This window comes from Vibrio sp. 10N.247.311.14, from assembly GCF_041467715.1.
GTDB classification, from domain to species: Bacteria; Pseudomonadota; Gammaproteobacteria; order Enterobacterales; family Vibrionaceae; genus Vibrio; species Vibrio crassostreae_C.
On sequence record NZ_JBFSVE010000013.1, the window covers coordinates 1 to 57,671 of the forward strand.

Below are 57,671 nucleotides of genomic sequence, written 5' to 3' on the forward strand. Positions count from 1 at the left end.
ATTTAGGTTCTGGCGCCGAGAGGTGTGAGAGTTCAAGTCTCTCCGACCGCACCATCATTAAATAGAACCCAGCTTTTTAGCTGGGTTTTGTTTTATCTGGAATATGCAAATCTGCTAGCCAAGTCACCAAGTATTCTCTTCTATAACCTCACTTTTAATACGATTTTATAAGACAATGTCAGCTCCATTTTCTAATTGAGTATGACTAGCCTATGAAACCCCTCCCCTTAACGATCGGTTGCTACACAGATACACCAAGTAAAAGCCAAGGTGTTTATCAAACTCAGTTAGATCTAGAAACAGGAAAACTATTACCTCTAGAGCTGATCATCAAATGTACTAACCCCTCTTTTATTACTGTAACAAAGACTGGGATCTATACTGCATCGGAAGTGGACCAGCAAAAACAGCCCCAGCTCATTCATATACCTAATGTTGATTCACAGCTAACACACAATACAAGCCTCATCTCGGGAGATCACCCTTGTCACGTCGCGATAGATCCACACAATAAGTTTGCTATCACGTCGCAATACTCATCAGGCACATTCGATATTTTTAGCTTAAGTATCAACGGCAGCATCGATAAACGACTCAAAACAATCCAGATGGTTGGTTCCGGGCCAAACAAAGAGAGACAAACTAGCCCACACGCCCATCAATGCCTGTTCTTACAAAACTTACCACAGTTTGTGACTGTCGATCTCGGCACCGATCGCATCAACTTCTATTGCTTTGATGAAGAGCAAGAAGAGTTCCTTGATGAGCCAATGCAGTCTATTAAGGTGCCCGCCGGCAATGGACCTCGCCATTTAATCTTTAACAAAGCTGAAGACAGAGCCTATGTGGTCTGTGAACTCTCTGAAACGTTGCTGACTTTGGAAAAGGTTTTAGGCATTTGGAATGTAGTGGAAGAGATTGATGCATTGCCTAATATGGAGAAGGGAGAAGCCGCAGCTGCGATTAAGCTATCGCCTGATGAGCAATTCCTTTATGTGTCATGTCGACACCAATCAAGAATCAGTAGCTTCAAAATCGACTCTGAGACTCAAAGGCTGACTTTCATTGATAGCTACGACACTGAAGGCAAATTCCCAAGAGACTTCCATATAACGAACGATGGGAAATGGCTTATCGCCGCCAACCAGCACTCCAACAACATCACCTCATTCAAGCGAGATAATGAAGATGGGTCTTTGGTTTATACAGGGTACTCTTTAGAGATCGATGCACCGGTTTGTGTGACGCAACAGCGATAGTAGTCATCTGATACAAAAAAGGAGAGCATTCGCTCTCCTTCTTTTCATAAGCAGTCTTAAACGCTCAATTAGAGACCCAAAGCGTATTTCAATACTTGAGCTTTAATCGGGCCTGAATTTTCAGCTAGTTTTAGAGCAGCATTACGTACAAATTTCAGTGGGCCAATGTCGTTGCTGAATGTCTTGTAGAAGAAATCCATGCCACTTTGCATCATTAGATTGTCGCCTCTTCTGATCACTTCATAGCGTCTTGCTACAGACTGGTTCAATTCACCCTTTTCTTTGGTGACATCCAGCAGTACTGATACATCTTTGAAGCCTAAGTTAACACCCTGCCCAGCCAAAGGGTTGATGGTATGCGCAGAGTCTCCGACCAAAATACAGTTATTCTTCGAGTATGATTGAGCATGACGTCGTGTCAGAGGAAAAGAACCCGAATTCAAGACTTTGATATCACCTAACTCTTTAGGAAAGTGAGTAAGTACTTCGTTACGTAGTTTTTCAGGGGCCATTGCTGACAGTTGCTTAATACGCAGTGGAGAATCATACCAAACTAACGAGCCCAGCCCGACTTCTTGACCGTCAGAGGTTAGAGAACACAAAGGCAAAAATGAACGAGGGCCACTTGGTAGAAATTGCTGCCAAGTAATATCTTGCTGAGGTTGTTCTGTTTCTACATTGATAAGCATACAGTGTTGTCGATAATCCCAAGCCGTGATGCCAATTCCAGCTTGTTGGCGAACGGCTGAATTCGCACCATCAGCACCAACCACCCACTTCGCAGACAACTCAGCCCCTGATTGAAGCTTTACGATATTGATTTCACCAAACTCAATCACATCGAGCTTTTCTGGGCATAACAGTTCGAGATTGTCGTAGGCATCAAATTGAGACCATAAACCTAATTGAATGAGTCTGTTCTCAACGATATAGCCCAAACGAGGAAGGTCTAGTGAGGCAGCATCAAATCGAGTACGACACTCTGGGTGCTCCCACGTCTCTAAACGTTTATAAGAACACACTCGCATTGCTGCAATACTTTGCCATGCACCAAGATCTTCAAGCAAATCGACCGATGCTTGAGAAATCGCTGACACACGAATGTCCATCGCTTGCGATTCATCAAAAGCTTGTGGGGCAAAACCTTCGATCACCGCAACACTCAGACCTTGCTTTGCAAAACCGATTGCTGTTGCTGCGCCAACCATGCCGCCACCGACTACTACAATATCGTAACTGTTCATATTTCGTACTTATCAGTTTGATTCTTTGACTGTTTTTGATTGTACTTTTTCATAACTAACTTGTAACCAAAAACCTTATTCGAAAAAAGGGTTATCCCTTATGGCATATGGCGTTAACGATAATAAAAACCACTACATAAGAGATTTGTTCAGACTACTAGTCAGTCGGTTTTGAAACCAGTACAATACGCCGCTTGCCGCTAGAGCCTGTCATAAAATTGAATACCGAATTATGACAAACGGGGCTAGCGGATGAATAATGGGCGATTTGCTCCCTTAAATTAAACTAACGATCGAGCGAACATATAATGAGTAAGAAACTGCTAATTAAAACTTGGGGCTGTCAGATGAATGAATATGATTCATCAAAAATGGCCGACCTGCTTAACGCTGCAAATGGCTATGAGCTAACTGAAGTGCCTGAGGAAGCAGACGTACTACTATTGAATACTTGTTCTATCCGCGAAAAAGCGCAAGAAAAAGTATTCCACCAGCTTGGTCGTTGGAAAACGCTTAAAGATAAAAAAGAAGGTGTGGTGATCGGTGTGGGTGGCTGTGTAGCGACTCAAGAAGGTGATCACATTCGTCAACGTGCACCTTACGTAGACGTTATCTTTGGCCCACAAACATTACACCGTTTGCCAGAGATGATTAAATCATCACTGTCTAACGAAAAGCCAGTAATGGATATCTCTTTCCCAGAGATCGAAAAGTTCGATAACCTGCCAGAGCCAAAAGCTGAAGGCGCGACGGCGTTCGTTTCTATCATGGAAGGTTGTTCTAAATACTGTACTTACTGCGTTGTACCATACACACGTGGCGAAGAAGTTAGCCGTCCAATGGATGATGTACTTTTCGAAGTTGCTCAACTTGCAGAGCAAGGCGTACGTGAAGTTAACCTGCTAGGTCAAAACGTAAACGCATACCGCGGTCCAACACACGAAGGCGATATCTGTTCATTCGCAGAACTGCTTCGTCTTGTTGCTTCTATCGACGGTATCGACCGTATTCGTTTCACAACAAGCCACCCGCTTGAGTTTGGTGACGACATCATTGAAGTTTACAAAGACACACCAGAGCTAGTGAGCTTCCTTCACCTACCAGTACAAAGTGGTAGTGACCGTATTCTTACGATGATGAAGCGCCCACATACGGCTATCGAGTACAAATCTATTATCCGTAAACTGCGTAAAGCTCGCCCTGACATTCAAATCAGCTCTGACTTTATTGTTGGTTTCCCTGGTGAGTCTAAGCAAGACTTCGAAGATACAATGAAGCTAATTAAAGACGTTGATTTCGATATGAGCTTCAGCTTTGTTTTCTCTCCACGTCCAGGTACGCCAGCGGCAGATTACCCATGTGATGTACCAGCACAAGAGAAGAAAGATCGTCTGTACGAACTGCAGCAAACGGTAAACACACAAGCTATGCGTTTCTCTCGTCTAATGTTAGGCACAGAGCAACGTATCCTTGTTGAAGGCCCATCAAGAAAGAACCTAATGGAACTTCGCGGCCGTACAGAAAACAGCCGTGTTGTGAACTTCGAAGGTTCTGCAGACCTAATCGGTCAATTCGTAGATGTGAAGATCACTGAGGTTTACACCAACTCACTACGTGGTGAGCTAGTTCGCACAGAAAAAGACATGGGTCTACGCGTTGTTATGACTCCAGCAGAAATGATGGAAAAAACAAAACGTGAAGACGAGCTAGGTGTAGCGACATTTACGCCATAGGCAATACAACTGTTTGAGCACAAAGCGCAAACACAAAGCTTGAAATTACCTAACTAAGTGACCATCTTAGAAATAGGGATATCACCATCAGAAGCCCGGTCTAAATCGGGCTTTTTGCTCTTTGTTTTATTTAAGAGTGAGTGGCACAAAATGAGAGGCTAATTTGAGCAATAAAATCGTTACCTTAGAGATAAATCTAGAACCAGCAGACAACAAGCGCTTGGCAAGTTTATGCGGACCATTTGACGACAACATCAAGCATCTTGAGCGTCGTCTGGGCGTTGAGATTAATTACCGTAGCAACTTTTTCACCATTGTTGGTAAGCCTCACACTACAGCCGCAGCTTTAGACATCATCAAACACCTCTATGTTGAAACGGCTCCAGTTAAAGGCAACATAATCGATATCGAACCAGAGCAAATACATCTGGCGATCACCGAGTCAGGCATTTTGGAGCAACACGTCGAGTCTGAAATTGACTACGGCAAAGAAGTGACCATTAAGACTAAAAAAGGCGTCATCAAACCTCGAACGCCAAACCAAGCACAGTACCTAATGAACATGGTGACTCATGACATCACCTTTGGTATTGGGCCAGCAGGTACAGGTAAAACCTACTTAGCCGTTGCTGCAGCAGTTGATGCACTTGAACGCCAAGAGGTTCGCCGAATCCTACTGACTCGTCCTGCTGTTGAAGCCGGTGAGAAGCTTGGTTTCCTACCGGGTGATTTAAGCCAAAAAGTAGACCCATATTTACGTCCACTTTACGATGCGCTGTTTGAGATGCTTGGCTTTGAGCGAGTTGAGAAGCTGATTGAACGTAACGTAATTGAAGTTGCGCCACTGGCTTACATGCGTGGTCGTACATTGAATGATGCGTTTATCATTCTTGATGAGAGCCAAAACACCACGGTAGAACAGATGAAGATGTTCTTAACCCGTATCGGTTTTAACTCACGCGCTGTGATCACAGGTGATATTACGCAAATCGATTTACCTCGTGGTGCAAAATCAGGCTTACGCCATGCGACTGAAGTGCTCAATGAAGTCGACGACATTAGCTTTAACTTCTTCATGTCTGAAGACGTCGTTCGTCACCCTGTAGTTGCTCGTATCGTCAACGCATACGAGAAGTGGGAAGCAAAAGACCAGAAAGAGCGCAAAGAGTTTGAAAAGCGTAAACGTGAAGAGCGTGAAGCCAAACTTCTTGAGGCTCAGCAGGTAGTTACGACACAATTAGCAACACAAAATAGCTCTGTAATTGCAGAACAAGGTGATAAATAGATGTCTATTGAACTAGACCTGCAATTAGCGGTCGAAAATGAGCAAGGTCTTCCAACTGAGCAAGATATTCAGCTTTGGTTGGACAAGACAATTCCTCAGTTTCAAGAGAACGCTGAGTTGACGGTTCGTATCGTTGATACACAAGAAAGCCACCAGCTCAATCATGAATATCGTGGCAAAGATAAGCCAACTAACGTGTTGTCTTTTCCATTCGAGGCTCCTCCAGGGATCGAGTTAGATCTACTGGGCGACCTCATTATCTGCCGCCAAGTTGTCGAAAAAGAAGCAGAAGAGCAAAGTAAGCCTCTGCTAGCACACTGGGCTCATATGGTTGTACATGGCTGTCTGCATCTGCTAGGTTATGATCATATCGAAGATGATGAAGCTGAAGAGATGGAGTCACTCGAGACAGAAATCATGCAATCTATGGGGTTTGAAGACCCTTACATTCTAGAAAAGTAAATTGATTCTAGTAAAGTAGGTTGCAGAGAAACAATAACTCATCGAACCTGTGATTTTCACAGGAATCTGAGTTGTAACGTGTGCTATCACACTTCTGATAGCGTTATTTTTTGAGAAATCATGAACGAAGGTAACCCCCCCACTTCTGAGGGAAGTAAAAAATCTGAAGGTCCGAGTAGAAAGTCCTTCTTTGAACGCCTAGGCCAACTATTTCAAGGTGAAGTAAAAGATCGCCAAGAGCTCGTAGATGTAATCCGCGACTCAGAAATTAATGACCTAATTGACCACGACACACGCGACATGCTCGAGGGTGTTATGGAAATTTCAGAGATGCGAGTACGCGATATCATGCTGCCTCGCTCTCAAATGGTTACAGTTGAACGCACAGATGATCTAGATACATTGATTGCGCTCATTACTGATGCTCAACACTCTCGCTACCCAGTGATCAGTGAAGATAAAGACCATGTTGAAGGCATTCTATTAGCGAAGGACCTACTTAAGTATTTGGGTTCAGAAAGTGCTCCATTTGATATCGAACAAGTGATTCGCCCTGTCGTGGTTGTTCCTGAAAGTAAGCGAGTTGATCGCCTGCTTAAGGAGTTCCAAGAAGAGCGTTACCACATGTCTATCGTTGTCGATGAGTTTGGTGGAGTTTCTGGCCTGGTAACCATTGAAGATATCCTCGAAGAAATCGTTGGTGAAATTGAAGACGAGTTCGACGATGAAGAAGAGCTAGATATTCGTAAGCTGAGTAAGCATACCTTCTCTGTAAAAGCTTTAACCACTATTGAAGAGTTCAACGATACGTTTAACACTGCCTTTAGTGACGACGAAGTGGATACGGTAGGCGGCATGGTTATGACAGCACTCGGCCACCTGCCGGTTCGTGGCGAAATTGTAGAAATCGAAAACTACCATTTCAAAATAACATCAGCAGATAACCGTCGTGTGATTCAGCTACAGGTAACCATTCCTGACGAACAGCCTCTTCCGACTATCGAAGAATAACAACTTCTCTCTAAAGAGATGACAGAAATTAGATGACTAATACCTTTATTCATCGCCTATTACGGCCGCTTGCGGCCGTTTTTGTTGGCGCTATAACCACCCTTTCATTCGCTCCATACTCTATATGGCCTCTTGCTATTCTCAGCCCAGCTTTGTTGCTGTTACTGATCCACAACCGCTCTCCTAAAAGTGCGCTTTGGATTGGCTACGCATGGGGTTTAGGTCAATTCACCACAGGTATCAGCTGGGTATACGTCAGCATTGATGGTTTTGGCGGCATGCCACTGGCAGCCAACCTATTTTTGATGGCATTGCTTGTTGGCTACCTAGCCGTTTATTCAGGGCTATTTACCTGGGGTTTGAATAAATTCTTCCCTGCCAATAACCTAAGCCGCTTTTTCCTCGCAGCTCCTGCATTGTGGTTAGTCAGCGATTGGCTGCGTGGATGGGTAATGACGGGCTTCCCTTGGCTTTGGTTAGGCTACAGCCAAATCGATTCGCCATTAGGTTCATTTGCACCGATTGGCGGCGTAGATCTAGTAACTTTAGCGATCATTGTTTCAGCCTCTGCATTCACTTATGCGATTGTTAACCGAGCTTGGAGCATCGCTCTCATTCCCGCCGTCGTATTTAGTGCAGGCTTTGGTATTCGCAACATCGACTGGGTCACGCCGAACCCTGAAAAAACCACGTCAGTCGTCTTAATCCAAGGCAACGTCGATCAAGACAGCAAATGGCTGCCGAGTCATCGCTGGCCGACCATGATGAAGTACACCGACCTAAGCAGAGAAAATTGGGGAGCGGACATCATCATCTGGCCTGAAGCCGCTATTCCAGCATTCGAAGTTGAGATCCCATCTTTCCTACGTAACTTGGATAGCGCAGCGAAGATGAACAACAGCTCGATCATTACCGGTGTACTGAATCAGTCTGAAGATAAGAAATACTACAACAGTGTTCTTTCTATCGGCGTGAATCCATATGGTGAGTACAGCTACGATCCAGACGAACGCTACCATAAACACCACCTGTTACCATTTGGTGAGTTTGTGCCGTTTGAAGATATCTTGCGTCCATTAGCACCTTTTTTTAACTTGCCAATGTCATCATTTAGCCGTGGCGACTTTGTTCAACCAAACATAGTGGCAAATGGTCGTCACTTAGCGCCGGCACTGTGTTATGAGATCATCTTTAATGATCAAGTTAGACAGAACGTAACCGACGAGACTGACTTTATTTTAACGCTCTCTAACGATGCGTGGTTTGGTCGTTCGATTGGCCCTCTGCAACATATGGAAATCGCACAGATGCGTGCTCTGGAGCTTGGTAAGCCAGTTATTCGCTCGACCAACAATGGTGTGACGGCAGTTACCGATTACAAAGGCAATATCCTCAAACAAGTACCTCAGTTTGAAACGGCAGTGTTAAAAGCTGAACTCATTTCAACGGATGGTCAAACGCCTTATCACACAGTAGGTACTTGGCCACTGTATATCTGGGCGATGCTCAGCTTGGTGATTGGTTGGGTAATTAGAAAGCCAAAAAGCTAGATTCGACGAAAAGTGATTTGAGGGTTGACTGATCGGGTCAACCCTTTTTCATTGCTGTGGTTTTGTGTTGATACGCTATGGTTCAGAAGCTTACGGTTTAAGGGCTTTACGACTAAACCCTTTAGAACCACATTTAATGCATGGAATGATATTGGTTGGGTGGTTATATTCGGTTTGGTGACCACACTCGTCACATACTAAGGTTCCCAAGCCAATGACTTCACCCGCTTGATACAAGCCTTGGTGTTCTAAGTCTTGGAACAGTTCAACCCATTCCACCTTAGTACGATCAGTAATATCCAACAGCCCTTGCCAAATAGAGTCCGCAATCATCAAATAGAATGGACCGCTTTTACTCTCTTCATAGCTTTCGGAAAACTCTTTTAAGTCCGACTTCACGTAGGCAGAGATCAATGAAAGCTCATCTTTAGTCATATCATTAGCTGCTTTCGCAAACTTGCCCGACGTTTCGATTTTGTTGTTGAGCTCTTCAGGGCTATGCTTCAGCGTTTCAATCACCTCTTCGACGACTTCTTCATAGAGCGCTTTTTTCTTCGGCATAACAACCTCCTTAAGATAACTAACCTTTTAGTGAGCAAACGGATGCGCTGCAATGCACTCCCGCTTACAAACAAATGCAATTCATACTCTTAAGTATAGTTGCCCTGCGAAATTCAGTGAAAATTACACAATCTACTAAGCGGCAACTGCAAGTATGAAGGGTATAACTATTGTTGTACTCAGCTCCTTTAGGTATTCTATGACGATCTGTAAGATTCTGTTCTAACCGAACTCACAAATTCCAAGATAACCGGATACCATCGATGCAAGAACAATATAACCCGCAAGAGATTGAACAAAAGGTTCAACAACACTGGGATAACAGCGAGACTTTCGTTGTAAGTGAAGACCCAAACAAAGAAAAATTCTACTGTCTTTCTATGTTCCCTTACCCAAGTGGCCGACTGCACATGGGTCACGTGCGTAACTACACCATCGGTGATGTGGTATCTCGTTTCCAACGTCTACAAGGCAAAAACGTAATGCAGCCAATTGGTTGGGATGCATTCGGCCTACCTGCAGAAAACGCCGCTGTTAAAAACAATACAGCACCTGCACCATGGACTTACGAAAACATTGAGTACATGAAGAACCAGCTTAAGCTTCTAGGCTTTGGTTACGACTGGAACCGTGAATTCGCAACGTGTACTCCAGAGTACTACCGTTGGGAACAAGAGTTCTTCACTAAGCTTTACGAAAAAGGCCTGGTTTACAAGAAGACATCTTCAGTGAACTGGTGTCCAAACGACCAAACAGTACTGGCAAATGAGCAAGTAGAAGACGGTTGTTGCTGGCGTTGTGACACTCCAGTAGAGCAAAAGAAAATTCCACAGTGGTTTATTAAAATCACTGAGTACGCTCAAGAGCTACTAGACGATCTAGACAACCTTGAAGGTTGGCCTGAAATGGTTAAGACCATGCAGCGCAACTGGATCGGCCGCTCTGAAGGTGTTGAGCTATCTTTCGCTGTTAACGGCGAAGAAGCACCATTAGAAGTGTACACAACACGTCCAGATACACTAATGGGTGTTTCTTACGTTGGTATCGCTGCAGGTCACCCTCTTGCAGAGAAAGCATCGAAGAACAACCCAGAGCTTGCTGCATTCGTTGAAGAGTGTCGTAACACTAAAGTTGCTGAAGCTGAACTCGCAACGATGGAAAAGAAAGGTATGGATACTGGCCTAACGGCTATCCACCCTCTTAACGGTCGTGTTGTTCCTGTATACGTAGCAAACTTCGTACTTATGGATTACGGCACAGGTGCGGTAATGGCGGTTCCTGCTCACGATCAACGTGACTACGAGTTCGCAACTAAGTACGGCATCGATATCATCCCAGTAATCAAACCTGAAGATGGTTCTGAACTAGACGTGTCTGAAGCGGCTTACACTGAAAAAGGTGTACTGTTTGATTCTGGTGAATTCGATGGTCTTGCGTTCCAAGAAGCATTCGATGCAATTGCTGCGAAGCTTGAAGCTGAAGGCAAAGGTAAGAAGACAGTAAACTTCCGTCTACGTGACTGGGGTGTATCTCGTCAACGTTACTGGGGCGCTCCAATCCCAATGGTAACCACTGAAGACGGTGAAGTTCACCCAGTACCAGCAGACCAACTGCCAGTCATTCTTCCTGAAGATGTAGTAATGGATGGCGTAACGAGCCCAATCAAGGCTGACAAGTCTTGGGCTGAAACAACATTCAACGGCGAACCCGCTCTACGTGAGACTGACACGTTCGATACGTTTATGGAGTCTTCTTGGTACTACGCACGTTACTGTTCACCGCAAGCAGACGACATTCTAGATCCAGAGAAAGCAAACTACTGGCTACCAGTTGACCAATACGTTGGTGGTATCGAGCACGCTTGTATGCACCTGCTTTACTCTCGTTTCTTCCATAAGCTTCTACGTGATGCTGGCTACGTGACGTCTGATGAACCGTTCAAGCAACTACTATGTCAAGGCATGGTTCTGGCTGACGCGTTCTATCACGAAAACGAAAAAGGCACCAAAGAGTGGATTGCACCGACTGACGTAACGGTTGAACGTGACGGTAAAGGTCGCATCGAAAAAGCAGTCGACGATCAAGGTCGTGAAGTTGAACACTCAGGCATGATCAAAATGTCTAAGTCTAAGAACAACGGTATCGACCCACAAGAGATGGTAGACAAGTACGGCGCTGATACAGTACGTCTATTCATGATGTTTGCATCACCTGCAGACATGACGCTTGAGTGGCAAGAGTCTGGCGTTGAAGGGGCTAACCGCTTCCTTAAACGTGTTTGGAAATTGGTTCACGCTCACTCTTCTAAGGGTGCTGTTGAATCTGTTGATGCTTCTGCGCTATCTGGCGACCAAAAAGCACTTCGTCGTGATATCCATAAAACTATCGCGAAAGTAACGGACGATATTGGCCGTCGCCAAACGTTCAACACGGCAATCGCTGCAATCATGGAACTGATGAACAAGCTGGCGAAAGCACCTCAAGAATCTGCACAAGATCGTGCAATCCTTGACGAAGCGCTAAAAGCGGTAGTACGCATGCTTTACCCAATGACGCCACACATCTCTTACGAAATGTGGATTGCACTTGGTGAATCAAACGTAGACTCAGCAACATGGCCAACTTTCGATGAGAAAGCGCTAGTTGAAGACGAGAAAACTATCGTTGTTATGATCAACGGTAAGCTACGTGCGAAACTAACCGTTGCTGCTGATGCAACAGAAGAGCAAGTTCGTGAGCTTGGTCTAAACGATGAGAACGCTAAGAAGTTCCTAGATGGCTTAACTATCCGTAAAGTTATCTTCGTACCAGGTAAGCTTCTAAACATCGTTGCTAACTAATTTCGTTAGCACAATGCAATTGCTAAAGAATTAACGAACTTAATTCATCAAAAGCAGTCTGTAGACAGGGTAGCTAATTGCCCTGTCTACTTATTTAAGCGCTTTAGACTTGAGCCTAACCACTCAAACGAACTAAAGCCTTTAAATAAGTATTCTACCTTCATGAGAGCCATCAAATAATGCGCCTGATTTCACTATCTTCATTGAAAGTTACTGTTGTTGTTTTAACCGTCAGCCTATTAAGTGCGTGTGGTTTCCACCTACGTGGTGATTACTCCGTACCAGAAGAACTCAACAAGATCTCCGTAACCAGTTACGACCAATACAGTACGTTTACACGTATGATGAAAGGTCAACTGCGTATGAATGATGTAGAAATTGTGCCACCGGCTGAGAATACACCTAACCTGCATATTATTAGTGAGAGCGTAGGTGAGCGAACTCTGTCTCTATACCAAAACACTCGTGCAGCAGAGAAAGAACTGACATTCCGCGCTTCATACCGCGTAACTGTCCCGGATCTAGGCTCAAAGACGTTCTCAACCAGCGTAACCCGTAGTTACCTAGATAACCCGCTAACTGCACTTGCGAAGTCGGTTGAACGAGACATGATCGAAGATGAGATGCGTAAGTTGGCAACAAGCCAAATCCTTCGTCAGATGGCTCGACTAAAAGCGAACATTGCAGCTGATAGCATGGACCTAGATGCACTAGAGCACGTTCAAGTGAAAGAACTCGAAAAGCAATACAACATCAAGAATGTTGAGATCGTACCAGCTTCAGAAGAACAACCAATACTTAGCGATTCGGCTGAGTAATAGGTTTATTTGATGCGTATTTTTGCTGACCGCTTATCAGAGCAACTTATTAAACAGTTGAGTAATGTTTACCTAATTTTTGGTAACGAACCGCTACTGTTGCAAGAGAGCCGAGAAGCGATTCAAAAGGCTGCAAAACAGCAAGGCTTTGAAGAACGTCACCGCTTTGCGATTGATAGCAGTCTCGACTGGAATCAAGTCTACGACTGCACTCAAGCACTGAGCCTATTCTCTAGCCGTCAGGTCATCGAGCTTGAACTGCCAGAGTCAGGCGTCAATGCCGCAATAGCGAAAGAGCTACTCGCAATCTCCGAGCATATCCACAGTGATATCTTGTTAATCTTGGTGGGCACTAAGCTCACCAAAGCTCAAGAAAGCGCTAAGTGGTTTAAGGCTCTTTCGAATCAGGGTCACTGGGTCAGTTGCCTAACGCCAGATGTCAGTCGGTTACCTCAGTTTGTCCAAGCGCGTTGCCGTCAAATCGGTTTAACGCCAGACCCTGAAGCGATTCAAATGCTGGCGCAATGGCATGAGGGTAATCTATTTGCTCTCACCCAAAGCCTAGAAAAACTGGCTCTCCAATACCCAGATGGAAAACTCACGTTAGTACGCTTAGAAGAATCGCTGAGTCGACACAACCATTTTACTCCATTCCATTGGAGTGATGCGTTATTGGCAGGCAAAGGTAACCGAGCACAACGAATCCTGCGTCAGCTAGAAGCTGAAGGTGTCGAACCCGTCATTTTATTACGTAGCATACAACGAGAGCTTGCTCTGCTATTACAAATGCAGCAACAAATGAAACAGATGCCGATTGGTCAGGTCTTCGAAAAACACCGTATCTGGCAATCTAAAAAGCCTCTTTATAACGCCGCGCTAACAAGAGTTTCGATTTCTCAATTACACTCTTTGTTCGCGTTGCTCACTCAAGCTGAATTGATGACAAAAACTCAATATGAGCAGTCGCCTTGGCCACTAATTCATCAGTTAAGCGTAGAGTTTTGTATCCCTTCAGCTTCAATACCATTCCACGCATAAAAGCGTGTTATATTCTAGGGTCAACAAGCCCTAAACAAAGCTAAATTCAGATTAAAGGAACACCCAGTGTTACGTGAAGAACTAAAAGATTTTCTTGCAGACAAAGCCGACGACATGAAAGCAGAATCGATTGTAACTATCGATGTAGAAGGCAAATCAAGCGTTACTGATTACATGATTGTTTGTACTGGCACCTCTAAACGCCATGTTGCCTCTATTGCACAGCATGTTGCTGATGAAGTGCGTAAAGCGGGTATGCAACCTCTAGGTATGGACGGTCAGCAAGAAGGTGAATGGGTTGTTCTAGATATGGGCACAAGCATGCTTCACGTTATGCAAGAAGAGCATCGTGAGCTGTACCAACTAGAAAAACTTTGGGGCTAAGCTTTGAAGATCCAGTTAATCGCAGTTGGCACAAAAATGCCAAAGTGGGTTGAAGAAGGGTTTCAAGAATACAAACGCCGCTTCCCTCACGATATGCCATTAGAGCTCATTGAAATTACTGCAGGAAAGCGCGGTAAAAATGCAGATATTGCACGCATTCTTCAAAAAGAAGGTGAAGCGATGCTGGCTGCAGTTCCAAAAGGCAACCGTATTGTCACGCTCGATATCCCAGGTAGAAAGTGGGATACACCTCAACTTGCTGAGCAATTAGAAAGTTGGAAGCTGGATGGACGTGACGTATCTATCCTAATTGGCGGGCCTGAAGGATTAGCACCTGCATGTAAAGCGGCCGCAGACCAAAGTTGGTCTCTGTCTGCGCTTACTCTCCCTCACCCATTAGTACGCGTTATCATGGCTGAAAGCTTGTATCGAGCTTGGAGCATCACTGCTAACCACCCTTATCATCGAGAATAAGCGTTAATGTTACGTAAACGTAGCCAAATCCGCGATTACAAAGCAGAAGCACGACTATTTACTAGCCGTGCTTTTGTTGCGTTTGCGGGGATCATAGTCATGATGTCGATGTTGGTTGTTAACCTGTACAACATTCAGGTCAATCAATACCAAGACTATAAAACTCGTTCTAACGACAACCGTATCAAGGTCGTTCCGATCGCCCCTAACCGTGGTTTGATTTACGATCGCAACGGTATACTTCTTGCCGAAAACCGTCCTGTTTTCAATCTAGAAATCATACCCGAAAAAATTAAAGATATGGATGACACGCTTGCTCGTCTGCAAGCATTAATTGAGATCCCGCCAGAGCGTATCGAGCGCTTTAATCGTGATCGTCGTAATTCACGACGCTTTAAATCAGTACCTATTCTTAATCAACTGTCTGAAGAACAAGTTGCCGTCTTCTCTGTAAACCAACACAAATTCCCAGGTGTTGAAGTTACGGGAACTTTGAAGCGTTTCTACCCTTACGGTGATGTGCTCACTCACGTAATAGGCTATGTATCGCGCATCAATGACCGTGATATGCAGCGCTTGATGCGAGAAGAAAAAGACGCCAATTACCAAGCTACACGTGATATCGGTAAGTTGGGTATTGAGCGTTATTACGAAGATATGTTGCACGGTACAGCTGGCTACCAAGAAGTCGAAGTTAACAGTCGTGGACGAGTGATTCGTACCCTCAAATTTGTCCCTTCGGTTCCAGGCAAAGATATCGTACTTAACTTAGATATCAAGCTACAGCTATACGTACATAAGTTACTTGATGGCCGCCGTGGTTCAGCTATCGTTCTCGATCCGAAAGACAATGGCGTGTTAGCCATGGTATCGAGCCCAAGCTACGACCCAAACGCATTCGTGCATGGTATCTCGTCTAAAGGCTATAACGCGCTACTTCAAGACAAAAACCGCCCTTTGGTTAACCGTGCCACGCTAGGGATTTACCCACCAGCATCGACGATCAAACCCTTCATTGCTGTTGCTGCTCTGCAAGAAGGTGTTATTACACCAAACACTACGCGCAATGACCCAGGCTATTGGAAGATACCAAACTCAAAAACGAGACCATTCCGTGACTGGTTGCGTTGGGGACACGGTGTCGTGGATATAGAAAAAGCGATTGAAGAGTCGGTGGATACCTTCTTTTACCAAATTGCTTATGATCTCGGCATTGATCGCATATCCAAATGGATGATGATGTTCGGCTTTGGTGATTATACTGGCATCGATATCTACGAAGAAAGCAAAGCCAATATGCCAACTCGTGATTGGAAGATGGCCAGACACCGTGTGCCTTGGTATCAAGGTGATACTATTCCAGTTGGTATTGGACAGGGCTACTGGACTGCAACACCCATGCAGATTGCAAAAGCCACATCAGTTTTGGTCAATGAAGGTGAAGTAACCGCACCTCACCTACTTCGTTCAACCATTGATAACGGTCGTCCATTCGATGAACAAATCATGTCGGACATTGAAACTTACCCACCGCTAACCGGGGTTAAGAAGAAGTATTGGGATATCGCTCAGGAAGGTATGAGGCTGGCTAACCACGGTAAAAAAGGCACGGCAAGACGTTCATTCCAGAAAATGTCTTACCAAACCGCTGGTAAATCGGGTACCGCGCAGGTATTCGGCTTAAAAGAAGATGAAGAGTACAACGCGGATGAAATCGCAGAGCACTTACGCGATCACGCCCTCTTTACGGGTTACGCGCCTTTTGAAGATCCTGAAGCCGTCGTGACTATCGTTCTAGAGAACGCAGGTGGCGGTTCTTCTAACGGCGGCCCAGTAGTAAGAAGGATTTTAGACCATATTATCCTTGCAGAAGATTATCAAAGTGAGCCAATTAAATAATGAAACTTGATCCTTCAACTGGACGAAATAGAGCCCTATTCGAAAGGCTGCATATCGACCTGCCGCTTTTGCTTGGCATTCTGGTTTTAATGGGCTTTGCCCTGCTGATCATGTACAGCGCAAGCGGACAAAGCCTTGCGATGATGGACCGCCAGGCGATGCGCATGGCTCTGTCTTTAGGTGTGATGATCTTCCTAGCGCAAATCTCACCTCGTACTTATGAAACCTTGGCACCACTGCTATTTGTAGGTGGTGTCATCTTGCTATTGGGCGTGTTGTTCTTTGGTGAAGCCTCTAAAGGCGCCCAGCGTTGGTTAAACTTCGGCTTTGTTCGATTCCAACCGTCAGAGCTATTAAAGCTCGCGGTGCCTTTGATGCTGGCACGATTTATCGGTAAGCGCTCACTTCCACCAACATTCCAAACATTAGCGATCTCGCTAGTGATGGTGTTTGTACCGACGATTCTAATCGCAAAGCAGCCTGACCTAGGTACATCTATCCTTATCGCCGCATCTGGTATCTTCGTGATATTCCTGGCTGGTATCAGTTGGAAAATCATTGCTAGCGCGGCAATCGCATTAGGGGCATTTATCCCAATCCTATGGTTCTTCTTGATGCGTGAATATCAAAAAGTGCGTGTTAGAACCCTTTTTGATCCTGAATCAGATCCATTAGGTGCGGGTTACCACATCATTCAAAGTAAGATTGCGATAGGTTCGGGTGGTATATCAGGAAAAGGTTGGCTGCAAGGCACTCAATCTCAATTAGAATTCATTCCAGAGCGCCACACCGACTTCATTTTTGCGGTCATCGCCGAAGAATGGGGCATGATCGGTATCTTGTTCTTGCTTGCGATCTACCTGTTTATTATTGGACGTGGCTTAGTGCTTGCGAGCCAAGCTCAAACCGCATTCGGTCGAATGATGGGCGGAAGTATTGTACTGAGCTTCTTCGTTTATATTTTTGTAAACATTGGCATGGTAAGTGGCATTCTACCTGTAGTTGGTGTTCCTCTTCCTCTAGTCAGTTATGGCGGTACTTCAATGGTTACCCTTATGGCTGGTTTTGGTATTTTAATGTCGATACATACACACAGAAAAGCATTCTCAAAGGCGACCTAATCGATGTCTATTACAACGTTTCAAAAAAAAGCATCCTTGGTTGAAGAACTGCCAATCAAAAAAATAGTCTCTATCTTGGGGCTAGCGATTTTAATCAATGGTTGTTCTTCAAAGCAGCCAACAGGCCGCTACGATATTGATTCAGATATTGCACCAGACGCACCGATCTCAGTAGAGCATCTCGAGGATGCTCACCCTCAGTATGAACCTTATAGTTTAGGTGGTAACACGGATTACACTTTACGTGGCGAAGACTACAAGATCGTAAAGAAGACCGAAGGGTTTACTGAGAAAGGCAAAGCCTCTTGGTACGGTAAGAAATTTCATGGCCACTTAACGTCGAACGGCGAGATCTACGACATGTATTCGATGTCTGCGGCGCACAAAACATTGCCAATTCCAAGCTATGTAAAAGTGACGAATACTGACAACAACAAAACGACAATTGTTCGTATCAATGACCGCGGCCCATTCCATGAAGGCCGAATCATTGACCTTAGTTATGCGGCAGCTTACAAGCTCGATGTGTTGAGAACCGGCACGGCAAATGTTGAGATTGAAGTCATTACTGTGGCTATGCCAACCGACGCAAATAAAAAGGCTGCTTTACCGCAATTTATTATTCAAGTCGCAACATCTCCACATGAAGATAGGACCGAAAAGTTAGCGAAAGATCTAGCCGAAAAGCTAGAAGTAGCAACGTTCTTGCAGCCAAATGATGACAACTACCGTCTGATGATTGGGCCATTTCATGACTATGCTCTGACTCAAGAGAAATTAGAACAAGTTAAGCTAATGGGTTACCCGTCAGCTTATATAAAAAAACACACCCTAACTCGCTAATTAATCTAACAGTTACTTCTGGTAATCAGCGCTCTGGTGTGACAGAGTGATTCTGTTAATATATGAATAGTTCACCAAATAATTGCATTTAAAATGATTAAATCTAATAAACTTGTTAAATCGATTTTTGCTACTTCTGTTGCTCTTTCTGCAACGATAGCTACATCGTCATTCGCCGCTCCTATTGTTGTTCCTGATGCTCCTCAAATCGCCGCTAAAGGTTTTGTTCTGATGGATTACCATTCAGGCAAAGTACTAGCAGAGAAAGAGATGAATACTCAGCTTTCTCCAGCAAGTTTAACCAAGATGATGACGAGCTACGTGATCGGCCAAGAGCTCGACCGTGGCAACATCAACCTAAACGACGATGTTGTAATCAGTGAAAATGCTTGGGCTAAAAACTTCCCAGATTCATCTAAGATGTTCGTTGAAGTGGGCACTACGGTTAAAGTTGAAGAATTAAACCGCGGTATCATCATTCAATCAGGTAACGACGCATGTGTTGCTATGGCTGAACACATCGCTGGCTCTGAAGATGCATTCGTTGACCTAATGAACGCTTGGGCAAGCTCTATCGGCATGAAAGACACGCACTTTGCTAACGTGCACGGTCTAGACAACCCGAACCTATACTCAACGCCTTACGATATGGCGCTACTTGGTCAGGCGCTGATTCGCGACGTACCAGACGAGTACCGTATCTACTCAGAGAAGAAATTCACATACAACGGCATCACCCAATACAACCGTAACGGTCTGTTATGGGATAAGAGCATGAACGTTGATGGCATCAAAACGGGCCACACAAGCAATGCAGGTTACAGCCTAGTAAGCTCAGCGACAGAAGGCAAAATGCGCCTAGTGGCTGTAGTTATGGGTACCAAGAATGCGAATGCTCGTAAAACAGAAAGCAAAAAACTGCTTAGCTACGGCTTCCGCTTCTTTGAAACAGTGGCACCACACACAGCCGGTGAAACCTTCGTAGAAGAGAAGATCTGGATGGGTAGCAAGGACACAGTTGCACTGGGTGTCGACGAAGATACTTTCGTAACGCTACCTCGTGGTCAAGCTAAGAACCTGAAGGCAAGCTTCGTTCTTGAGAAAGAGCTAGAAGCGCCAATCAGCAAAGGCGATGTAGTTGGTAAACTATTCTACCAAGTAGACGGTGAAGACGTTGCTGAATACCCACTACTAGCACTTGAAGATGTAGACCAAGGCAGCCTATTCAGCCGTCTATGGGACTACCTAGTTCTTCTGTTCAAGGGTTTATTCTAAACAAGCAAAAGGTTTGTTCTAGGTAAAACCCAAGCTTGTTGTATAGCTAACCTAATGAGTAAGTTCATGATTTACTCATTAGCGAACCAAAAGCCGCCATGTGCGGCTTTTGTTGATCTTGAGTTCGGTGATATTTACACGTAATATTCCGCCTTATTACTCGTGTCTGTTGACCGAACACGCTTTTTATCGACATTTCGCCAATTTGCGAGAGTCTAGCCTTTTGGAGCTAATCATGAACATCAATTCTGATGCAAAACTAAAAGACCTCTTAGAGTTCCCTTGTTCATTCACTTACAAAGTAATGGGCCACGCTAAGCCAGAACTGACTGAGCTAGTACTAGAAGTGATCCAGCGTCATGCTCCTGGTGACTACAGCCCAACGCTAAAACCAAGTGCGAAAGGTAACTACCACTCTGTTTCTATCAATATTACTGCGACTTCAATTGAGCAAGTAGAAACTCTTTATAAAGAACTGGGCGAGATCGAAATCGTTCGTATGGTTCTGTAATCTCCGATTACACATGAAAAACAGCGGCTTATTGCCGCTGTTTTTGTTTAAAGCGCCCTATCTAGCTCAAATTCATTCAACTTAATTTTCAATAAATACAAAGAAAGTTGAAAAACCTTGCAGTCCGTCTGTAGTTAGAATCATGTTTCGCGTTTATAATGCGTTCACTTTATTAATCCTTGAGGGAGTGCAGCTTTGCAAAATAAGCTAATCGTAAAAAAATTAGGCCGTCAGGATTACGAACCTGTATGGAAAGCCATGCATAAGTTCACAGACGAACGCACGGAAGAAGACCTAGACCAAGTTTGGTTGGTTGAACACAACCCTGTCTTCACTCAAGGACAAGCAGGCAAAGCTGAGCATGTATTAAATGCCGGTGATATCCCTGTAATACAAAGCGATCGCGGTGGCCAAGTGACTTACCACGGCCCAGGCCAATTAGTGGCTTACTTTCTGATTAACATCCGCCGCAAGAAATTCGGAGTACGTGATTTGGTTACTCATATCGAGAACCTCGTAATCAATACTCTGAAAGCTTACAATATAGATTCAGCTGCCCGACCTGACGCTCCTGGTGTTTATGTCGATGGCAAGAAAATCTGTTCACTTGGATTACGTATTCGACGTGGCTGCTCGTTCCACGGGTTAGCACTCAACGTCGATATGGACCTGTCTCCATTCCTACGTATTAACCCATGTGGTTACCAAGGTATGGAAATGGCGCAGGTAAGCCAACTCGGCGGACCAAGTGAACTAGAAAACGTTGAGCAACAGTTAATACAAGAGCTCGTAGAGCTACTCGGCTATGACCAAGTAGACATTCAAGCCACCAGTAACATTACAGCAGAAGCATAAAATCATGAGCAAACCAATCCAAATGGAAAAAGGCGTTAAATATCGTGACGCTGACAAAATGGCATTAATTCCCGTAAAGAATATGCCTGCTGAACAGAAAGAAGTTCTACGTAAGCCTGAATGGATGAAGATTAAACTTCCTTCAGACAGCCATCGTATTCAAGAAATCAAATCAGCAATGCGTAAAAACAACCTGCACTCAGTTTGTGAAGAAGCGTCTTGCCCTAACCTAGCCGAGTGTTTCAACCACGGTACGGCAACGTTTATGATTCTTGGCGCTATCTGTACTCGTCGCTGCCCGTTCTGTGATGTTGCCCATGGTCGTCCTGTTGCTCCTGAAGCTGAAGAGCCGAAGAAACTGGCTAAAACAATTCAAGACATGAAACTGAAGTACGTTGTAATCACTTCAGTTGACCGTGATGACTTGCGTGACGGCGGTGCTCAGCACTTTGCTGACTGTAACCGTGAGATTCGCGAACTCAACCCAAATATTCGTATCGAAACACTGGTTCCAGACTTCCGCGGTCGTATGGACGTTGCGCTTGACCTAATGAAAGACAACCCGCCAGATGTTTTCAACCACAACCTAGAGACAGCGCCACGTCTATACCGTAAAGCGCGTCCAGGTGCGAACTACAAGTGGTCTCTTGATCTACTGAAGAAATTCAAAGAGCAGCACCCTGATATCCCAACAAAATCAGGTGTGATGATGGGTCTTGGCGAGACAAAAGAAGAGATCGTTCAAGTACTGAAAGACCTTCGCGAACATGGTGTGACTATGCTGACACTAGGTCAATACCTAGCACCAAGCCGTCACCACTTACCAGTAGAACGCTACGTGCCGCCTTCTGAGTTCGATGAGCTGAAAGAGATTGCTCTAGAGCTAGGCTTTACTCACGCAGCGTGTGGCCCGTTTGTACGTTCTTCTTACCATGCGGACTTACAAGCTCAAGGTATGGAAATTAAGTAATCACGATTGCTTAACGAACAATGCAAAGGCGCTGAATATTATGTTCAGCGCCTTTTTTCTATCTTGTTCGTGCCGCTATAGCTTTATATTTCGTGCCACTAAGCTTTATATAAAAACAACAAAGCCACTCTTTATGAGTGGCTTTGTGCTTAATATTTCAAGTTCAGAGGAGGTAATTTCAAAAAGCCCAGATAGGGTTCTGCATTAACCGAAAGATGCCCAGATAACCGTTGCTACCAAAATTGGGCACACAAACTTCACATACATTGGCCAAACCTTACCAAACCAACCAAGTTGAAAATCAGGACTGCCTTGTTCAAGCTCTTTCACTTTTGAAGCTCGGCTCCATACCCAACCACCAAACACACAGAACATCAGTGCAGCGACTGGTTGAAGATACTGAGTTGCAATCATCGCTACCATGCCAAACATCGCAGCAAAGTTGTAAACAATCACCACACTAAACAGCGCGATAGCACCACCAATCACCCAGCTTGTTGGCGTTCGTCTAGTATTGAAACGCTCACTCACTAGCGCAACCGGGCCTTCAAGCATCGAAATCGAAGAAGTCAGTGCAGCAATCGTTAGTAGTAAAAAGAACACAATCGCAAAGATCTGTCCAAGCACACCTAAACTATCAAACATCAACGGCAAAACCGTGAATACTAGAGTGTCAGAGCTTAATAGTGAGCCGTCTTCAGCGTAGATTTGAACGCCTTTTTGCATCGCAACAAACATTGCTGGCATCACCACTAATCCAGCAATAAAAGCGACAGCAGTATCCACCAGAGTTACGTTCATCGCCATTTTTGGTAGGTTCTCTTTCTTGCTTAAGTAAGAGCCATAAACCAACATCGAGCAACCGCCAATAGTGAGTGAGAAGAACCCCTGTCCCATTGCCGCCAGAATCAGTTTTCTATCCCACACTTTCTCAAAGTCTGGAATAAGGTAATGTTTTAGGCCTTCCATCGCGCCAGATTGCGTCATGATGTAAACAAACAATAAGCCAAATAAAACAAACAGCGCAGGCATCAAACGAGTCGACCATTTCTCGATGCCTTGCTTAACACCGCCCTGCACAATCAAGATAGTCAGTACATAGAACGCGACGGTACCAAATACGTTGCGCTCAACACTGAAGCCCTTAAACCAATCAGCAATCGCTTCTAGGCCGATAAGATCCGCGACCGCACCAATTAGGAAACAGATCAACCAGCCACCAACAATACTGTAAAACGCCAACACTGCGCTTGGTACACTCAGTCCAACCCAACCGACAAACTCACCGACTTTCTTACCCAAAGGGTTTGTCGTCAAAGATCGCATGCTATCAACTGGGTTTGCTTGGCCGTGACGGCCTATAGCCATCTCAACCACCAACATAGGGAAAGCAACCACGAAGATCATGATCAAATAGACTAAAAGGAAAGCGCCACCACCGTTGCTAGCAACTTGAGTCGGGAAACCCCAAATATTACCCAAGCCAACCGCTGCACCAGCCGCTGCTAAAATAAAACCTAAACGAGAGCTAAAGTGCTCTCTTGAAGAGGAAGATTGTTGGTCCATATCGCCCGCATTAAAAATCAGTGAACTAGTTGAGAAGTACAGTAATAAAAAGCAATGATAGGCACAACCAATAAATGAACAATTCTCTGATTTTTACAATCAATGCGCTATTTAGAACAACAAAATTAACAAAAAACCAGTCTTATCGTTCAATTATAAGCAACAAAGCGAAGCAGTAGGCTTAAGAAGGAAATGGATTGAATTGAGATAAATACTCGCCGTGTGGTTCCATTTATACAAACAAAAAGAGCACCGACCGGTGCTCTTACTATTCATCACTAGACTCGAATTAAATTGTGAAGACTTGGTAATCTTTTAAGTTCGGAATGATTTCATGCAGTTCTTGCTCTTGTTCTGCCATCTCATCAAGTGAATCACAGAACTCATTCGCTTCCTCCTGTACTTGTTGAGAGTGTTCTTTCATTCGCTCTTCAACTTTCAGCTTGAGTTCAGCCATGCTGTCCGTCAATTCCGTAAGGTTGAGCCCACCTTCTTGCTTCATCTTTTCTGACATGGCATTAAAAGCACTAGAGATAAACTCTTGGTTAAAGATCTCTTTAGCTTTTTCGAAGTCTTCAGACCAACCATTGGCCATCGACTCAAAGCTGTCTGCAGGCAAAACCAGCTCGCCATCTTTGTAGTAACGGGCTTCTAGGTCTGCGAAAAACGTTTTCATCGACTCTTTTACGTTATCAAACGATTCTGGAGAGTCTAAACTAACAGCAATATCATCAATCACATCATTGGCTAATGCGAGACTTTCGCTTGCCATCTGCTTAGCTCGTGGTATGTACTCACTCATACTCTCACGATATTTTTCAATCGCCGCTTGTTGGTCGGCATCAAGCTCAACCTTCTCACCATGAATATAGAGGTCGTTGTTATCATCAAAAACGGCCGTATCACCATTCACTTGATGGATTTCGACTTTTTGGTCATCAATTCGTAGTTCATTCTTCAAATCAACTCGACACTGAGCAGCAAACGTTGGCAAGCTCACAACAGCGATAACCGCTGTTAGTGATGCAATTAATACATTGTTTTTCATAACATCCTCTCATCAATCTGACAGATTACTATACCCTTGGTATATGCTCCTTTGTCAGAGAAACGTTTTATATCTATTAGTCAGTTAGTTAGTCGATAGAGATAACTTCGTAGCAAAACTGTTTATCTGCGACCTTAAACTCAATCTCATCACCAACTTCTTTACCCATTAGAGCCTGGCCAAAAGGTGCATTTGCCGTCACGATGGCAATCTCATTCTCATTCCACGTGACAGAAAGTCCGCCGACTCTCGGCCCCATAAAAAAGTGTTTATATTGATCATGCTCGTCAATGACCACAACGTAACTGCTCACCGTAACCTTCTCACTATCACGCAACACTAAGTTACGATAACACTGAATATCGTCTTCACACTCTTGTACCCTCACCGCTTGACCATGGGCGAGATACGAAGCTTCTAATGCCAATGTATCGTACTTATGTTCAGGCACTGTCTCTTCATCTGTCGCAGCATCAATAGCGCGTTGAGTAGCAGATTGTGCGATACGTAATCGGGATTCAAGTTGCTCTATGATTATTTGGCGAAGCTCAGACTTATTCATACTATTGGGGTGCTTTTCTATAGGAGCTACAGAATAGAATTAGGTACAATCAGGTGCAAGACATTTGATTCATCAAGCGACGCTATCATGAATAGGCGCCCGCTTTAGCATCAATACGACACTTAATAACTCAGGTAGAACATAAATGATTGAGCAGAAACTAAAACAAGTATTCGGATTCGACTCACTGCGTAATGGACAAAAGCAAGTCATTGATAACGTTCTATCTGGTCACTCGACTGCGGCCATATTCCCTACAGGATCAGGTAAATCTCTGTGTTATCAATTACCAGCATTAGAATTGCCGCACTTAACCTTGGTGATATCACCGCTGTTAGCCTTGATGAAAGACCAACTCGCTTTCCTGCACAGTAAAGGCATTAGCGCAGCGGCAATCGAATCAAGCCAAGACAGACAAACCACACAACAGGTCATGCAGTCGGTACGTAACGGTGACACAAAGATCCTCATGATCTCCGTTGAGCGCTTGAAGAACGAGCGCTTTCGTCAGTTTATCTCTCAAGTGCCGATCTCACTGCTTGTGGTCGATGAAGCGCACTGTATTTCAGAATGGGGACACAACTTCAGACCAGATTACCTGAAGCTTCCTCAATACCAAAAGCAGCTCAATATTCCTCAAGTACTGTTACTGACAGCAACCGCGACGACATCTGTTATCCAAGATATGAAGTCGAAGTTTGAAATTGATGAGGAACGCGTTGTGGTTACGGGGTTCTATCGTCAAAACCTCGACCTGTCGATTCAACCTTGCGAACAAACCAGCAAGCTAGAAACCTTGAGCAATGTCGTCAACCAAGCTTCTCTCGCTCCGACTATTGTTTATGTCACCCTTCAACAAACAGCAGAGATGGTGGCTCAGCAACTTCGTAACGCTGGCGTTAATGCCGTGGCTTATCATGCAGGTCTTAAGCCTGAAAACCGAGATGCAATTCAACATCAATTCATGAATGATGAAGTGAGCTGTATCGTGGCAACCATTGCGTTTGGTATGGGCGTAGATAAGTCCAACATTCGCCGAGTGATTCACTTTGATTTACCAAAATCGATCGAGAACTACTCACAAGAGATCGGCAGAGCTGGCCGAGATGGTCAAGCGTCTGAATGTATTCTACTCGCTAACAAACATGGTTTAAGCACACTCGAGAACTTCGTTTTTGGTGATACACCCGACAACATATCGATCCAAGCGGTATTAAAAGAGATCTACGAAAATCAAAACATTGGCGCTTCTGGCTCTAATCAATGGGAGATCATGCTTAACCAACTATCACGTGAATCCAACATTCGTCAGTTACCGCTAAAAACACTGCTGGTGTATCTCGAAATTGAAGGCGTGATTGAGCCAAAGTACAGCTACTTTGCGGATTACAAATTTAAGTTCATTCGCCCGAAGCAGCAAATCACCGAACAGTTCCAAAGTGAACGCCGTCAATTTGTCGAAGCGATTTTCCAATGCTCTCCTCAGGCAAGAGTGTGGTGCCAAGTCGACTTCGATGCGCTTTGGACTCATTTCCAAGCTGATCGTCAGCGCGTGATTGCGGCTATCGACTACTTCAATGAACAAGGTTGGATTGAACTGGAAAGCAAACAGATCACGGATGTCTATGCGATCCACAATACCTCAGAAGATATGATGCAGCTGTCAGAGCGTCTAACTGAGTTGTTTAAAGCAAAAGAGCACAGCGAGATAAACCGTCTTAACCAAATGCTGAATTTCTTTGAGGCGGATACTTGCCTAAGCTCACGCCTTGCGAGTTATTTTGCCGATGATAAAGCGCCAGCAAACTGTGGTCATTGCTCTGTATGTCGAGGAGAAGTGGCAATCTTACCAACCGTTGATGTTGAACCTGTCGATGATGAGACGGTGATGACATGGATACATGAGTTTATTTCAGCGAGCCAACAACTGATTACCGACGAGGCAATTACTCGCTTCTTATGTGGAATCGCCACCCCGCTTTCAACCAAACTCAAAGCCAGTAAAATGGTCGGTTACGGCAAGCTAGAGCAGCAACCGTTCAGTGATACCTTAGCGCGAGTAAAACAACTTCCTAGGTAATTCTTACTTATAAAAAACCGACTAGGCTATGAAGCGTAGTCGGTATTCATCTCACTCATTATCTTTAAAAGAAGCTCAACTGACGCATTTGGTCTTTGGGTTGCAGCATTACACTTAAACCAAGTAGGCGTATCTCTCGCCCTTGTTGTCTTTTCAGTATTTCACTAAGCAGCTCTTTGAAGTGTTCACGATCGAGAGAGGCGTGGATGTGCTCAATCGTGGTTTGTTGAAAATCGGCGAACTTGAGCTTAATGCCCTGCTTGATGATCGCTTTGCTTGGACTAGCCTTTTCTAAGCGAGTCTCGAGTTCAGGAAATAGCTTATCTTCGATTACCTGCCAACATTCTGCGTAGCTTGAAATGTTTTGGGTAAAGGTGCGCTCTACACCTACCGATTTTCGCTCGCGCTCGATGATAACTTCTCGATCATCAATGCCATGACTGCGCTTCCAGAGTGATGCACCTTGACGGCCAAACTTGAGTAGCAGGTCTCGATAGTCAGACTCTTTGATATCCTTACAAGTAAAGAAACCCGCTTGGTGCAGCTTTTCTATGCTCACTTTGCCGACACCGGGAATCTTTTCAAGTGGTAGCTCATCGATCACTGATTGCACGTCTTGTGGAGGGATAACAAACTGACCATTGGGCTTATTCAGATCTGAGGCCACTTTCGCCAAGAATTTAATCGGTGCAATTCCTGCAGAAGCTGTCAGGTTCAGTTCGTTCCAAATATCACGGCGAATAGACTCGGCAATAAGTGTTGCTGAACCGTGACACCGCTTAGAATCGGTGACATCAAGGAAAGCTTCATCCAAGGAAAGTGGTTCAATGATTGATGTGTATCGAGAGAAGATTTCACGGATCTTTTTAGATATCTCGACATAGACCGACATTCTTCCCGGCACAACCAATAGATTAGGACAAAGCTGTAGGGCCTTTCCGGTAGGCATTGCAGAGCGAACACCAAACTTGCGGGCTTCATAATTACAGGTGCTCAAAACGCCGCGTTGCTTTTCATGCCCACCAACAGCTAACGGGCGATTTCGGTAAGCAGGGTTATCACGCATTTCTACAGCCGCGTAAAAACAATCCATATCGACATGGATTATTTTTCTGACTTTCTCTTGGTCCGAACTGCACATTTGGAAATAACTCAACCTTACAACTGTATCTATGAACAGTATAATCAATTATTCTCAGATTTAAAATGATCTGGAGTCCAGCTAAAGAGGTTTCTCTTCAATAGCCATGAGCTCTTCTGATACTATTGTTAACGAGTATTTAGTCTATAAGTAGGGATCGCTTTTGAGTGAAAAAATACTAGTGGTAGAGGATAGTCGCGCATTCAGAAACTATCTTTACCAACAATTTAAGAACGATGGCTATGAAGTTGCGTTGGCGGAATCTGTAGAAGAAGCCAAAGCGATCTTAGAGCAAGAAACGGATTTCTTGTGTGCAGTCCTCGACTACTGTTTACCTGACGGCCAAGACGGCGAGATCATTGATCTCGTCTTAGGCTATCAACAGAAAATCATTGTCCTGACCGGGATGTTCGACAATCAACTGCGAGAGCAAGTCCTAGCCAAAGGCGTTATCGATTACATACTTAAAGACAGTATGTCATCAGTAAGCTACCTACTTCCCCTGGTTCAAAGAATTTCGAATAATCGCCATCACAAAGCATTGGTTGTCGATGATTCAGCGGTCGTTCGCCGTTACATAGCTCAACTTCTAGAACACCAATATATCCAAACTATCCAAGCCGAAGATGGCGAACAAGCATTAAAGCTCCTTCATAACGATCCCGATATTACGTTCGTTGTTACAGACCATGATATGCCGAAGAAAGACGGTATAGCGATGATCCGTGAGATACGACGCGATCACGACAGAAACCAGTTGGCTATTCTAGGGTTATCAGGCAGCGATGATCGCACCATGACAGCTCGATTCCTTAAAGCGGGGGCTAACGACTTCCTTTACAAGCCTTTTAACCAAGAAGAATTTTTTTGCCGTATCCATCAACTGCTTGATATGAAAGAAGCGGCCAACGAGCTATTTCGACATGCCAACGAGGATGCTCTTACTGGCTTATGGAACCGTCGTTACCTGTTCAATCAAACATGTAAAGGTTGTGAGCAGCGCAGTATAGCCATGATGGATATCGACTTCTTCAAGAAAGTGAACGACACCTACGGTCACGATGGTGGTGATGCAGTCCTCGTGGAAGTCGGCAAGATCATCAAAGACCATTTTAAAGATGATGTTGCTGTACGCTTCGGTGGCGAAGAATTTTGTATTCAGTCGTGTGGTTCGTTTGAGAGCTTTGTTGACAACTTAGAGTCCATGAGAGAAGCCATTGAAAGCCATGTTGTTGAGCATGACTCTCAAAGAATCAAGGTCAGTATCAGTATCGGCGTAACCGATTTAGACGCGAAGCTAGATGAGCAGATCAAAGCCGCTGATGAGCTTCTTTATACGGCAAAAGAGCAAGGTAGAAACCAACTAGTGTTTGCGCGTAACAGCATGCAAATCGAACAATAGTCATTCGCCTCTGTTTCCATTTTTGGTATACCAAGATTAATTGCTAGACCTCAAAACTAAAAAAGCTCAAGACGATAATCTTGAGCTTTTCAATTTGAGGGCATAGATAGCTCTATCCCCTATGACTGTCACCAATTAAGCGATACGGTCTTTACTCCAAGCCGCTTCTTTTTGTTGACGCTCAGCCAGCTTCTCTTCACGGTAAGCTTCACGTGCTTCACGCTTCTTACGCGCGTCACAAGGTTCAGGGCAGTTACATACTTTATCAATACCAACAGCACCCAAACCGCCACAGCTACCTTTCACAACTTTCTTTTGGATAATGTAGCCAATTGACATCGCTGCGATTACTGCAAGAAAAACACCAAATGTAATCAGAAATGTATTCATAATTATCTCGCTTACCTTATTTACCTAAGTATGGCATAAATGCTTCAGAAGCAATTTCTTTAAAGCCATCTGCTGTTTTTACCACCATGAACACTGGGATGTTATGTTGGTTTGCGACTTCCATTCCTTTTTCCTCACCTAAGACCATAAGGCCCGTAGATAAGCCGTCTGCAGTCATTGAAGACGGGTTTAAAACAGTCACAGAAACCACTTTATGGTGAAGAGGCTTTCCTGTTTCAGGGTTGATGATGTGTGAGTAACGAACACCATCACGTTCAAAATAGTTACGGTAATCACCAGAGGTTGCGATAGCCATATCACCCGGCTCGATGATCTCTTGGATATTACGCTCATCAACGCTTGGTTTCTCAATCGCGATACGCCAGCCCACGTTCTCACGGTTTAAACCTTTCAGACGAATTTCGCCACCGACTTCAACCATGTAGTTGTGAATACCGATAGAATCAAGGTAGTCAGCGACGACGTCAACACCCCAACCTTTTGCAATCGTGGATAGATCGACATACAGGTTAGGTAGGTCTTTCTTCAACATGTTGCCTTCAACACTAAGATGATGGATACCAATCTTAGCCTTGCGAGCCGCCAGCTCTTCATCTGATGGCACAACTTCAGGACGAGCTTCAGGACCAAAACCCCATAAGTTAACTAACGGACCAACCGTTACATCCAGAGCTCCTTCAGTAAGACCGTTCAAACGAATCGCTTCTTTCACAACCGTCGCTGTTTGCTCAGATACTTCGAACGCATCCGCACCTTTATGCTGGTTGAAACGGCTTAATTCGGAATCTTCACGGTAAGTCGACATCTGGTCGTTTACTTCTTCAAGTAGACGATCGATCTCTGTATGAACTTCATTAGACTCAGGAAATTCATCACCATTGATGTATTTAATATTGTAACTCGTGCCCATCGTTGGGCCACTCAAATGCACTTGCTCTCTTGACTGCTCACAGCCCGCAAGAAAAATCAAAGAAGTTAATGCAACAAGCCAAATTCTCACTTGCTTACTCCTGTCTAATGTTGAGGATTTATATAAGGAAAAATAAGAGTAAAAAATAGGTATTTTGAATGCCTTACTCTTTCTTATATAAGCCAGTATGTTGTCAAAAGCTGTCTTAGAAAAACAAATGGCTGACTCGTAGGAGTCAGCCATAATATCAATCACTTAAGTGGATTAACCACCGAAGTCATCTAGTAGGATGTTTTCATCTTCTACACCAAGATCTTTCAGCATGCCGATAACAGCAGCGTTCATCATCGGTGGACCACACATGTAGTACTCACAATCTTCAGGAGCTTCGTGATCCTTCAGGTAGTTTTCGTACAGTACGTTGTGGATGAAACCTGTGTAACCGTCCCAGTTGTCCTCTGGTTGAGGATCAGACAGTGCACAGTGCCACACGAAGTTCTCGTTTGCAGCCGCTAGGCCATCGAAATCTTCAATGTAGAACATCTCACGCTTAGAACGTGCACCGTACCAGTAAGACATCTTACGAGTAGAGTTAAGACGCTTAAGTTGGTCGAAGATATGTGAACGCATTGGCGCCATACCTGCACCACCACCGATGAATACCATTTCATTGTCTGTGTCTTTAGCAAAGAACTCACCAAATGGACCAGAAATAGTACATTTGTCGCCTTCTTTAAGAGACCAGATGTATGAAGACATCACACCAGGAGCTACGTCAGGGTTGTTTGGCGGCGGAGTCGCGATACGCACGTTAAGCTTGATGATGCCTTTCTCTTCTGGGTATGAAGCCATAGAGTAAGCACGGATCGAATGCTCTTTAACGATAGACTCGTAACGGAACAAGTTGAACTTATCCCAGTCACCACGGTATTCCTCAGGAATATCGTAATCTGCGTATTTCACGTGATGTGGTTCAGCTTCTATCTGAATGTAACCACCCGCGCGGAACGGAACTTCTTCACCTTCAGGGATCGCTAGAGCAAGTTCTTTGATGAAAGTAGCTTCGTTGTTATTCGAGATAACAGTACATTCCCACTTTTTAACACCAAAGATATCTTCGTCTAGTTCAATCTCCATGTCAGTTTTCATAGCAACTTGACATGCAAGACGTTCGCCTTCGCGAGCTTCACCTTTTGTGATGTGATCAAGTTCAGTTGGAAGGATGTCGCCACCACCAGACTTAACTTTCACACGACACTGACCACAAGAGCCACCGCCACCACAAGCAGAAGATACGAAGATACCAGCGCCAGCTAGGGCACCAAGTAGCTTGCTACCAGGTTGAGTAACGATCGCCTTTTCAGGGTCGCCGTTTACAGCAATAGTGATGTCACCTGATGGTACTAGCTTAGACTTAGCGAAAAGAATCACTAGTACTAGAGCCAATACAATAATGGTAAACATCGCTACGCCAAGAATAATGCTTTGCATTTGTTATTCCTTATTACTGGGTGCTTACCCTACAGTTGAACACCAGAGAAAGACATAAAGCCTAACGCCATCAGACCAACAGTAATGAACGTGATACCAAGGCCACGAAGACCTGGAGGTACGTCAGAGTACTTCATCTTCTCACGGATACCCGCAAGAGCAACGATAGCTAACATCCAACCCACACCAGAACCGAAGCCGTAAACAACAGATTCAGCAAAGTTGTAGTCACGAGTTACCATGAAAGATACACCACCAAAGATTGCACAGTTAACTGTGATCAGTGGGAGGAAGATACCTAGTGCGTTGTACAAAGGTGGGAAGAAACGGTCTAGAACCATTTCTAGGATTTGTACAAGTGCCGCGATAACACCGATGAATGCGATGAAGTTAAGGAAACTTAAATCGACACCTTCAACAAGCGCGTTTTCTTTCAGGATGTGTGTGTAAACAAGGTTGTTTACAGGAACAGCGATTGTAAGTACTACAACTACCGCAACACCAAGACCAAAAGAAGTTTTAACTTTCTTAGATACCGCTAGGAATGTACACATACCTAGGAAGAAAGAAAGCGCCATGTTTTCGATGAAAATCGATTTAACTAGCAGACTAATATAATGTTCCATGACTACCTTACCCCTTCGCTTCTACTTGTTCTGGTTTGAACACACGAATTGCCCAAATCAAGAAACCAATTAGGAAGAACGCAGAAGGTGCTAGAAGCATCAAGCCATTTGGCTGATACCAACCACCGTTGCTCACTAGAGGTAGTACTTCCATACCAAATAGTTTGCCAGAGCCTAGAAGCTCACGGAAGAAACCAACAGTGATAAGAACGAAACCGTAACCAAGACCGTTACCAAGACCATCGATTAGAGATGGGATTGGCGCAGACTTCATTGCGAATGCTTCAGCACGACCCATTACAATACAGTTAGTAATGATTAGGCCTACGAATACAGATAGCTGCTTAGAGATATCGTATAGGTATGCTTTAAGCACTTGGTCTACCACGATTACTAGTGATGCGATAATTGCCATCTGAACGATGATACGCACACTGTTAGGAATGTGGTTACGGATCAAAGAAACGAAGAAGTTAGACAGAGCAGTAACGAACATTACCGCGATAGTCATAACAAATGCTGTTTCTAGCTTAGTGGTTACCGCAAGAGCAGAACACACACCAAGAACCTGTAGCGCGATTGGGTTGTTGTCCAACACCGGCGCTAAGATGCTCTTTTTAATTTCTTTTGCACTAGACATTAGTTCAGACCTCCGTCACGAACTTTTGCTAGGAACGGACCAAAGCCCATATCACCTAACCAGAAGTCAAATGTATGTTGAACACCAACGCTAGTCAGTGTTGCACCAGAAAGGCCATCTACACCGTGCTCAGAACCTTGAGGAGCGCCACCTTTAACAACCTGAATAGCAGGTTTGTGGTTTTCGTCGAATAATTTCTTACCAACGAATTGAGCGCGCCAAGATGGGTTCTCAACTTCACCACCAAGTCCAGGAGTTTCACCTTGCTCGTAGTAAGTGATACCAGAAACTGTGTTGCCATCAGTTTCTACCGCAACGAATGCGTACATCATTGACCATAGACCGTTACCGTGAACAGGGATGATAACTTTAGAAGTTTCAGCGCCATCTTTCACAAGGTATACAGTACCCGTGTTAGCACGACGAAGGATCTTAGCGATGTCATCTTCAGCTGAAAGCTTGATTGACTGAGCTGGATCTTTTGCCGCTTTACGTTGGTCGTATGCAGCAGCATCGCCGTCAACGAAATCGCCAGTAGCGAAATCAACTAGACGAGGTTCAATGTTCTCTGCGTACAGTTCAGGGATATTACCCGCAAGTTCAATGCCCGCAACTTCAAGGATCTTAGTTTGCTGATCCAGAACTGCGTTAGCTTGTTGCTTAGGTTTAAGAACAACTGCAGCTGTTGAAACGATGATTGAGCACACTAGGCTCAATGCGATAACAACAAACAGCGTCTTTTTAATGCTATCGTTATTACTTGCCATAGCGCGCTAGTCTCCGCTTAATGTTCTTCTCGATTACAACGTGGTCAAACAGAGGAGCAAATAGGTTTGCGAATAGAATCGCAAGCATCATGCCTTCTGGGTATGCAGGGTTAACTACACGAATCATTACACACATTGCGCCGATTAGGATGCCGTACCACCACTTACCTTTATTGGTAAATGAAGCTGATACTGGGTCAGTCGCCATGAAGAACATACCGAACGCGAAGCCACCTAAAACTAGGTGCCAATGCCAAGGCATGCTGAACATCGCATTAGTGTCAGAACCAATCACGTTAAATAGTGTTGATACTGCAACCATACCGATCATTACACCCGCAATGATGCGCCATGACGCAATGCCCATGTAAACAATCATTGCTGCACCAATCATAAGTGCAAGCGTTGAAACTTCACCGATAGAACCTGGAATGTTACCAATGAATGCGTCCATCCAAGTGATTGCTTCACCTGATGTTACGTTCATTAGTGCACTACCGCCGCCTTGAGCCCATTGGCTAAGCGCTGTTGCACCAGAGAAGCCATCTGCAGCAGTCCAAACTACGTCACCTGAAATCTGTGCAGGGTATGCAAAGAACAGGAACGCACGACCAGCAAGAGCAGGGTTCAAGAAGTTACGACCCGTACCACCGAAGATCTCTTTCGCAACAACAACACCAAAGGTAATACCTAGTGCTGCTTGCCATAGAGGAAGCGTTGGCGGAACGATAAGCGCAAATAAGATAGAAGTAACAAAGAAACCTTCGTTGACTTCGTGCTTACGCACCATACAGAACAGTACTTCCCAGAAACCACCAACGATAAATACCGTTGCGTAGATAGGTAAGAAGTAAGTCGCACCCAAGAGCATCTTACTGCCCCAACCTGCATCGGCCCCTAAGGAGGCTCCAAGCATTTCGGTTAGCCAGTAGTGCCAGTTACCATCAATGATAGAAACTAGTTCTGCACCTGAATACATGTGGTTTAGTGCTGCGATAGCCTGACCACCTGCGTTGTACATACCCCAGAACATTGCTGGGAATACCGCAAGCCAAACCATGATCATGATACGTTTTAAATCAACGCTATCACGGACATGCGAGCTTTTCTTTGTAACAGTACCTGGTGTGTAGAAAAGTGTTGCTGCTGCTTCGTAAAGCGCAAACCACGTTTCGTGTTTACCACCTGGTTCAAAATGATGCTCGATGTCTTCAATAAACTTTTTAAGGCCCATGAAAATTACCCTTCCTTCACAATTGTATCTAGGCATTCACGAAGTAACTGACCGTACTCGTACTTACCAGGACATACAAAGGTACACAGTGCTAAATCTTCTTCATCTAGCTCTAGCGCACCAAGTGCTTGTGCACTATCAACGTCACCAGCGCATAGATCGCGAAGCAGCAAAGTAGGCTCCATATCTAATGGCATTACTTTCTCGTAGTTACCAATTGGAACCATAGAGCGATCACTACCGTTCGTTGTCGTTGTCATATTGAACAACTGACCTTTAAACACGTGACCAAGGAATGAACGAGTAACAGAGAACTTGTTCTTACCAGGCATAGCCCAGCCGAATAGCTCTTTATCACGACCTTCACGAAGAACCGAAACTTGTTGATGGTAACGGCCAAGGTAAGCATGTGGACCTGAAGCGTGAACACCAGATAGCACTGAACCTGAGATCAGGCGAACTTCACCTGGCATCAACTCGCTGTCCGTCAACTCTTCAAGGCTAGCACCAATTTGAGTACGAACTAGACGAGGGTTGTTAACTACTGGACCAGCCAGAGAAACAACACGCTCAGAGTAAATCTCACCAGTAAGGAACAACTTACCGAATGCGATAACGTCTTGGTAGTTAATGCTCCACGCTACATTTTGTGCATTTACCGGGTATAGGTAATGCATATGCGTGCCTGCAAGACCTGCAGGGTGTGGGCCATCAAAAACATGTTCTTCAACGTTAGACTGAGCTGAACGAGGTAAGCTAGTACCTTTTTTACAAACGTACACTTTACCGTTAGTCAGAGTTGAAAGAAGATCTAAACCAGCAACGAAAGCATCAGACTGCTCGTTAATGATTAATTCTGGCTCAGCTGCTAGCGGATTAGTATCCATAGCAGTAACGAAAATAGCCTGAGTTTCAGAATCAACTGCTGGAACCTTGCTGAACGGACGAGTTCGCAAAGCGGTCCATGCGCCAGACTCAACTAACTGAGCTTTAACCGTTTCACGGTCAAGACTTGCTAGTTGGTTAGCTTCATAGCTATTGAACGTGATTTGCTCATTGCCTGCTACTTCAATCACTACTGATTGAAGAACACGCTTAGCACCACGGTTCACTTCAATAACTTTACCGCTTGCTGGAGAAGTAAATACAACACCTGGGTTCTTTTTATCTGCAAAAAGAACTTGGCCTTTCTTCACTTCATCACCAACGCGAGCATGCATCGTAGGACGCATACCAACGTACTCTTCGCCAAGCAAGGCGACTTTAGTGATGGACTTACCATCATTAATCACCTGGGATGGAGTTCCTGCGATAGGAAGATCCAAACCCTTCTTTATTGTAATCATACGCACTTGCACTACTTTATCGGGAAAAAGATTCTTTTAATTGCGTAAATTCAGGACGTTTTAAAATCGCCCTTAGACACGACATTACAGTGTCCGGTTTTGGTAAATTTGAGATACCAAAATCGCAACATTACATTAATAAACTCATCACAAATATTATGTGAGATTTATCAGGTGCCGTATTCTAGCATTTTTTGACAACTTGATGCCATGACCAATAACTTGAATACCGCGTTTATTTGGTGAGATTTGAAGCATATGGACTCTCAAATATGTATAAATTTGACGAGCCGCACAGATAAAATGGCTTTTGAAACGTGTTTTAAACAAGAGATTAATACTCTGTCACAAACTATTATTTTACGAGTTATGTTGAAACACTGTTAATAAAAACATTACTCATTGTAGGTATTTTTAGTCGTTCAAATTGCCATCAGTTTGAGTGATATAACAACGAAAAACACATAGGTTTGGCGACAAAAAAGGCGGCATCACCACCTTTTGTCAATATGCTCGCTGTGTTACTTGCCACCACCCATACACATAGGGCTGTCTGGCACGTTATCGAGCTGCTTCATCCATTCATCTTTTGTATAAGTGTGAATGGACAGTGCGTGAATATTATTCGCTAGCTCTTCTGAAAGAGCTTTATTTACCGCTCGATGACGAGCAATAAGACGCAATCCTTCAAACACATCACTGACAACAATCACTTTAAAATGACTCTCAGAACCGGCCGGAACATTGTGCATATAGCTCTCATTAACCACGTTTAAATGACTTGGTGAAAACTCATTGTGCAATTTTGTTTCGATAACTTCTTGGATCATTGTGATTCCTTAATAACGTATTGGCATTATCCGTGGGATGAGTATAAACCCTAAGCGGTCGACTGTCTGAGTATTTGATAGCGAATGGCGTAGGTTTGGTTGAGTTTTTTCTATCTTGTTCAGCCTGCATTTGAGACAATATCTTTGTTATTTCTTACATAAGTATCTCAAGCAATGAAAACCGAACTTACCCTTCACGATAGAACTTTAACCTTACATCGTTTCCCGAAACGTTCAAATGAAACCCTTCAAGCTTGGGATGCGGGCGACGAATACCTGATCAGTCATGTTGAAGAGATGAACCTCGAACCTGGCAAACACATCCTGATCATGAACGACAGCTTCGGTGCCCTATCCGCTTGGTTCTCGAAAGATCATGATGTCACCATGATGAGCGACTCATTTATCTCTCATCGCGGTGCCCTGAAAAACTTGCAGCGCAATCAAAGTAACCGAGTGAACTTCTTGAACACGATGGATGATATCCCACACGGTATCGACCTTGTGATCATGCAGCTGCCAAAAACAAATCGTCACCTAATCTGGCAACTGAGCCAGCTACGCCAAGCATTGCCTGAAGGCTGCCAAGTGATCGGCGTCAACAAGGTAAAAGAGATTCACACCTCTACGCTTAACCTGTTCGAAAAATACCTAGGCGAAACCAAAACATCACTAGCGAAGAAAAAACACCGCTTAGTCTTCTCATCTCCAAACTGCCAGCCAATTCAAACGGTAGAGCCTTTTGTTGAATGGGATGTAGACGGTGAAGATATCCGCCTGAAAAATTTACCAAATGTTTACTCAGGGGAAGCACTCGATCAAGGCGCTCGCTATATGCTAGAGCACATCCCTCAAGATCCTGAGCTACGTCATATCATCGATCTTGGTTGTGGCAACGGTGTATTGAGTGTAAAAGCAGGGCAATTGAACCCACAAGCCCGTATCACCTGTGTGGATGAAAGCTTTATGGCGGTGGAATCGGCGCGCCAAAACGTCAAAGATAACCTTGGTGAAGAAGGCAACTTCCAGTTCATCGCCAACAACTGTTTAGATGGCTTCAAGAAAAACAGCACCTACTTAGTGATGTGTAATCCTCCATTCCATCAGCAACAAGCGATTACGGATCACATTGCGTGGCAAATGTTCTGTGATGCAAAGCATGTTCTAAGCAATGGAGGCAAATTAATTGTTATTGGCAACCGACACCTCGGATACGATGTCAAACTAGCAAGACTATTTGGTGAAGCTAACGTTGAAACGCTTGAACTAAACCAAAAATTTGAGATATTACAAGCAACAAGAGAACCTGCGAATTTTAATAAATAAGCAGAAACGACTTCACAAGAATTTAAGATACCGAGCTTCTGGTGTGAATTTAGAAAGGATAAAGGAATGAAAAAACTGATTTTGGCTGCTTCTATTATGGCTTTGACAGCATGTTCAGCCCCTCAGCAAGAACAGATCAATGTAATGCCAGAAGCTTCACTAAGCTCAAGCAACCTTGTACAAGGCAAAACATACACACTAACCAGTAAAGATGTTCGTGCCGCTCAATATGTTGCATTGGTTGATAGTGGCCGTTCAAACATTCAGCCAATTCACGCTAAGCAAAACATGCGTATCTCTCTAGAAAATGCTGTTGCACAGCAGTTAGAGTCTCAAGGTTTTCGTGCGAGCGTAAACAGTGAAAACTCGATTGTTTTAGAGATTCAAGAAGCACTCGTTACCGTAGAGCACACCATTATGGAAAACAAAATGGACGGTAAAGTAACGCTTGAAGTTACCGCTGAAACGCCTGAAGGCAAACTAGTTAAAACATTCAACGGCACTGCAACACGCACTGGTGCATTGAGTGCATCTAACGACGACATCTCTATGGTTCTTAATGACGTGATCAACTTGGTTCTTACTGAGATCGCTAACGACCAAGAGCTACAAACTTACATGAAGGAACGTTTCTAATGGGTCGTATTTTATCTTCTATCGCATTAATGCTAGTGAGCGTAAGCGTTTGGGCTGGTCCTAAAGTAAACGTGGAAACAACATTAGGCGACTTCACTATTGAGCTTAACCAAGAACAAGCACCAGTTAGCGCGGAGAACTTCCTAAAATACGTGGCAGACGGCAGCTACGAAGGCACTATCTTCCACCGTGTTATTCCTGGCTTTATGGCTCAAGGTGGCGGCTTCGATCAAGAGATGAATCAACAAGCAACTTACGCTCCTATCAAGAATGAAGGCAGCAATGGCTTGAAGAACGATACAGCAACAATCGCGATGGCTCGTACTAATGCGCCAGATTCTGCAACTCGTCAGTTCTTCATTAACTTCTCTGATAATGACTTCTTGAACGCAAAAGGTAGCAACCCAGGCTACGCTGTATTCGGCAAAGTAACTGAAGGTTTTGATGTTGTTCAAAAGATGGCAACGATTCCAACCAAGCGAATGGGCCGCATGTCAGACATACCAGTTGACCCAATCGTCATCACTAAAGTGACCCTTCTTAAGTAATCCAATCTAACGCCCTTATTTCTTAAGGGCGTTTTTCTACACAAGGACGCCCTATGTCATCAGGCACTCCCTCTCTTTCTTGGATGCAGACTTTCCGCAGCTACCTAGATAAACGCCTACTTTGGGTGTTTATGCTCGGCTGTTCGAGTGGCTTCCCATGGGTTCTTATTGGATCCAATATGTCTGGTTGGCTAAAAGATGCAGGTTTAACGCGTGCTGCCATCGGCTACTTTGGCAGTGTGTTTGCCGTGTATGCGATTAACTTTCTATGGGCACCATTGGTAGACCGAGTAAAACTGCCGGTGCTTCACGCAATACTCGGCCAGCGACGCAGTTGGATCTTTTTCTGCCAATCCATTGTTTTAATCGGTACCTTATTCATCGCAGGCGTCAATCCCGCAGAGAATTTGGCGTTTACTTCAATGTTGGCGCTCGCTATTGCCATTGCCTCGGCCACGCAAGACATCGCGATTGATGCATTTCGTATTGATACCTTCCCAAAATCCGAAGCATCAAAGCTGCCGCAAGCTTCTGCAATGGCAGTGATGGGTTGGTGGACGGGGTATTCTCTACCAGGCTACCTTGCCTTTATTAACGCAGACTCAATCGGTTGGAATGGTGTGTATTACGGAATGGCAGGCGTCATTGTCGTACTAATGTTGTTTACGCTTTTTGTCGGAGAGCCAAACACACAACGCGAAGCCCTGCAAGAACAAGCTCAGCAACGCCACAATAAGGTTATCGGTTCGAAAGTCGTGGCTTGGTTCAGTGTTACCGTGTTAGAACCGTTTTATGACTTCTTCAAACGAAACGGAGTTCAAGTTGCCATCACCCTACTGCTGTTCGTATTCCTATTTAAGATAGGTGAAGCCTTCTTAGGTCGTATGTCGATCACCTTCTATAAAGAGATAGGTTTTAGTAACGAACAGATCGGCCACTATTCGAAGTTAATTGGTTGGGGCGCAACCATATTCTTCACTTTGGTAGGCAGTGTCTTCAATGTAAAATTCGGCATTGTACGCGGACTGATGATTGGCGGTGTTGCCATGGCAGCCAGTAATCTAATGTTTGCATGGATCGCTCAAGCAGGCCCAAGTGAAACACTGTTCTTGGCAACGATTATTGTCGATAACTTCACGACCGCCTTTTCAACAGTAGCTTTTGTCTCTTTCTTAACGTTATTAACTGGGCAGGCCTTCTCTGCAACCCAATATGCATTACTCGCATCCTTGGGTAACTTCGGTCGAACAACACTGGCTTCATTTAGTGGTGAATTGGTCGATTACCTCAATGATTGGTCAACCTTCTTTATACTGACCGCACTTATGGTGATTCCAAGTTTGATCATGCTCTACTCGTTACGCCACTTTTTCACGGATTTATTAGAGAAAGCCAAAACTAACCAAGAATAGAGTCAAAGAAAACAAATAAGAAGAGGGTAGCATTGATCTACCCTCTTCTACGTTCTGTCTTCAGATCTAGTCTGTTGTTTCACTGACAATTAGGTTAAAACCCGTACCCATCGAATCATCAATCGCCACCACTTGATACACTACACCATCAGCTAAGGTTGCGGGCGCAGAGTCGATAGCCACAACCGACGGCTGACCCGCTACAGTAATCGTCACAAAATAAGACCCCGCCGCAACATAAATGCCATTCGCATAATCTTTGAACTTCACATCACTTAGCGCTGGAGTGCTACCAGAGATCCCCGCGTTTTCTGTTAAGTAAATATCCACCGAAGCCGCTATTGGGTTAGCAGCGGCGTGGGTAATGTTTAGCACCGCGCTGGTCGCAACCGGACGACGGTTTTCAGGAATAACCAATGGTTCCAAACTCAGTGGAGTTACCGTCCCTACTGCATAGATGCTGTAATCCATACCAGCAAATACCGCGACTCCATCTGCATCAATCAGTGCATTGGTTGTAGTGCCATCAGCAAAGATGTCAATGTCATAACTTCCTGCGGCTAAATCGATAAAACCGCGGATCTCTTTAAACATCAAATCAGCAAGAGGTGCAAATGCAGCTCCGTTGACAAAAACATCTACATCTGGGGCGCCATCAACGAGATGACCGACTCTTACTTCTGCAGTTTCTGCCATGTCGTAGATTAAAGATGAGCCCGAACCGTCCATTACCATCAATTTTACTGGAGAAGTGCTATTGGAGTCAGCTCTTGGCACAGCCGCGATCGTTAGCTCGCTACCGCCAGACAGAGTTATTTCTCCGGAGTCAAAAGCAATAGCATTGCCGCTCACGGTTTCTAATCTCACTCGGTATTGCCCTGCTGGAATATTGAGTACGTCAGTAAAATCTTTATAAGCTAAAGTCCCTAACGGTGCGCCCAATGGATCACTAGGACCAGTGACATACAGATTTACATCGCCAACCCCTGTTGCCGCGTGTACTACTTGCACATCTAGGCTTGAACTTGTTGCCGTTCCTGCAGCAGGGCGAGTAACAACCAAAGCCTCTACAGGATTGTTGGATCCATCGGCGTCGCCTACAACCATCACGGTGTAATCTAATTCACCGCTTAAATCGAATTGGCTTGGAGAAATAACAGTAGCAACAGCGTCACCTGGGAGTTGAACATCGACTTGAAGAGTTGTCTGTCCTTGATCTACTGAGGCGTATCCGGATGCCTGAGCATAATCGACACCGCTCCAACGAGCCTGGCTATTGACTAAAACGTTAGCTAAAGGCGCATCTGGCGATGCATGTACAGCTTGTAGTTGAGTTGTTGGTTCATCGTCATCATCACACCCAACAATGAAAAGGGCTGATATCGCTACAGCGAGTATAGGTGAATATTTCATCGGTCTTCTCTCCAAAAAAGTTAGACCAGTTCGTCACACAAATGATTAGTCCAATAACTAATCTTTAAAAAGTATTTCAAAATCTAGTGCAGTGAACTGTCTTTAATTCTCCGTGATTCAAAAAGTAGCTAGGTTCAAATCCCTAGGCAGTCATCACATGAGTTGTCCATCAATTGATTCCAACTCCACTACGCTGTTGGTCAAAAATAGATCAAAGACGAGATTAAGAGGTGGTTTGAATGAGTCATTTTTTAAGAGAAAACGCTTAGAAAAGAATACTGTTGATTTTGATATGCATATCACTCTATTTAGTATAATCGTTTGCTTAGAGCGGTTATTCACCAATTTATCTACAAAATAATCCAATTTCACAAAATCAATAGAATTAGAGGTGCATCAAGATGCATTGCCGCGTTAAAGTTCCATCATTTAGATCATTAGTGTGATCCACTTCAAATTAATAATTGTAGTTTTCACTCTGTCTCACTTTTATTTGAGAACAAAATCGCTATTATGCTCGGCATTCGGACATCATAAACACGCACGGATTAGCGGGTTATTCATTTTTAACATAGAGAGTTCCATTATGCGTAAATCACTTTTAACTCTTGGCCTACTTGCAGCAACTTCTGCTCCAGTAATGGCAGCGGATTATTCTGACGGCGACATCCACAAAAACGATTACAAGTGGATGCAGTTCAACCTTATGGGTGCATTCAACGAGAAGCCTGGTAACTCTAGCCATGATTACATGGAAATGGAATTTGGCGGTCGTTCAGGAATCTTCGACCTATATGGCTATGTTGATGTATTTAACCTACTTTCGGATCCAGGTAGCGATAAAGCAGATAGCGAAGCAAAAATGTTTATGAAATTTGCTCCTCGTATGTCTCTTGATGGGTTGACAGGCAAAGACCTTTCATTTGGTCCAGTACAAGAGCTTTACGTTGCCTCTGAAATTACTTGGGACGGAGTTAACACAACTGACACTACTTTTGGTGTTAACCAGCAAAAAGTTGGTCTAGGTTCTGACGTAATGGTTCCTTGGTTAGGTAAAATTGGCCTAAACCTTTACGGTAACTACGATTCAAACGTTAAAGACTGGAACGGCTACCAAGTTTCTGCAAACTGGTTCAAACCATTCTACTTCTTCGAAAATGGTTCATTCATCTCTTACCAAGGTTACATCGATTGGCAATTTGGTATGAAAGATGAATACAGTGCAGAAAGCAGTGGCGGCGCTATGTATAACGGTATCTACTGGCACTCAGATCGTTACGCTGTAGGTTACGGTCTAAAAGCATACGAAACTGTTTACGGCTTAGAAGATGGCGGTTTCGCCGGTCGTACTTCAGGCGTAGGTCACTACGTAGCAGTAACTTACAAGTTCTAATAGAACTTCTAAGAAAGTTTCCAAAATGGCACCCTCGGGTGCCATTTTTTATTGCTTTCATTTAATGCCTCGCTATCCTTGCAGCATCACTTTCTTATCTCGGTATTACTGTGAACATCACTATTGTTGGACCAGGAGCTATCGGCTCTTTATGGGCGATTAAATTGCTTCAAGCTGGTCATAATGTCTCGTTGTGGAGTCGCTCCCCTGAAACCTCAATTGACCTAACACTTGATGAGCAAACTTCACTTTCCTTCAGTAATAACAATATCGAAAAGCTATCAACGAGTGACTTAGTGATCTTCACAGTCAAAGCTTGGCAAGTAGAAGAAGCCACTACTCCGTTACTTCAATACCTCGACTCTGACACCATTCTCATGTTCATGCATAACGGAATGGGTGCGGTCGATAACATTGCTACTAAAATTGATGATCACCCGATAGTATTGGCGACGACAACTCAAGCAGCATTCAAACCCAACCGAAACAATGTGTCTCATACTGGATTGGGGCAAACTCAATTGGGTACTTTTAACCAAACGGGTCAACAGTGCACGTTTTTAGTTGATGTCTTAGATAATGCTCTCCCCGCTGTGAGTTGGAACCCAGAGATAACATCCGCACTATGGACTAAACTCGCCATCAATTGTGCTATCAACCCACTCACTGGGTTGGAACAAATCAAGAACGGCGAACTTGCAGACCAAAGGTTTGAGGGTATTTTAAGTTCTATCGTTGAAGAGCTAACACTAGTTATGCAGGCCGAAGAGATCGCTTGTTCATTCGACGGATTAGAAGCAAGTGTCAAGCAGGTCATCCAAGCCACGGCTCAAAACAACTCATCCATGAAGCAGGATATGTTTTACCAACGCAAGACAGAGATCGACTTCATCACTGGACACCTAATAAAAACAGCGCTTAAGCATCAGATAGAAGTTCCCGTTAACCAAAAACTGTTCGATCAGGTCAAAGAGCAAGAAAATAGCTGGAATCATCAAGATTAGTCAGCAACTGTCAACAAGTCGCGATAAAATAACAATACAGCTAAGCATAACGCTGGCACCAATTTCCAAGATTTTAGGTAAGAATAGATGCTTGATATCAATCACATCCGAGAGCAGTTTCCTGCGCTATCACAAACCATCAATCAACAACCATTGATTTACTTAGACAGCGCGGCAACGACACAAAAACCTCAGGTAGTTATTGATGCCATTAGCCAATATTACTCCAAGCAGAATGCCAATGTTCATCGTGGCAGTCATAGTTTAACCGCGCACGCCACCAGCAAGTTTGAAGCAGCAAGAGATAAGGTCGCTCAGTTTATTGGCGCTACATCTTCAAAAGAGATTATCTGGACTCGCGGTGCCACCGAAGCACTTAACCTAATTGCTCAAACCTACGCAAGAAGTACTCTTCAGCCAGGCGATGAGATCTTAGTGAGTGAAATGGAACATCACGCCAACATTGTCCCTTGGCAAATTGTGGCAGAACAAACCGGCGCTAAAGTCGTTAAAGTACCGATGACATCAGGTTGCGAATTTGACCTAGTCGCGTTTGATACGCTTTTAAATGAACGAACCAAGATTGTTGCATTGGCTCAGATAACCAACGTGACGGGTTCTCGTCAGCCAATTGAAGCTGTCATAGAAAAAGCACACAAGATGAATGCGATTGTTGTGGTCGATGGCGCGCAAGGGATCGTTCATGAGCCTATTGATGTTGCTACTTTAGGTGCGGATTTCTACGTATTCTCTGGGCACAAACTCTATGCCCCTGCGGGTATCGGTGTGCTTTACGGCAAGCTTGAATTGCTCGAAGCGATGCCACCTTGGCACGGTGGTGGCAAAATGGTTGAGCGCGTCTCTTTTTCTGGCACCACTTTTTCAGAACTGCCGGGGAAATTTGAAGCGGGCACGCCAAATGTGGCCGGAGCGATAGCATTAAGCACTGCAATAGAATGGTTACGTGGTTTTGCACAGCAAGATGTCGAAAATCATATCCACCAGCTACAACACGAGACCTACCTTGCGCTCAGTAAACTGGATGACATTCAGGTTTTAGGGTATCAACCCAACGCAAGTGTGATTACTTTTGTGATGGATGGTGTTCACCATCAAGACATTGCGACACTGTTGGATCAGCAAGGGATCGCGGTACGTGCAGGGCATCATTGTGCTCACCCATTAATGGATGCGCTTAATGTAAAAGGAACGGTTCGAATTTCATTTGGTATTTACAACAACATGGATGACGTTGATAAGCTTATCGTTGCGATAGAAAAAGCTGTTGATATGCTGTAGCGAGATTATTTAGGGTTGGCGTTTAGCGTCAACCCTTTTCGTTTCTGTGTATCTAAGAGATATTAAGCACTTAGCTCTTGGATTTGAGCAACGATCGCTTTTAATCCGTTCCCGCGAGATGGGCTAAGGTGGGTAATTAGACCGATTTGTTCAAAGTAACCATCAATATCGAACGCTTGAACCTGCTCTGATGTTTTTCCATCATACGCAGCCATCACTAATGCAATCAGACCGCGCACAATACGAGCATCAGAATCAGCACAAAAGTGCCAAACACCGTCGATATTTTGAGAAACCAACCACACTTGGCTTTCACAGCCAGAGACAATCACCTGCTCACTTTTCAGTTCATCAGGCATCGTTGGCAGTTTCTTACCCCATTGAATCACTTGGCGATAACGGTCTTCCCAGCCGCTGAATGTCTGCATCTTCGCGACGATATCATCACTGGTAATTTCAGTGCCGAATGGAGAGCTTGGGAATGTGGTCATTTTAATATCCAGTCGATTGTTAATTGAGTAAAAGACGTTACTTAGCGTGCTTTTGAATCAGCTTTTCGACGATACGTGAAACAGCCACAAAGCCAAACGTCGCGGTTACAACCGTTGCTGCACCAAAACCCGTCGCACAATCCATACGTTTTGGACCTTCTGCTGTCGCTTTCGCAGCACATACACTGCCGTCAGCTTGAGGGTATTTCAGCTGTTCAGTTGAGAACACACAATCGATACCAAACTTACGTGCTGGATTCTTAGGGAAATTATGATGACGACGAAGGGTATCTTTTAGCTTCTTCGCGAGCGGATCTTGAATCGTCTTCGTCAGATCAGCCACTTTGATTTGAGTGGGATCGATTTGACCACCCGCACCACCGGTAGTGATCACCTTGATTTTGTTGCTACGACAATAAGCCAACAGTGAAGCCTTAGCTTTCATGCTGTCAATCGCATCTAATACAAAGTCGAACTCTTTCGATAGGTATTCAGCCTGATTATCAGGGCCGATAAAGTCGTCAATCAGGTTAACTTTACACTCAGGGTTAATCAGCTTAACGCGCTCTGCCATCACTTCAATTTTGCTTTTACCAACGGTACCCGACATTGCGTGGATCTGACGGTTGATGTTGGTCACACACACATCATCCATATCGATCAAAGTCAGCTCACCTAAACCAGTACGAGCAAGCGCTTCAACAGCCCATGAACCTACACCGCCAATACCGATCACGCACACGTGTGCAGCTCTAAGTATGTCGACTTCACTATTGCCATATAGGCGACGAGTGCCACCAAATCGTTGGTCATAGTTTTCTGAAGCTGGAGTGGTCAATTCACGCATTGTTGCCGCCAATTTATTTCTGAGAAAAAGAAAAGAGTGCGTTTTATACGCACTCTTGAATAAAAAGTCTAGGGGATTAGCGATTCGCTTTCAATGCCCTATTTTATTGTAGCTTACTCAACCTTTTCAGGAGGCAAAGCCCAAGGCGCTTCAGTTGCGCTGCCATCTAAACCGAGCTTCCACACACGACCAAAATGCTTGTAATGGCCCGCTTCTGTACCCGCTCGAGGGCCCATGCCGTGGTAAAGGTCCAAATGGTTTTGCTTAACCGCGCCGCCCGTATCCAAAACCAATAGCAGTCTTAGTTGATGAGCGCCGCTCCAAGTACCATCAGCATTCAGTAGTGGAACCTCAGCAAGAATCGGTGTTCCCATAGGTAAGATAGAGCGATCGCCCGCTACCGCCGCCATAGGTAATAGAGGAATGCCCGCGCTGCCCATTACCGATAGGTCGTCTCTCGCTTCAAAGAAAACGAAAGAAGGGTTTTGCTCAAGCAGCTCTTTCACTACTTCAGGATCGTTTGCCAATACCCACTCTTTGATTGCTTTTAGCGACATTTTTTCGCGTGGAACTAAGCCTCGTTCAATCAGAACACGGCCAATGCTCACATAAGCTTTATTATTCTTACCCGCGTAGGCGAAATACTGCAGCGTGTCATCATCACCGAAGTGCACAAATCCACTGCCCTGCACTTCCATCATAAATGGGTCGATGCGGTTTGCTGAATAACCTAACTCAAGGCCTTGACCTTCTAATGCGCCGTTGTAAATCTCTTCGCGTGTTGGACACTCTTTGCCACACTTAGGAAGCCCGTAAACAGGGTAACGGTATTCTTCATTCGCTTCGTGGCGCAGCTCCATCACAGGAGAAAAGTAGCCCGTGAACAAAACATTGCCTTGTTTATCACCACCACCTAGTTGGGCGGTTTGAACGCCAAAATTCGCTAGCTCGCTTGGATCTCCACTCAGCATCGCCCACTCATTGAGTTGTTGATAAAGCGGCTCATAGATTTTAGCCATCGAAGGGGATTTAGAAACCACCATCTCAGCTTGTTCTGCAAATGCGGTGTAGTCTCTTGGTTTATTGGATTCAACCTGATCGACCTTATTCAAGGTACGAGGAAATTCGTCATCAAGGTGTTGCTGAGCAAGATCAGTGGGTTGAGCACAGCCAAATAACAAAGAGGCAGCGACAAGGGGAAGCCATTTTTTAATCACAAGAGTCATCCTAAAAATTCTATGCATCGAGGATGACAAAAACAGTCAGATAACACAATCTTAGATTGTAAGAGTTTACAAGAAGATAACCTATCGGACGGAGTTATCGATATGGCCCTTAAGGCGGAAGATGGGATTGTAGTGACTGTCAGAATCGAGCACCATTTCTGTATTGTCAGAATTGGTCATGCGGAAGCGATAGGTTTTATCACCCGCCTTGTATTCAAAGTAGTTTCCATCAAAGTCAAAGCTCGTCGAAACAACAGACCCACGAACTGACACACCATTAGCATTCAGAACAAACTCATCGGTCGCATAATGTGCAACATCTTGCTCTATCCAAGTGCCGTATATCAGATTGTCGGGCGTCGCCGCATTTTGCACTCGGGAAAGCACATCGCCGAACAAAGAAACCACCGCAAACGAACCCACTAAGGCTAGAACCATTAAACAGCGTTCAATGATCTTACGCTTCAACTTAGATTGATTGCGCTGATCAGCTTCGCTGTAGAGACCTTTGGTTATCTCATCGATTTTGTTCTTTGTTGCTGGAGCTTGTTGCATTCGGTGACTACTCATAAGGATGCTATGCGCATTCTACACTGAGACAGTTTATATATTGAAGCCTAGATAAGAATAGTTTGCGCTTTATTCCAAAAAGGTGTTGTTTACATTTGAATTTAAATGCTAAATTATCGAATAAATAAACAAAATGGACTTGTTCTGTGAAATTAAGAAGTACAGCGCTAGTAAAAGGTTTCAGACAATCAACCCCTTACGTAAATGCTCACCGTGGCAAAACCATGGTCATTATGCTGGGAGGCGAAGCCGTTGCCGACAGGAACTTTGGTAACATTATTAGTGATATAGCCTTGCTCCACAGCCTTGGAGTAAAGATTGTTCTCGTTCACGGGGCAAGACCGCAGATCAACCAATTGCTCGCCAAGCAAGATTGCCATACGCCTTATCACAAGAATATTAGGGTCACTGATGAATATTCTTTGGGCGTCGCTATGCAGGCTGCTGGACAGCTTCAACTTGCCATCACCGCACGCCTCTCAATGAGCTTAAACAACACGCCGATGGCAGGCACTCAACTCAATGTTATGAGTGGTAACTTCATTACGGCTCAACCGCTTGGCGTGGATGACGGTACGGATTATTGCCACAGCGGGCGTATTCGTCGAATCGATATCGAAGGGATCAATCGCACGCTTGACCAAGGTTCAATTGTACTGCTTGGCCCTATTGCCAGCTCCGTGACAGGCGAAAGCTTTAACCTACTTTCTGAAGAGGTCGCTACCCAAGTTGCTATTCGTCTAAAGGCCGACAAGCTGATTGGCTTCTGCTCCGAACAAGGGGTAACAGATGAACGCGGTAACGTGCTCGCCGAACTCTTCCCTAAAGATGCCAAGCAAATTCTAGAACGATTAACGGAATCTCAAAATCCTGCCGAAGACATGAGCACAGGAACACTGCGCTTCTTGAAAGGAGCGATCTCCGCTTGTCGAGCTGGTGTGCCTCGTTGTCATCTAATCAGCTACAAGGTAGATGGCGCATTAATCCAAGAGTTGTTCTCTTTTGACGGTATTGGAACCCAAGTGGTCATGGCTAGTGCCGAGCAAGTAAGACAAGCTCAGATCGACGATATTGGCGGCATCTTTGACCTTATTCGCCCTCTTGAAGAACAAGGCATCTTAGTGCGCCGCTCTCGAGAACAGCTAGAGCAAGAAATCCACCGATTTACCATTATTGAAAAAGACGGGCTGATTATCGGTTGCGCAGCGCTTTACGCATACCCGGAAGATCATATGGCGGAGATGGCGTGCGTGGCTATTCATCCTGATTATCGTGATGGCAACCGCGGGCAAATATTACTGGATTACATGCGTCACCAATCAAAATCTCGTGATATCGACCAGATTTTTGTCCTTACTACGCACAGCCTTCACTGGTTCCGTGAACAGGGTTTTTACGAGATAGCGGTTGATGAATTACCGATGGAAAAACAAGGGTTATACAACTATCAGAGAAACTCAAAGATCTTGGCGCTCAACGTATAAATAAAGTTTTGGAGCACAATCTCACTTCGACAGAAAAATAATTGCAAATGTAATCGTTTTCTATATGAGATTTATTAACTATGCACTTTCACTCACACGTATAATTGTATAGAATTTAGACGCTTTAATAATCTTAACAAATGTTTTTATTGGAATTGCCCTCTCGATAGTCATGTCGAACTCATTGAGGTGGTCACTGCACGGATTGCTATACCCGTTGACGGCCAGCACGCTAACATTAGCTCTGCTCGTTAATATAAACAGCAAAAAGAGCAATATTGATATGAGAACCATTGTTTGTAACTCGCTGCAAAGTTTTTGGGATATGGCTGATAACCAATTCTTAGAAGGGCTAGACGTACACTGCGTGTTCCCTGTTAGCGAGAATCTAAAAGAGTTTATTTTGAATTGCCAAGCAAAGTACAAGATAAACCACATATCGTTTACTCGAGCGTTTTTAGGCTCTGATTCCTAATAACGCTCAAAGCAACCAAGGATGGTTGCTTTGTGTTTATCTAGCCCTAAGTTCAAAACCTTCTCTAGCCGTCCATAACGACTAATTCGTTAAGCGACTGCCTAAACCACTCACTCGCTCTGTTTTCACCTTAATCCCACGCTTCAACACATTTGTATCGCTGAACATCATCAGTCGTTTCTTCGCACGTGTAATACCTGTATAGATAAGCTCCCGCGTTAAAATAGGGCTGAAATCTGGCGGCAAGATCATTAAGGTCAGATCAAATTCACTACCCTGAGATTTGTGTATTGTCATTGCATAAGCCGTTTCATGATCGGGCACTCGGCTTGGTAGCACAGCTTTTACGCTGCCATCGGGCAACTCAAAATAGACCTTCAAACGAGGGGTTAAGTCAGGTTGACTAGAACCCGCCTCAAGCATACAGATACCAATATCACCATTGTACAAACCCAAGCCATGATCATTTCGCGTCACCATAACAGGACGTCCGTGATACCACAGCTCATCATTATGAGGGCTCACCAAACGCCTTGCGGCCAGTGCTCTTTCAATTCTGTGGTTGAGGCCTTTAACACCAAAATCCCCTTCACGAATGGAACACAACAGTCGGCATTGGCTGAACAAATCGATTACCGATTTCGCTCTCGCTTCTTGAGTTTCTAACTCTTCCAACGGCACATTCATTCTATTGAGGTACGCACCATACTCGTTAACCAAAGTACGCAGCATCAGGTTATAGCTGTCACTCGACAGAGGGTGGTTTTCGATATCGCCAAAACCTTTGGCAAACACTTGGTCTACTTGATTCGCAGAACCATTATTGATTGCTTTTGCCAGCTGACCGATACCGGAGCGCGCATCGAAACGATAACTCTTCTGCAGCATACACAAGCTATCCGCAATCGCAGGCGGATTCACCGCTCCAGCTTTGTCTTGTCTTGGTTTAGCTATCGCATCAAAACCTGTCATCTCTGCAATCAAATTGCCTTGCGCTGTGCTGTACCCTGCAGAGTTGAATGAACAGATATCACCGAGCACAGCACCTGCCTCTACTGAAGCGAGTTGGTCTTTATCACCCAATAAGATGAGCCTTGCGTGCTCAGGAAGTGCATCCACCAGCTTATACATCATCGACAGATCAACCATTGAAGCTTCATCCACTACCAAGATATCAAGGTGGAGTGGATTGCGTCGGTTATGCCTAAACTCAGCACGGTTAGGAATCGCGCCGAGTAATCTGTGTAAGGTGCTCGATTCGGTCGGTATGTTGGCTTTCACTTCAGGCGCTAATGGCAGCTGTTCAATTGCTTTACCGATCGACTCGGTTAAACGCGCCGCCGCTTTACCCGTTGGTGCCACTAGCTTAATCGTTGGTGTTTTACCTTGGCTGAGAGATTGCTCGACCATCGCCGACAGTAATTTGGTTACCGTGGTTGTTTTACCAGTACCCGGCCCACCAGAAATCACCGCAAAACGACGACTCAGCGCCACCGCTGCCGCGACTTTTTGCCAGTTCAAACATGCCGATAACGGCACCAAGTCGTCCAACACATCTAAGTCCGTCACCTGCTTAGCTTGTACAATCGCTTGGTCGATTGATCCCCAATCTAAAGCCTGCTCATTCACAATATCAAGATGGTCACACACCAATTGTTGGCGTAATACCTGAGACGTCTGCTGATTTGCTTCAGCCCTGGCTAAGGCGTTAAACAGAAAATGATAGCTACGTGCAAAAAGCAGATTGAGCGTTTCAGTCAGCGCTTTTTTCTGCTCAGTATTGAACTCTACCGGCTTACTTAAACGGTTTAAGGTCTCAGCCAACACAACTTCGTAGTTCCAATAACGCTGTAAATAGACACGCTGCCCATCGAACATTAGAGGCTTAACACAATCGTTGGTCGTTCCCACTAAGTTTGATGATTGAAGCACAGCCACCCAATCAATACCCAACAGTTTTTGGTTCAATTGCAGTGCAGTTTCACCGTATAACCCAAGTAACTGAGCAAGATCTGCCGCTAGTTCAGGGCCTGTCGTATGCTGCTGTATAAGCTGAGTACAAATGTGTCCTTTGCCTAATTCATGGCTCACTACCCCCGCGAGAAAGCCGATCTTTTGAGGGTAGCTCGTGGCTTGCTGAGCAAGAAAACGGGCAAATTGATAATCCAACTGACGAATAGAACCCTTATCCGCAAGAAACTGGAGTACATCCATCAGTTGCTCAGGAATAAGTGAAACTGGCTTTGCTGTGTTCGCAGTATCTATGCCGGTATTAGTGATCGTTGTTGTCATTATAAAAGCCCCATCTGTCCAGTTTCATCGTCATTCAATTGTGCCGAACGTCTGTCTATCACTTTACCGTCAATCAATTGATCCATTTCATCAAGTAAAGCCAGTGTTGGTTTCGCCGAGAAAATACCTTGCTGAGATTGGCCGTCCATTCCTCGTAAGAACAAGTAGTACACGCCACCAAAATGTTGTTCGTAGCTGTAATTGGCAACGCGGCTGCGTAAGAAACGGTGCAACGCCAATGCATAGATTTGATATTGCAAATCATAGCGATGGTCGGCCATCGCCGATTTCAATGCCTCGCCATGGTAGACAGCAACATCATCTCCTAAGTGATTCGATTTCCAGTCGAGTACATAGTATTTACCTTGGTGCTCAAACACCAAATCGATGAAGCCTTTCAACATACCTTGCACGGTTTGGAAACCTAGATCGCCCGCTTTGGCTGACAATGGATCGTGATATTGAATGGTTTGATTCAGTTCAGATGCAGCCAATACTTCGATCGGCAGTAAGAATTCCATCTCAACTAAACGTTGCGTCGAGTCTTTCTCGCTTAGCTTTAAGTTCTTGCCGTCTAATGCGGTGTTCAGCACTGTATCGACCAGTTGCTGAAGCACAGGTAGCCACTCTAATTCATATTGCTCTGATTCTAATAAGTGAGTGATTACTTGCGTGTTATGTTCACTGGTTGCTGGCTCGGTAAATTCAACCTCCTCAAACAAGGTGTGTAAGAAAGTACCTGGGCGAGCACCACGAGGGAACGTAAAGATAGAGCGTTCAGGCTCAATCAACTCAGACTCATCCTGCTCATCAGCCGAGTCAATATCGAAACCAGACACCTCAATGGTCGCATCATGGCTCGCGCCGTGACTGCCCTGTTTGACTAAGCCTGAGTAACTGGTAATACGCCAAGATCGGTCAATTGAAGCCTTAAGTTCACTGGCCTGTAAGTCGTCACTCACTTGCTCTGTTTGTACAAACACCTGTTCATGAGCGGTTGGTGTTTCGGCTAACAGCACACTTGAATTTTTGCCTTCAATTGCCGTTAGAGCTTGATGCAATTCGGCAATACCCTGCTCTTGTCCGTTTTGAACCAAGTAGCCCATCGCACTCAAATGCACGCCTGTCGGTTCTTTGGTTGAACGCCCTTTACGCAGTGGCGCTATACCAATAAAACAGCCATAAACCGCACGAGTCAGCGCTACATAAACCAGGCGCAAATCTTCCGCTAGTCGTTCTTTATCGGCTTGCGCTAAGGCACTGTCGCTGCCAGTAATATCGAGTACTGTGGTGTCTGAATCATGGTCGTAGAATTTGCCTTCGCTCGCTTCTCGGTAACTCGCGACAAATGGCAGGAATACAAGGTCATATTCCAAACCTTTCGATTTGTGAATAGTAACGATTTGAACCAAGTTTCTCTCTGACTCAAGACGTTGAATGTCATCTTCACTGCCGCCTAAACCATTTTGTGCATCTGATATCGCTTCTGCCAACCAACGCAACAAGCCATAGTCACTGTCGAGCTCCTGCCTAGCTTGTTGCAACAATTCGCCAATGTGCATTAAATCAGTGAGTGAGCGCTCACCATTTTCTTCTTCCAGTAAGCGTTCCGCGAGATGTCGTTTACTGATCACGCTGCGAAGCATTGGCAACACGCCGCGCTGAAGCCACAACTTACGATATTCTCTAAACTCGTTAACGACGTTTTCCCACACCACTTCATCGTTGTTGAGTTCATCCAATGATGCGGCATCCAGAGCAAACAACTCCGACGCTAAACTGGCGCGTAATGCTCGGTCATTTTCAGGTGTCAGCACCGCCTGCAACAAACGTTGAATATCTTGTGCGACCAAGCTGGTGAACACACTGTCTCGGTTGGATAAATACACGCTCGCAATGCCTTGTTCCGACAACGCGTTCTTAATCAGACGACCTTCACTACCGGTTCGAACCAAAACAGCAATATCACCCGCATTCACGGCATGTTGTTTTTTGCCGTTATCAAAATAGGCTTGCTGGTTTTGAGAAGCGGTCAGAATGGTTTGAATTTGACTCGCCGTCGCCTCGGCCATGGCTTTGTGATATTCGCCTTTAGGTAGTGGCTTATCTTCTGCATCTTGTAACCAAAAGGTCAGTGCGTGTTGAGTTTCTCCGTTCATCACCCATTGGCGGTTGTCAGCCGATGGACTGGCAGCGACGGGCAGAAATGGAATGTCTTGGTCGTAGATAAACGGGCTATCCGAATTCATAAAGACTTGGTTTACCGCGCTGACCATATCAGCACTCGAACGCCAGTTAGTGCCTAACGTATAGTGAGCACTAACTTGGTTTCTTGCCTTGATGTAAGTAAAGATATCCGCGCCACGGAAACCGTAGATAGCCTGTTTCGGGTCACCGATCATAAACAGACCGCATTGCGGGTTATCAAGGTAGATTCGGCTAAAAATACTGTATTGAAGCGGATCGGTATCTTGGAATTCATCGATCATCGCCACCGGGTATAAGGTGCGGATTCTCTCCACCAGCAGTGATTGCTCATCCACATCAATCGACGCAGATAACTGAGTCAGCAAGTCATCAAATGATAGCCACTGCTTCTGCTGCTTAGCCTTAGCTAACATGGTTCGACAATGAGTAATGGCATGCGCCAATAACGGAGCTTTCAAGTCGGCAGGGTTATTTAAGAAGTCGTCAATCGCCTCAAACACCGCGTGCTGAGGCGCGGTGCCTTTTGGTGTTTTTTCAATTAACGTTGCTTGTGAGAACTTCTCTAGTTTATCTGGAAACTGGTAATCATGAGTGTCGCTCTGCGCCCATGCTGTCACAACTTCTAACCATGTCGGCAGAGATTTCTTAGTGTAGCTACGCTTGTTCACATCCGAAGCAGAGATCAAAGCCAAAAAGTCCGCTTCGGATTCACACCACAGCGCTTTAAGTTGCTTCACTTTATCTAGGTTTTGGTTGTGCAGAGTTTGCAAGTCGCCCGACATCGCATCTACCGTCAATTTCAGCGGAGATCCTGTCAGATAACGATTTACGTCTGCTAATAACGCAGCAGGTGAACCCCA

At 44.6% G+C, this 57,671-nt stretch carries 51 protein-coding genes (1 of these 51 running past the window's edge); 29 read left to right on the forward strand and 22 right to left on the reverse strand.

Features of this window, described 5'->3' with window-relative positions; genetic code table 11:
• Positions 1 to 212: 212 nt before the first annotated feature.
• On the forward strand, positions 213 to 1,259 hold the full coding sequence (locus AB6F11_RS06640) for a lactonase family protein (RefSeq protein ID WP_102394096.1): 1,047 nt from the start codon (positions 213 to 215) through the stop codon (positions 1,257 to 1,259).
• Between the two features lie 68 nt (positions 1,260 to 1,327).
• On the opposite strand, the gene AB6F11_RS06645 is transcribed toward AB6F11_RS06640, so the two are convergent.
• On the reverse strand, positions 1,328 to 2,503 hold the full coding sequence (locus AB6F11_RS06645; RefSeq protein ID WP_017064167.1) for a 2-octaprenyl-3-methyl-6-methoxy-1,4-benzoquinol hydroxylase: 1,176 nt from the start codon (positions 2,501 to 2,503) through the stop codon (positions 1,328 to 1,330).
• Between the two features lie 308 nt (positions 2,504 to 2,811).
• On the opposite strand from AB6F11_RS06645, the gene miaB reads away from it, so the two are divergent.
• From miaB to lnt, 5 genes are all read left to right on the forward strand, one after another.
• A complete protein-coding gene (gene miaB, locus AB6F11_RS06650; RefSeq protein WP_017062326.1) occupies positions 2,812 to 4,236 on the forward strand; it encodes a tRNA (N6-isopentenyl adenosine(37)-C2)-methylthiotransferase MiaB in 1,425 nt (474 codons plus the stop codon).
• A 163-nt stretch (positions 4,237 to 4,399) separates the two neighbouring features.
• Complete coding sequence (locus AB6F11_RS06655; RefSeq protein WP_017064169.1) at positions 4,400 to 5,521, forward strand: PhoH family protein; 1,122 nt, start codon at positions 4,400 to 4,402, stop codon at positions 5,519 to 5,521.
• Positions 5,522 to 5,983, forward strand: coding sequence for an rRNA maturation RNase YbeY (ybeY, locus tag AB6F11_RS06660; protein WP_102394095.1), 462 nt, complete (start codon positions 5,522 to 5,524; stop codon positions 5,981 to 5,983).
• Between the two features lie 120 nt (positions 5,984 to 6,103).
• Positions 6,104 to 6,994, forward strand: coding sequence for a CNNM family magnesium/cobalt transport protein CorC (gene corC, locus AB6F11_RS06665; protein WP_012603382.1), 891 nt, complete (start codon positions 6,104 to 6,106; stop codon positions 6,992 to 6,994).
• A gap of 32 nt (positions 6,995 to 7,026) precedes the next feature.
• Complete coding sequence (gene lnt / locus AB6F11_RS06670; protein ID WP_102394094.1) at positions 7,027 to 8,544, forward strand: apolipoprotein N-acyltransferase; 1,518 nt, start codon at positions 7,027 to 7,029, stop codon at positions 8,542 to 8,544.
• Positions 8,545 to 8,634: 90 nt separating this feature from the next.
• Here the strand turns inward: lnt and AB6F11_RS06675 are convergent, their stop codons facing one another.
• Positions 8,635 to 9,105, reverse strand: a complete 471-nt coding sequence (locus tag AB6F11_RS06675) for a zinc ribbon-containing protein (RefSeq protein ID WP_017062329.1) — start codon at positions 9,103 to 9,105, stop codon at positions 8,635 to 8,637.
• Positions 9,106 to 9,368: 263 nt separating this feature from the next.
• Between AB6F11_RS06675 and leuS the strand changes: the two genes are divergently transcribed.
• From leuS to lipA, 12 genes are all read left to right on the forward strand, one after another.
• A complete protein-coding gene (gene leuS / locus AB6F11_RS06680) occupies positions 9,369 to 11,945 on the forward strand; it encodes a leucine--tRNA ligase (RefSeq protein ID WP_102394093.1) in 2,577 nt (858 codons plus the stop codon).
• Between the two features lie 179 nt (positions 11,946 to 12,124).
• Positions 12,125 to 12,763, forward strand: a complete 639-nt coding sequence (lptE, locus tag AB6F11_RS06685; RefSeq protein ID WP_102321181.1) for an LPS assembly lipoprotein LptE — start codon at positions 12,125 to 12,127, stop codon at positions 12,761 to 12,763.
• 12 nt (positions 12,764 to 12,775) lie between these two features.
• Complete coding sequence (holA, locus tag AB6F11_RS06690; RefSeq protein WP_017068505.1) at positions 12,776 to 13,801, forward strand: DNA polymerase III subunit delta; 1,026 nt, start codon at positions 12,776 to 12,778, stop codon at positions 13,799 to 13,801.
• A gap of 66 nt (positions 13,802 to 13,867) precedes the next feature.
• Positions 13,868 to 14,185, forward strand: coding sequence for a ribosome silencing factor (gene rsfS / locus AB6F11_RS06695; protein WP_004735247.1), 318 nt, complete (start codon positions 13,868 to 13,870; stop codon positions 14,183 to 14,185).
• Positions 14,186 to 14,188: 3 nt separating this feature from the next.
• Positions 14,189 to 14,659, forward strand: coding sequence for a 23S rRNA (pseudouridine(1915)-N(3))-methyltransferase RlmH (gene rlmH / locus AB6F11_RS06700; protein WP_017068506.1), 471 nt, complete (start codon positions 14,189 to 14,191; stop codon positions 14,657 to 14,659).
• Positions 14,660 to 14,665: 6 nt separating this feature from the next.
• On the forward strand, positions 14,666 to 16,558 hold the full coding sequence (mrdA, locus tag AB6F11_RS06705; RefSeq protein ID WP_017068507.1) for a penicillin-binding protein 2: 1,893 nt from the start codon (positions 14,666 to 14,668) through the stop codon (positions 16,556 to 16,558).
• A complete protein-coding gene (gene rodA / locus AB6F11_RS06710) occupies positions 16,558 to 17,679 on the forward strand; it encodes a rod shape-determining protein RodA (RefSeq protein ID WP_017062334.1) in 1,122 nt (373 codons plus the stop codon). The genes mrdA and rodA overlap by 1 nt, the downstream gene beginning before the upstream one ends.
• A gap of 3 nt (positions 17,680 to 17,682) precedes the next feature.
• A complete protein-coding gene (locus AB6F11_RS06715) occupies positions 17,683 to 18,522 on the forward strand; it encodes a septal ring lytic transglycosylase RlpA family protein (RefSeq protein ID WP_048615264.1) in 840 nt (279 codons plus the stop codon).
• Positions 18,523 to 18,615: 93 nt separating this feature from the next.
• A complete protein-coding gene (locus AB6F11_RS06720; RefSeq protein ID WP_017068508.1) occupies positions 18,616 to 19,797 on the forward strand; it encodes a serine hydrolase in 1,182 nt (393 codons plus the stop codon).
• Positions 19,798 to 20,029: 232 nt separating this feature from the next.
• The gene (gene ybeD / locus AB6F11_RS06725) at positions 20,030 to 20,308 is read left to right on the forward strand and encodes a DUF493 family protein YbeD (RefSeq protein ID WP_026084358.1); all 279 of its coding nucleotides are present in this window, start codon (positions 20,030 to 20,032) and stop codon (positions 20,306 to 20,308) included.
• Positions 20,309 to 20,503: 195 nt separating this feature from the next.
• Positions 20,504 to 21,163, forward strand: coding sequence for a lipoyl(octanoyl) transferase LipB (lipB, locus tag AB6F11_RS06730; RefSeq protein WP_017068510.1), 660 nt, complete (start codon positions 20,504 to 20,506; stop codon positions 21,161 to 21,163).
• 4 nt (positions 21,164 to 21,167) lie between these two features.
• Positions 21,168 to 22,133, forward strand: coding sequence for a lipoyl synthase (lipA, locus tag AB6F11_RS06735; protein WP_017064177.1), 966 nt, complete (start codon positions 21,168 to 21,170; stop codon positions 22,131 to 22,133).
• 204 nt (positions 22,134 to 22,337) lie between these two features.
• Here lipA and AB6F11_RS06740 read toward each other — a convergent pair whose 3' ends face one another.
• The 3 genes from AB6F11_RS06740 to AB6F11_RS06750 form a co-directional block, all read right to left on the reverse strand.
• Positions 22,338 to 23,699, reverse strand: coding sequence for a sodium-dependent transporter (locus tag AB6F11_RS06740; RefSeq protein ID WP_017059919.1), 1,362 nt, complete (start codon positions 23,697 to 23,699; stop codon positions 22,338 to 22,340).
• Between the two features lie 289 nt (positions 23,700 to 23,988).
• The gene (locus tag AB6F11_RS06745; protein WP_102394092.1) at positions 23,989 to 24,747 is read right to left on the reverse strand and encodes a YggN family protein; all 759 of its coding nucleotides are present in this window, start codon (positions 24,745 to 24,747) and stop codon (positions 23,989 to 23,991) included.
• An 88-nt stretch (positions 24,748 to 24,835) separates the two neighbouring features.
• The gene (locus tag AB6F11_RS06750) at positions 24,836 to 25,309 is read right to left on the reverse strand and encodes a GreA/GreB family elongation factor (RefSeq protein ID WP_017059917.1); all 474 of its coding nucleotides are present in this window, start codon (positions 25,307 to 25,309) and stop codon (positions 24,836 to 24,838) included.
• 145 nt (positions 25,310 to 25,454) lie between these two features.
• Between AB6F11_RS06750 and AB6F11_RS06755 the strand changes: the two genes are divergently transcribed.
• A complete protein-coding gene (locus AB6F11_RS06755; protein WP_102394091.1) occupies positions 25,455 to 27,389 on the forward strand; it encodes an ATP-dependent DNA helicase RecQ in 1,935 nt (644 codons plus the stop codon).
• A 64-nt stretch (positions 27,390 to 27,453) separates the two neighbouring features.
• Here AB6F11_RS06755 and dinB read toward each other — a convergent pair whose 3' ends face one another.
• Positions 27,454 to 28,530 carry a DNA polymerase IV gene (gene dinB, locus AB6F11_RS06760; RefSeq protein WP_029235195.1) on the reverse strand — a complete coding sequence of 359 codons (1,077 nt, stop codon included), beginning with the start codon at positions 28,528 to 28,530 and terminating at the stop codon, positions 27,454 to 27,456.
• Positions 28,531 to 28,693: 163 nt separating this feature from the next.
• Between dinB and AB6F11_RS06765 the strand changes: the two genes are divergently transcribed.
• The gene (locus AB6F11_RS06765; protein WP_102333772.1) at positions 28,694 to 29,932 is read left to right on the forward strand and encodes a response regulator; all 1,239 of its coding nucleotides are present in this window, start codon (positions 28,694 to 28,696) and stop codon (positions 29,930 to 29,932) included.
• A 135-nt stretch (positions 29,933 to 30,067) separates the two neighbouring features.
• Here the strand turns inward: AB6F11_RS06765 and nqrM are convergent, their stop codons facing one another.
• From nqrM to bolA, 9 genes are all read right to left on the reverse strand, one after another.
• On the reverse strand, positions 30,068 to 30,322 hold the full coding sequence (gene nqrM, locus AB6F11_RS06770; protein ID WP_009848378.1) for a (Na+)-NQR maturation NqrM: 255 nt from the start codon (positions 30,320 to 30,322) through the stop codon (positions 30,068 to 30,070).
• A gap of 16 nt (positions 30,323 to 30,338) precedes the next feature.
• Positions 30,339 to 31,343, reverse strand: coding sequence for an FAD:protein FMN transferase (locus tag AB6F11_RS06775; protein ID WP_102394090.1), 1,005 nt, complete (start codon positions 31,341 to 31,343; stop codon positions 30,339 to 30,341).
• 174 nt (positions 31,344 to 31,517) lie between these two features.
• A complete protein-coding gene (nqrF, locus tag AB6F11_RS06780) occupies positions 31,518 to 32,744 on the reverse strand; it encodes an NADH:ubiquinone reductase (Na(+)-transporting) subunit F (protein WP_017631923.1) in 1,227 nt (408 codons plus the stop codon).
• 29 nt (positions 32,745 to 32,773) lie between these two features.
• Positions 32,774 to 33,370, reverse strand: coding sequence for an NADH:ubiquinone reductase (Na(+)-transporting) subunit E (nqrE, locus tag AB6F11_RS06785; protein ID WP_009848375.1), 597 nt, complete (start codon positions 33,368 to 33,370; stop codon positions 32,774 to 32,776).
• Positions 33,371 to 33,377: 7 nt separating this feature from the next.
• Positions 33,378 to 34,010 (reverse strand): NADH:ubiquinone reductase (Na(+)-transporting) subunit D, encoded by a 633-nt coding sequence (locus AB6F11_RS06790; RefSeq protein WP_008223083.1) that lies wholly within the window; start codon positions 34,008 to 34,010, stop codon positions 33,378 to 33,380.
• Entirely contained in the window at positions 34,010 to 34,777 is a 768-nt protein-coding gene (locus AB6F11_RS06795; protein WP_017059911.1) for a Na(+)-translocating NADH-quinone reductase subunit C, read from the reverse strand. The genes AB6F11_RS06790 and AB6F11_RS06795 overlap by 1 nt, the downstream gene beginning before the upstream one ends.
• Positions 34,767 to 36,011 (reverse strand): NADH:ubiquinone reductase (Na(+)-transporting) subunit B, encoded by a 1,245-nt coding sequence (locus AB6F11_RS06800; RefSeq protein ID WP_004735208.1) that lies wholly within the window; start codon positions 36,009 to 36,011, stop codon positions 34,767 to 34,769. Before AB6F11_RS06800 ends, AB6F11_RS06795 begins: the two co-directional genes overlap by 11 nt.
• A 5-nt stretch (positions 36,012 to 36,016) precedes the next feature.
• Entirely contained in the window at positions 36,017 to 37,357 is a 1,341-nt protein-coding gene (locus AB6F11_RS06805) for a Na(+)-translocating NADH-quinone reductase subunit A (RefSeq protein ID WP_032545690.1), read from the reverse strand.
• 521 nt (positions 37,358 to 37,878) lie between these two features.
• Positions 37,879 to 38,187, reverse strand: a complete 309-nt coding sequence (gene bolA, locus AB6F11_RS06810; protein WP_017064186.1) for a transcriptional regulator BolA — start codon at positions 38,185 to 38,187, stop codon at positions 37,879 to 37,881.
• A gap of 174 nt (positions 38,188 to 38,361) precedes the next feature.
• On the opposite strand from bolA, the gene AB6F11_RS06815 reads away from it, so the two are divergent.
• The 4 genes from AB6F11_RS06815 to AB6F11_RS06830 all read left to right on the forward strand — a co-directional run bounded on the left by AB6F11_RS06815 (position 38,362) and on the right by AB6F11_RS06830 (position 42,109).
• Complete coding sequence (locus AB6F11_RS06815; protein WP_017068516.1) at positions 38,362 to 39,513, forward strand: methyltransferase; 1,152 nt, start codon at positions 38,362 to 38,364, stop codon at positions 39,511 to 39,513.
• Between the two features lie 66 nt (positions 39,514 to 39,579).
• Positions 39,580 to 40,149 (forward strand): YajG family lipoprotein, encoded by a 570-nt coding sequence (locus AB6F11_RS06820; protein ID WP_017059907.1) that lies wholly within the window; start codon positions 39,580 to 39,582, stop codon positions 40,147 to 40,149.
• Positions 40,149 to 40,697 (forward strand): peptidylprolyl isomerase, encoded by a 549-nt coding sequence (locus tag AB6F11_RS06825; protein WP_017059906.1) that lies wholly within the window; start codon positions 40,149 to 40,151, stop codon positions 40,695 to 40,697. The genes AB6F11_RS06820 and AB6F11_RS06825 overlap by 1 nt, the downstream gene beginning before the upstream one ends.
• 53 nt (positions 40,698 to 40,750) lie before the next feature.
• Positions 40,751 to 42,109 (forward strand): AmpG family muropeptide MFS transporter, encoded by a 1,359-nt coding sequence (locus AB6F11_RS06830; protein ID WP_102394089.1) that lies wholly within the window; start codon positions 40,751 to 40,753, stop codon positions 42,107 to 42,109.
• Between the two features lie 66 nt (positions 42,110 to 42,175).
• On the opposite strand, the gene AB6F11_RS06835 is transcribed toward AB6F11_RS06830, so the two are convergent.
• Entirely contained in the window at positions 42,176 to 43,522 is a 1,347-nt protein-coding gene (locus AB6F11_RS06835; protein WP_102394088.1) for a DUF4397 domain-containing protein, read from the reverse strand.
• Positions 43,523 to 44,108: 586 nt separating this feature from the next.
• On the opposite strand from AB6F11_RS06835, the gene AB6F11_RS06840 reads away from it, so the two are divergent.
• From AB6F11_RS06840 to csdA, 3 genes are all read left to right on the forward strand, one after another.
• A complete protein-coding gene (locus tag AB6F11_RS06840; RefSeq protein WP_102394087.1) occupies positions 44,109 to 44,915 on the forward strand; it encodes an outer membrane protein OmpK in 807 nt (268 codons plus the stop codon).
• A 110-nt stretch (positions 44,916 to 45,025) separates the two neighbouring features.
• The gene (gene panE, locus AB6F11_RS06845; protein ID WP_102394086.1) at positions 45,026 to 45,919 is read left to right on the forward strand and encodes a 2-dehydropantoate 2-reductase; all 894 of its coding nucleotides are present in this window, start codon (positions 45,026 to 45,028) and stop codon (positions 45,917 to 45,919) included.
• An 87-nt stretch (positions 45,920 to 46,006) separates the two neighbouring features.
• Complete coding sequence (gene csdA, locus AB6F11_RS06850; protein WP_102394085.1) at positions 46,007 to 47,218, forward strand: cysteine desulfurase CsdA; 1,212 nt, start codon at positions 46,007 to 46,009, stop codon at positions 47,216 to 47,218.
• 62 nt (positions 47,219 to 47,280) lie between these two features.
• Here csdA and csdE read toward each other — a convergent pair whose 3' ends face one another.
• The 4 genes from csdE to AB6F11_RS06870 form a co-directional block, all read right to left on the reverse strand.
• A complete protein-coding gene (gene csdE, locus AB6F11_RS06855) occupies positions 47,281 to 47,709 on the reverse strand; it encodes a cysteine desulfurase sulfur acceptor subunit CsdE (RefSeq protein ID WP_017059900.1) in 429 nt (142 codons plus the stop codon).
• Between the two features lie 37 nt (positions 47,710 to 47,746).
• Positions 47,747 to 48,556 carry a tRNA cyclic N6-threonylcarbamoyladenosine(37) synthase TcdA gene (tcdA, locus tag AB6F11_RS06860; protein ID WP_017059899.1) on the reverse strand — a complete coding sequence of 270 codons (810 nt, stop codon included), beginning with the start codon at positions 48,554 to 48,556 and terminating at the stop codon, positions 47,747 to 47,749.
• A gap of 113 nt (positions 48,557 to 48,669) precedes the next feature.
• The gene (mltA, locus tag AB6F11_RS06865; RefSeq protein ID WP_102394084.1) at positions 48,670 to 49,782 is read right to left on the reverse strand and encodes a murein transglycosylase A; all 1,113 of its coding nucleotides are present in this window, start codon (positions 49,780 to 49,782) and stop codon (positions 48,670 to 48,672) included.
• Positions 49,783 to 49,863: 81 nt separating this feature from the next.
• Positions 49,864 to 50,337 carry a DUF2850 domain-containing protein gene (locus tag AB6F11_RS06870; protein WP_017064193.1) on the reverse strand — a complete coding sequence of 158 codons (474 nt, stop codon included), beginning with the start codon at positions 50,335 to 50,337 and terminating at the stop codon, positions 49,864 to 49,866.
• Between the two features lie 161 nt (positions 50,338 to 50,498).
• Between AB6F11_RS06870 and argA the strand changes: the two genes are divergently transcribed.
• Both argA and AB6F11_RS06880 read left to right on the forward strand, forming a co-directional pair.
• A complete protein-coding gene (gene argA, locus AB6F11_RS06875; protein ID WP_102394083.1) occupies positions 50,499 to 51,836 on the forward strand; it encodes an amino-acid N-acetyltransferase in 1,338 nt (445 codons plus the stop codon).
• Between the two features lie 283 nt (positions 51,837 to 52,119).
• Complete coding sequence (locus AB6F11_RS06880; protein WP_046224581.1) at positions 52,120 to 52,311, forward strand: hypothetical protein; 192 nt, start codon at positions 52,120 to 52,122, stop codon at positions 52,309 to 52,311.
• An 81-nt stretch (positions 52,312 to 52,392) separates the two neighbouring features.
• Here the strand turns inward: AB6F11_RS06880 and recD are convergent, their stop codons facing one another.
• A complete protein-coding gene (gene recD / locus AB6F11_RS06885; protein WP_102394082.1) occupies positions 52,393 to 54,603 on the reverse strand; it encodes an exodeoxyribonuclease V subunit alpha in 2,211 nt (736 codons plus the stop codon).
• On the reverse strand, positions 54,603 to 57,671 hold the 3' portion of the coding sequence (gene recB, locus AB6F11_RS06890; RefSeq protein ID WP_102394081.1) for an exodeoxyribonuclease V subunit beta. The gene runs 606 nt beyond the window's last position; 3,069 of the gene's 3,675 nt are visible here — the last part of the coding sequence; its start codon lies off the right edge, out of view; it ends in the stop codon at positions 54,603 to 54,605. Before recB ends, recD begins: the two co-directional genes overlap by 1 nt.

Excerpts from the sequence above, each read along its gene's own strand:
- AB6F11_RS06640 (WP_102394096.1), top strand. The coding sequence starts at position 213 with ATGAAACCCCTCCCCTTAACGATCGGTTGCTACACAGATACACCAAGT.
- AB6F11_RS06645 (WP_017064167.1), bottom strand. The coding sequence starts at position 2,503 with ATGAACAGTTACGATATTGTAGTAGTCGGTGGCGGCATGGTTGGCGCA.
- miaB (WP_017062326.1), top strand. The coding sequence starts at position 2,812 with ATGAGTAAGAAACTGCTAATTAAAACTTGGGGCTGTCAGATGAATGAA.
- ybeY (WP_102394095.1), top strand. The coding sequence starts at position 5,522 with ATGTCTATTGAACTAGACCTGCAATTAGCGGTCGAAAATGAGCAAGGT.
- corC (WP_012603382.1), top strand. The coding sequence starts at position 6,104 with ATGAACGAAGGTAACCCCCCCACTTCTGAGGGAAGTAAAAAATCTGAA.
- lnt (WP_102394094.1), top strand. The coding sequence starts at position 7,027 with ATGACTAATACCTTTATTCATCGCCTATTACGGCCGCTTGCGGCCGTT.
- AB6F11_RS06675 (WP_017062329.1), bottom strand. The coding sequence starts at position 9,105 with ATGCCGAAGAAAAAAGCGCTCTATGAAGAAGTCGTCGAAGAGGTGATT.
- leuS (WP_102394093.1), top strand. The coding sequence starts at position 9,369 with ATGCAAGAACAATATAACCCGCAAGAGATTGAACAAAAGGTTCAACAA.
- lptE (WP_102321181.1), top strand. The coding sequence starts at position 12,125 with ATGCGCCTGATTTCACTATCTTCATTGAAAGTTACTGTTGTTGTTTTA.
- holA (WP_017068505.1), top strand. The coding sequence starts at position 12,776 with ATGCGTATTTTTGCTGACCGCTTATCAGAGCAACTTATTAAACAGTTG.
- mrdA (WP_017068507.1), top strand. The coding sequence starts at position 14,666 with ATGTTACGTAAACGTAGCCAAATCCGCGATTACAAAGCAGAAGCACGA.
- rodA (WP_017062334.1), top strand. The coding sequence starts at position 16,558 with ATGAAACTTGATCCTTCAACTGGACGAAATAGAGCCCTATTCGAAAGG.
- AB6F11_RS06715 (WP_048615264.1), top strand. The coding sequence starts at position 17,683 with ATGTCTATTACAACGTTTCAAAAAAAAGCATCCTTGGTTGAAGAACTG.
- AB6F11_RS06720 (WP_017068508.1), top strand. The coding sequence starts at position 18,616 with ATGATTAAATCTAATAAACTTGTTAAATCGATTTTTGCTACTTCTGTT.
- lipA (WP_017064177.1), top strand. The coding sequence starts at position 21,168 with ATGAGCAAACCAATCCAAATGGAAAAAGGCGTTAAATATCGTGACGCT.
- AB6F11_RS06740 (WP_017059919.1), bottom strand. The coding sequence starts at position 23,699 with ATGGACCAACAATCTTCCTCTTCAAGAGAGCACTTTAGCTCTCGTTTA.
- AB6F11_RS06745 (WP_102394092.1), bottom strand. The coding sequence starts at position 24,747 with ATGAAAAACAATGTATTAATTGCATCACTAACAGCGGTTATCGCTGTT.
- AB6F11_RS06750 (WP_017059917.1), bottom strand. The coding sequence starts at position 25,309 with ATGAATAAGTCTGAGCTTCGCCAAATAATCATAGAGCAACTTGAATCC.
- AB6F11_RS06755 (WP_102394091.1), top strand. The coding sequence starts at position 25,455 with ATGATTGAGCAGAAACTAAAACAAGTATTCGGATTCGACTCACTGCGT.
- dinB (WP_029235195.1), bottom strand. The coding sequence starts at position 28,530 with ATGTGCAGTTCGGACCAAGAGAAAGTCAGAAAAATAATCCATGTCGAT.
- nqrM (WP_009848378.1), bottom strand. The coding sequence starts at position 30,322 with ATGAATACATTTCTGATTACATTTGGTGTTTTTCTTGCAGTAATCGCA.
- nqrF (WP_017631923.1), bottom strand. The coding sequence starts at position 32,744 with ATGCAAAGCATTATTCTTGGCGTAGCGATGTTTACCATTATTGTATTG.
- nqrE (WP_009848375.1), bottom strand. The coding sequence starts at position 33,370 with ATGGAACATTATATTAGTCTGCTAGTTAAATCGATTTTCATCGAAAAC.
- AB6F11_RS06790 (WP_008223083.1), bottom strand. The coding sequence starts at position 34,010 with ATGTCTAGTGCAAAAGAAATTAAAAAGAGCATCTTAGCGCCGGTGTTG.
- AB6F11_RS06795 (WP_017059911.1), bottom strand. The coding sequence starts at position 34,777 with ATGGCAAGTAATAACGATAGCATTAAAAAGACGCTGTTTGTTGTTATC.
- AB6F11_RS06800 (WP_004735208.1), bottom strand. The coding sequence starts at position 36,011 with ATGGGCCTTAAAAAGTTTATTGAAGACATCGAGCATCATTTTGAACCA.
- AB6F11_RS06805 (WP_032545690.1), bottom strand. The coding sequence starts at position 37,357 with ATGATTACAATAAAGAAGGGTTTGGATCTTCCTATCGCAGGAACTCCA.
- bolA (WP_017064186.1), bottom strand. The coding sequence starts at position 38,187 with ATGATCCAAGAAGTTATCGAAACAAAATTGCACAATGAGTTTTCACCA.
- AB6F11_RS06815 (WP_017068516.1), top strand. The coding sequence starts at position 38,362 with ATGAAAACCGAACTTACCCTTCACGATAGAACTTTAACCTTACATCGT.
- AB6F11_RS06820 (WP_017059907.1), top strand. The coding sequence starts at position 39,580 with ATGAAAAAACTGATTTTGGCTGCTTCTATTATGGCTTTGACAGCATGT.
- AB6F11_RS06825 (WP_017059906.1), top strand. The coding sequence starts at position 40,149 with ATGGGTCGTATTTTATCTTCTATCGCATTAATGCTAGTGAGCGTAAGC.
- AB6F11_RS06830 (WP_102394089.1), top strand. The coding sequence starts at position 40,751 with ATGTCATCAGGCACTCCCTCTCTTTCTTGGATGCAGACTTTCCGCAGC.
- AB6F11_RS06835 (WP_102394088.1), bottom strand. The coding sequence starts at position 43,522 with ATGAAATATTCACCTATACTCGCTGTAGCGATATCAGCCCTTTTCATT.
- AB6F11_RS06840 (WP_102394087.1), top strand. The coding sequence starts at position 44,109 with ATGCGTAAATCACTTTTAACTCTTGGCCTACTTGCAGCAACTTCTGCT.
- csdA (WP_102394085.1), top strand. The coding sequence starts at position 46,007 with ATGCTTGATATCAATCACATCCGAGAGCAGTTTCCTGCGCTATCACAA.
- csdE (WP_017059900.1), bottom strand. The coding sequence starts at position 47,709 with ATGACCACATTCCCAAGCTCTCCATTCGGCACTGAAATTACCAGTGAT.
- tcdA (WP_017059899.1), bottom strand. The coding sequence starts at position 48,556 with ATGCGTGAATTGACCACTCCAGCTTCAGAAAACTATGACCAACGATTT.
- mltA (WP_102394084.1), bottom strand. The coding sequence starts at position 49,782 with ATGACTCTTGTGATTAAAAAATGGCTTCCCCTTGTCGCTGCCTCTTTG.
- AB6F11_RS06870 (WP_017064193.1), bottom strand. The coding sequence starts at position 50,337 with ATGCAACAAGCTCCAGCAACAAAGAACAAAATCGATGAGATAACCAAA.
- AB6F11_RS06880 (WP_046224581.1), top strand. The coding sequence starts at position 52,120 with ATGAGAACCATTGTTTGTAACTCGCTGCAAAGTTTTTGGGATATGGCT.
- recD (WP_102394082.1), bottom strand. The coding sequence starts at position 54,603 with ATGACAACAACGATCACTAATACCGGCATAGATACTGCGAACACAGCA.